The 57,671-nt window shown below is 60.9% G+C and carries 51 protein-coding genes (1 of these 51 running past the window's edge); 27 read left to right on the forward strand and 24 right to left on the reverse strand.

All coding sequences use genetic code 11. The features are described 5' to 3' along the window. Positions 1 to 195: 195 nt before the first annotated feature. Positions 196 to 1,395: a tyrosine--tRNA ligase gene (tyrS, locus tag HX815_RS06280; protein WP_003210928.1), complete on the reverse strand. Its 1,200-nt coding sequence runs from the start codon at positions 1,393 to 1,395 to the stop codon at positions 196 to 198. A gap of 211 nt (positions 1,396 to 1,606) precedes the next feature. Between tyrS and HX815_RS06285 the strand changes: the two genes are divergently transcribed. Together HX815_RS06285 and HX815_RS06290 are read left to right on the forward strand one after the other, a co-directional pair. After that, complete coding sequence (locus HX815_RS06285) at positions 1,607 to 3,022, forward strand: peptidoglycan DD-metalloendopeptidase family protein (protein ID WP_003210931.1); 1,416 nt, start codon at positions 1,607 to 1,609, stop codon at positions 3,020 to 3,022. A gap of 3 nt (positions 3,023 to 3,025) precedes the next feature. Further along, complete coding sequence (locus HX815_RS06290) at positions 3,026 to 4,117, forward strand: anhydro-N-acetylmuramic acid kinase (protein ID WP_177027965.1); 1,092 nt, start codon at positions 3,026 to 3,028, stop codon at positions 4,115 to 4,117. 66 nt (positions 4,118 to 4,183) lie between these two features. Here HX815_RS06290 and erpA read toward each other — a convergent pair whose 3' ends face one another. After that, a complete protein-coding gene (gene erpA / locus HX815_RS06295) occupies positions 4,184 to 4,534 on the reverse strand; it encodes an iron-sulfur cluster insertion protein ErpA (protein WP_003176443.1) in 351 nt (116 codons plus the stop codon). 162 nt (positions 4,535 to 4,696) lie between these two features. Next, positions 4,697 to 5,731, reverse strand: a complete 1,035-nt coding sequence (gene argC, locus HX815_RS06300; protein ID WP_003210935.1) for an N-acetyl-gamma-glutamyl-phosphate reductase — start codon at positions 5,729 to 5,731, stop codon at positions 4,697 to 4,699. Positions 5,732 to 5,867: 136 nt separating this feature from the next. Between argC and hemJ the strand changes: the two genes are divergently transcribed. The 6 genes from hemJ (at position 5,868) to coq7 (ending at position 10,398) form a co-directional block, all read left to right on the forward strand. After that, positions 5,868 to 6,296: a protoporphyrinogen oxidase HemJ gene (gene hemJ / locus HX815_RS06305; RefSeq protein WP_003210937.1), complete on the forward strand. Its 429-nt coding sequence runs from the start codon at positions 5,868 to 5,870 to the stop codon at positions 6,294 to 6,296. A 24-nt stretch (positions 6,297 to 6,320) separates the two neighbouring features. Continuing rightward, positions 6,321 to 7,289, forward strand: coding sequence for a nitronate monooxygenase family protein (locus tag HX815_RS06310; RefSeq protein ID WP_008434459.1), 969 nt, complete (start codon positions 6,321 to 6,323; stop codon positions 7,287 to 7,289). A 63-nt stretch (positions 7,290 to 7,352) separates the two neighbouring features. Further along, positions 7,353 to 8,318, forward strand: a complete 966-nt coding sequence (locus HX815_RS06315) for a DUF805 domain-containing protein (RefSeq protein WP_087694716.1) — start codon at positions 7,353 to 7,355, stop codon at positions 8,316 to 8,318. Between the two features lie 62 nt (positions 8,319 to 8,380). After that, entirely contained in the window at positions 8,381 to 9,169 is a 789-nt protein-coding gene (locus HX815_RS06320; RefSeq protein WP_010167219.1) for an SDR family oxidoreductase, read from the forward strand. Positions 9,170 to 9,215: 46 nt separating this feature from the next. Beyond that, complete coding sequence (locus HX815_RS06325; protein WP_003210943.1) at positions 9,216 to 9,554, forward strand: histidine triad nucleotide-binding protein; 339 nt, start codon at positions 9,216 to 9,218, stop codon at positions 9,552 to 9,554. Positions 9,555 to 9,750: 196 nt separating this feature from the next. Next, on the forward strand, positions 9,751 to 10,398 hold the full coding sequence (coq7, locus tag HX815_RS06330; protein ID WP_003210945.1) for a 2-polyprenyl-3-methyl-6-methoxy-1,4-benzoquinone monooxygenase: 648 nt from the start codon (positions 9,751 to 9,753) through the stop codon (positions 10,396 to 10,398). Positions 10,399 to 10,462: 64 nt separating this feature from the next. Here the strand turns inward: coq7 and HX815_RS06335 are convergent, their stop codons facing one another. Then, complete coding sequence (locus HX815_RS06335) at positions 10,463 to 10,885, reverse strand: OsmC family protein (RefSeq protein WP_003210947.1); 423 nt, start codon at positions 10,883 to 10,885, stop codon at positions 10,463 to 10,465. Positions 10,886 to 11,135: 250 nt separating this feature from the next. On the opposite strand from HX815_RS06335, the gene crp reads away from it, so the two are divergent. Beyond that, the gene (gene crp, locus HX815_RS06340) at positions 11,136 to 11,780 is read left to right on the forward strand and encodes a cAMP-activated global transcriptional regulator CRP (RefSeq protein ID WP_003210949.1); all 645 of its coding nucleotides are present in this window, start codon (positions 11,136 to 11,138) and stop codon (positions 11,778 to 11,780) included. On the opposite strand, the gene HX815_RS06345 is transcribed toward crp, so the two are convergent. The 4 genes from HX815_RS06345 to HX815_RS06360 are packed head-to-tail and all read right to left on the reverse strand — an operon-like array spanning position 11,777 to position 14,960. Further along, a complete protein-coding gene (locus HX815_RS06345) occupies positions 11,777 to 12,472 on the reverse strand; it encodes a lipoate--protein ligase family protein (protein WP_177027966.1) in 696 nt (231 codons plus the stop codon). The two genes, crp and HX815_RS06345, sit on opposite strands and share 4 nt — an antisense overlap. A gap of 2 nt (positions 12,473 to 12,474) precedes the next feature. Next, on the reverse strand, positions 12,475 to 13,311 hold the full coding sequence (gene trpC / locus HX815_RS06350) for an indole-3-glycerol phosphate synthase TrpC (protein WP_102606385.1): 837 nt from the start codon (positions 13,309 to 13,311) through the stop codon (positions 12,475 to 12,477). Further along, the gene (gene trpD, locus HX815_RS06355) at positions 13,308 to 14,357 is read right to left on the reverse strand and encodes an anthranilate phosphoribosyltransferase (RefSeq protein ID WP_003210955.1); all 1,050 of its coding nucleotides are present in this window, start codon (positions 14,355 to 14,357) and stop codon (positions 13,308 to 13,310) included. The genes trpC and trpD overlap by 4 nt, the downstream gene beginning before the upstream one ends. A gap of 9 nt (positions 14,358 to 14,366) precedes the next feature. Continuing rightward, positions 14,367 to 14,960 carry an aminodeoxychorismate/anthranilate synthase component II gene (locus HX815_RS06360; protein WP_134327403.1) on the reverse strand — a complete coding sequence of 198 codons (594 nt, stop codon included), beginning with the start codon at positions 14,958 to 14,960 and terminating at the stop codon, positions 14,367 to 14,369. A gap of 412 nt (positions 14,961 to 15,372) precedes the next feature. Between HX815_RS06360 and estP the strand changes: the two genes are divergently transcribed. Beyond that, positions 15,373 to 17,295, forward strand: coding sequence for an esterase EstP (gene estP, locus HX815_RS06365; RefSeq protein WP_003210959.1), 1,923 nt, complete (start codon positions 15,373 to 15,375; stop codon positions 17,293 to 17,295). A 138-nt stretch (positions 17,296 to 17,433) separates the two neighbouring features. Here the strand turns inward: estP and trpE are convergent, their stop codons facing one another. The 10 genes from trpE to HX815_RS06415 form a co-directional block, all read right to left on the reverse strand. After that, positions 17,434 to 18,915: an anthranilate synthase component I gene (trpE, locus tag HX815_RS06370; RefSeq protein ID WP_087694720.1), complete on the reverse strand. Its 1,482-nt coding sequence runs from the start codon at positions 18,913 to 18,915 to the stop codon at positions 17,434 to 17,436. 68 nt (positions 18,916 to 18,983) lie between these two features. Continuing rightward, positions 18,984 to 19,802, reverse strand: a complete 819-nt coding sequence (locus HX815_RS06375; protein WP_003210964.1) for a phosphoglycolate phosphatase — start codon at positions 19,800 to 19,802, stop codon at positions 18,984 to 18,986. Continuing rightward, complete coding sequence (gene rpe, locus HX815_RS06380; RefSeq protein ID WP_003210966.1) at positions 19,799 to 20,473, reverse strand: ribulose-phosphate 3-epimerase; 675 nt, start codon at positions 20,471 to 20,473, stop codon at positions 19,799 to 19,801. The genes HX815_RS06375 and rpe overlap by 4 nt, the downstream gene beginning before the upstream one ends. Before the next feature lie 83 nt (positions 20,474 to 20,556). After that, positions 20,557 to 21,705: an iron-containing alcohol dehydrogenase gene (locus HX815_RS06385; protein WP_003210968.1), complete on the reverse strand. Its 1,149-nt coding sequence runs from the start codon at positions 21,703 to 21,705 to the stop codon at positions 20,557 to 20,559. Between the two features lie 202 nt (positions 21,706 to 21,907). Continuing rightward, the gene (locus HX815_RS06390) at positions 21,908 to 22,732 is read right to left on the reverse strand and encodes an ABC transporter permease (protein WP_003210970.1); all 825 of its coding nucleotides are present in this window, start codon (positions 22,730 to 22,732) and stop codon (positions 21,908 to 21,910) included. Positions 22,733 to 22,745: 13 nt separating this feature from the next. After that, positions 22,746 to 23,978, reverse strand: a complete 1,233-nt coding sequence (locus HX815_RS06395) for an ABC transporter permease (protein WP_003210972.1) — start codon at positions 23,976 to 23,978, stop codon at positions 22,746 to 22,748. 212 nt (positions 23,979 to 24,190) lie between these two features. Beyond that, positions 24,191 to 25,231 carry an ABC transporter substrate-binding protein gene (locus tag HX815_RS06400; protein WP_003210973.1) on the reverse strand — a complete coding sequence of 347 codons (1,041 nt, stop codon included), beginning with the start codon at positions 25,229 to 25,231 and terminating at the stop codon, positions 24,191 to 24,193. A gap of 43 nt (positions 25,232 to 25,274) precedes the next feature. After that, a complete protein-coding gene (locus HX815_RS06405; protein ID WP_003210974.1) occupies positions 25,275 to 26,387 on the reverse strand; it encodes an ABC transporter ATP-binding protein in 1,113 nt (370 codons plus the stop codon). A gap of 226 nt (positions 26,388 to 26,613) precedes the next feature. Further along, positions 26,614 to 27,243, reverse strand: coding sequence for a response regulator transcription factor (locus HX815_RS06410; protein ID WP_003210977.1), 630 nt, complete (start codon positions 27,241 to 27,243; stop codon positions 26,614 to 26,616). Positions 27,244 to 27,268: 25 nt separating this feature from the next. Further along, positions 27,269 to 29,656 (reverse strand): PAS domain S-box protein, encoded by a 2,388-nt coding sequence (locus tag HX815_RS06415; RefSeq protein ID WP_003210979.1) that lies wholly within the window; start codon positions 29,654 to 29,656, stop codon positions 27,269 to 27,271. A gap of 77 nt (positions 29,657 to 29,733) precedes the next feature. On the opposite strand from HX815_RS06415, the gene HX815_RS06420 reads away from it, so the two are divergent. Continuing rightward, complete coding sequence (locus HX815_RS06420; RefSeq protein ID WP_177027967.1) at positions 29,734 to 30,708, forward strand: alpha/beta hydrolase family protein; 975 nt, start codon at positions 29,734 to 29,736, stop codon at positions 30,706 to 30,708. A gap of 180 nt (positions 30,709 to 30,888) precedes the next feature. Here HX815_RS06420 and HX815_RS06425 read toward each other — a convergent pair whose 3' ends face one another. The 3 genes from HX815_RS06425 to HX815_RS06435 are packed head-to-tail and all read right to left on the reverse strand — an operon-like array spanning position 30,889 to position 33,348. Further along, positions 30,889 to 31,656, reverse strand: a complete 768-nt coding sequence (locus HX815_RS06425) for a TerB family tellurite resistance protein (protein WP_102370013.1) — start codon at positions 31,654 to 31,656, stop codon at positions 30,889 to 30,891. Position 31,657: 1 nt separating this feature from the next. Further along, entirely contained in the window at positions 31,658 to 32,332 is a 675-nt protein-coding gene (gene murU / locus HX815_RS06430; protein ID WP_003210984.1) for an N-acetylmuramate alpha-1-phosphate uridylyltransferase MurU, read from the reverse strand. Then, entirely contained in the window at positions 32,329 to 33,348 is a 1,020-nt protein-coding gene (locus tag HX815_RS06435; RefSeq protein ID WP_177027968.1) for an aminoglycoside phosphotransferase family protein, read from the reverse strand. Before HX815_RS06435 ends, murU begins: the two co-directional genes overlap by 4 nt. A 130-nt stretch (positions 33,349 to 33,478) precedes the next feature. On the opposite strand from HX815_RS06435, the gene HX815_RS06440 reads away from it, so the two are divergent. The 11 genes from HX815_RS06440 (at position 33,479) to HX815_RS06490 (ending at position 47,585) form a co-directional block, all read left to right on the forward strand. Then, positions 33,479 to 36,289 (forward strand): LPS-assembly protein LptD, encoded by a 2,811-nt coding sequence (locus HX815_RS06440; protein WP_177027969.1) that lies wholly within the window; start codon positions 33,479 to 33,481, stop codon positions 36,287 to 36,289. Continuing rightward, entirely contained in the window at positions 36,270 to 37,607 is a 1,338-nt protein-coding gene (locus HX815_RS06445) for a peptidylprolyl isomerase (RefSeq protein ID WP_003210991.1), read from the forward strand. The genes HX815_RS06440 and HX815_RS06445 overlap by 20 nt, the downstream gene beginning before the upstream one ends. Then, positions 37,604 to 38,593, forward strand: a complete 990-nt coding sequence (pdxA, locus tag HX815_RS06450; protein ID WP_003210992.1) for a 4-hydroxythreonine-4-phosphate dehydrogenase PdxA — start codon at positions 37,604 to 37,606, stop codon at positions 38,591 to 38,593. The genes HX815_RS06445 and pdxA overlap by 4 nt, the downstream gene beginning before the upstream one ends. After that, on the forward strand, positions 38,590 to 39,402 hold the full coding sequence (rsmA, locus tag HX815_RS06455) for a 16S rRNA (adenine(1518)-N(6)/adenine(1519)-N(6))-dimethyltransferase RsmA (protein ID WP_003210994.1): 813 nt from the start codon (positions 38,590 to 38,592) through the stop codon (positions 39,400 to 39,402). The genes pdxA and rsmA overlap by 4 nt, the downstream gene beginning before the upstream one ends. A gap of 124 nt (positions 39,403 to 39,526) precedes the next feature. Further along, a complete protein-coding gene (gene apaG / locus HX815_RS06460; RefSeq protein ID WP_003210996.1) occupies positions 39,527 to 39,907 on the forward strand; it encodes a Co2+/Mg2+ efflux protein ApaG in 381 nt (126 codons plus the stop codon). Then, positions 39,907 to 40,758, forward strand: coding sequence for a symmetrical bis(5'-nucleosyl)-tetraphosphatase (locus HX815_RS06465; protein WP_003210997.1), 852 nt, complete (start codon positions 39,907 to 39,909; stop codon positions 40,756 to 40,758). Before apaG ends, HX815_RS06465 begins: the two co-directional genes overlap by 1 nt. Positions 40,759 to 40,791: 33 nt before the next feature. Then, positions 40,792 to 41,121 carry a thiosulfate sulfurtransferase GlpE gene (gene glpE / locus HX815_RS06470; protein WP_008434417.1) on the forward strand — a complete coding sequence of 110 codons (330 nt, stop codon included), beginning with the start codon at positions 40,792 to 40,794 and terminating at the stop codon, positions 41,119 to 41,121. Between the two features lie 285 nt (positions 41,122 to 41,406). Further along, positions 41,407 to 43,329, forward strand: coding sequence for a PrkA family serine protein kinase (locus HX815_RS06475; protein WP_003210999.1), 1,923 nt, complete (start codon positions 41,407 to 41,409; stop codon positions 43,327 to 43,329). Positions 43,330 to 43,455: 126 nt separating this feature from the next. Further along, positions 43,456 to 44,727, forward strand: a complete 1,272-nt coding sequence (locus tag HX815_RS06480) for a YeaH/YhbH family protein (RefSeq protein WP_003211000.1) — start codon at positions 43,456 to 43,458, stop codon at positions 44,725 to 44,727. After that, positions 44,724 to 46,286, forward strand: a complete 1,563-nt coding sequence (locus tag HX815_RS06485; RefSeq protein ID WP_003211001.1) for a SpoVR family protein — start codon at positions 44,724 to 44,726, stop codon at positions 46,284 to 46,286. Before HX815_RS06480 ends, HX815_RS06485 begins: the two co-directional genes overlap by 4 nt. A gap of 63 nt (positions 46,287 to 46,349) precedes the next feature. Continuing rightward, positions 46,350 to 47,585, forward strand: a complete 1,236-nt coding sequence (locus tag HX815_RS06490) for a multifunctional CCA addition/repair protein (RefSeq protein WP_177027970.1) — start codon at positions 46,350 to 46,352, stop codon at positions 47,583 to 47,585. Here the strand turns inward: HX815_RS06490 and folK are convergent. Both folK and folB read right to left on the reverse strand, forming a co-directional pair. After that, positions 47,555 to 48,073, reverse strand: a complete 519-nt coding sequence (gene folK / locus HX815_RS06495) for a 2-amino-4-hydroxy-6-hydroxymethyldihydropteridine diphosphokinase (RefSeq protein WP_177027971.1) — start codon at positions 48,071 to 48,073, stop codon at positions 47,555 to 47,557. The genes HX815_RS06490 and folK overlap by 31 nt on opposite strands. After that, positions 48,064 to 48,417, reverse strand: a complete 354-nt coding sequence (gene folB, locus HX815_RS06500) for a dihydroneopterin aldolase (protein WP_003211007.1) — start codon at positions 48,415 to 48,417, stop codon at positions 48,064 to 48,066. The genes folK and folB overlap by 10 nt, the downstream gene beginning before the upstream one ends. A gap of 74 nt (positions 48,418 to 48,491) precedes the next feature. Between folB and plsY the strand changes: the two genes are divergently transcribed. Further along, positions 48,492 to 49,061 carry a glycerol-3-phosphate 1-O-acyltransferase PlsY gene (gene plsY, locus HX815_RS06505; protein ID WP_003211009.1) on the forward strand — a complete coding sequence of 190 codons (570 nt, stop codon included), beginning with the start codon at positions 48,492 to 48,494 and terminating at the stop codon, positions 49,059 to 49,061. A 33-nt stretch (positions 49,062 to 49,094) separates the two neighbouring features. Here plsY and tsaD read toward each other — a convergent pair whose 3' ends face one another. Further along, complete coding sequence (gene tsaD / locus HX815_RS06510; protein ID WP_087694726.1) at positions 49,095 to 50,120, reverse strand: tRNA (adenosine(37)-N6)-threonylcarbamoyltransferase complex transferase subunit TsaD; 1,026 nt, start codon at positions 50,118 to 50,120, stop codon at positions 49,095 to 49,097. Between the two features lie 203 nt (positions 50,121 to 50,323). On the opposite strand from tsaD, the gene rpsU reads away from it, so the two are divergent. From rpsU to HX815_RS06530, 4 genes are all read left to right on the forward strand, one after another. Further along, positions 50,324 to 50,539 carry a 30S ribosomal protein S21 gene (gene rpsU / locus HX815_RS06515; protein ID WP_002551877.1) on the forward strand — a complete coding sequence of 72 codons (216 nt, stop codon included), beginning with the start codon at positions 50,324 to 50,326 and terminating at the stop codon, positions 50,537 to 50,539. Between the two features lie 445 nt (positions 50,540 to 50,984). Then, positions 50,985 to 52,946 carry a DNA primase gene (gene dnaG, locus HX815_RS06520; RefSeq protein WP_003211012.1) on the forward strand — a complete coding sequence of 654 codons (1,962 nt, stop codon included), beginning with the start codon at positions 50,985 to 50,987 and terminating at the stop codon, positions 52,944 to 52,946. Positions 52,947 to 53,013: 67 nt separating this feature from the next. Continuing rightward, positions 53,014 to 54,864 (forward strand): RNA polymerase sigma factor RpoD, encoded by a 1,851-nt coding sequence (rpoD, locus tag HX815_RS06525; RefSeq protein ID WP_003211014.1) that lies wholly within the window; start codon positions 53,014 to 53,016, stop codon positions 54,862 to 54,864. Positions 54,865 to 54,984: 120 nt separating this feature from the next. Next, positions 54,985 to 57,671, forward strand: partial view of a bifunctional diguanylate cyclase/phosphodiesterase gene (locus HX815_RS06530; RefSeq protein ID WP_102370019.1) — the 5' portion only. It continues 1,057 nt past the right edge of the window; only the first 2,687 of its 3,744 coding nucleotides appear in the window; the start codon lies at positions 54,985 to 54,987; the stop codon falls past the right edge of the window.

The raw sequence follows: 57,671 nt of genomic DNA on the forward strand, positions 1-57,671 counted from the left end.
CCGAGAAGATCGAAACGTTAATAGGGCCAAACAACACTGCCTTACTAACTCCTTCTGGGCTTCGATGATCTGAAGCAACTCGCTGTCGAAACCTACATAACTCTTTGTTTACCAAGGAGTTTTCCGTTTCGACTGCGCCGGAAGTGGGGCGAATTATAGACAGATATAAAACGCCGTCAACAGTTAATTTCAGGTTTATTCGGATTTAAGCGTAATACGCGCAAATGCCTTCTTGCCGGCCTGGCAAACGTGGGTCGCGCCCAGTTCGTATATAAAGGTGCGATCGACAACCTCACCATCTATACGTACACCGCCAGACCCCAGAAGGTCGCGCGCCACTGCCGAGTTCTTCACCAGGCCCGCCTTATTAAGGACGGCAGCGATCGGCATTGCCTCGCCAGCAGTCAATTCAATCTCAGGCAGATCATCCGGCAGCTCGCCATCCTTCATACGGTTACCCGCAGCACGGTGAGCACTGGCCGCAGCCTCTTCACCATGGAAGCGCGCAACAATCTCTTCAGCCAGCTTGATCTTCACATCCCGCGGGTTAGCCCCAGCTTCCACTTCAGCACGCAGTGCATTGATCTCATCCATCGAGCGGAAACTCAACAGTTCGAAGTAACGCCACATCAGCGCATCCGGAATCGAAACCAGCTTGCCGTACATCACACCCGGCGCTTCCTGGATACCGACATAGTTACCCAGGGACTTGGACATCTTCTTGACGCCATCCAGCCCTTCCAGCAACGGCATCGTCAGAATGCACTGAGCCTCTTGCCCATACGCACGCTGCAGCTCACGCCCCATCAGCAGGTTGAACTTCTGATCAGTACCGCCCAGCTCGACATCGGCACGCAACGCCACCGAGTCATACCCTTGAACCAATGGGTACAGGAACTCATGGATAGCGATCGGCTGATTAGTGGAGTAGCGCTTATCGAAGTCATCGCGCTCGAGCATGCGAGCAACGGTGTACTGGGACGTAAGACGAATGAAATCCGCCGGCCCCATCTGATCCATCCAGGTGGAGTTGAAGGCCACCTCGGTCTTGGCCGGATCAAGAATCTTGAAGACCTGGGTCTTGTAGGTCTCGGCGTTATCGAGAACCTGCTCACGGGTCAGCGGCGGACGCGTAGCGCTCTTGCCGCTCGGATCGCCGATCATCCCGGTGAAGTCACCTATAAGGAAGATCACCTGATGCCCCAGTTCCTGGAACTGGCGCAGCTTATTAATAAGCACCGTATGCCCAAGGTGCAGATCCGGCGCCGTCGGATCAAAGCCGGCCTTAATACGCAGGGGCTGGCCACGCTTGAGCTTTTCGATCAGCTCAGCTTCGACCAACAGTTCTTCCGCACCACGTTTGATCAGCGCTAGCTGCTCTTCAACCGACTTCATAACAGACCCGCAAGGCTCAGATTCAAAAGGGAACCAACCATACAAGATCAGGGACTAATTACAAGTTTTGCCCTGCGCACGGACACCGTTCAGCAAGCCCAGCGTTCGCAAGCTTGCACCACAGATGATTTGGTTATATTTTATACAGTTATTTCATCTTCATCATGTCATTCATCTTTTCCAATTCATCTTTTCAAAGTCAAAATTACTTATGACCACAGAACCGTCTAAAGCGCCGCCGCTTTACCCGAAGACCCACCTGCTCGCCGCAAGTGGGATCGCCGCCCTTCTGAGCCTGGCACTCCTGGTATTTCCTTCCAGCGACGTAGAAGCCAAACGAACGACCCTAAGCCTTGACCTTGAAAGTCCGGTTGAGCAACTGACACAAGATCAAGACGCTTCCGACGCACTTCAAGCCACAAATGGCGCAGCCGAATCGCCGTTTGCCCAGATCGAAAGCAGCGCCGAAGACACCAAGGAAACCGCGCAGGCCGAACCTGCGGTAGTAGAGGCACCCAAGAACCCGCTGCACCGGGAAGTCATTGTTGCCAAGGGCGACACCCTTTCGACCCTGTTCGAAAAGGTCGGCCTCCCCGCCGCGACGGTCAACGATGTACTGGCAAGCGACAAGCAGGCCAAGCAATTCACCCAACTCAAGCATGGCCAGAAGCTTGAATTCGAACTGGCGCCCGACGGCCAGTTGACCAACCTGCACAGCAACGTCAGCGACCTGGAAAGCATCACCCTGACCAAAGGCGCCAAGGGCTTTGCGTTCAACCGCATCACCACCAAGCCGGTCATGCGCTCCGCCTATGTACACGGCGTGATCAACAGCTCGCTGTCGCAGTCCGCCGCCCGCGCCGGCCTGTCCCACAGCATGACCATGGACATGGCCAGCGTGTTTGGCTACGACATCGACTTCGCCCAGGACATTCGCCAGGGTGACGAATTCGACGTGATCTACGAACAGAAGGTCGCCAACGGCAAGGTCGTCGGCACCGGCAACATCCTCTCTGCGCGATTTACCAACCGTGGCAAGACCTACACCGCCGTGCGCTACACCAACAAACAAGGCAACAGCAGCTACTACACCGCCGACGGCAACAGCATGCGCAAGGCGTTCATCCGTACCCCGGTTGACTTCGCCCGTATTAGCTCGCGTTTCTCGATGGGTCGCAAGCATCCAATTCTGAACAAAATTCGCGCTCACAAAGGCGTCGACTACGCCGCCCCGCGTGGCACGCCGATCAAGGCTGCCGGTGACGGCAAGGTCTTGCTGGCTGGTCGCCGTGGCGGCTACGGCAACACCGTGATCATCCAGCACGGGGCCACCTACCGCACGCTGTATGGCCACATGCAAGGTTTCGCCAAGGGCATCCAGACCGGCGGCAACGTCAAGCAGGGCCAGGTGATCGGTTACATCGGCACTACCGGGCTGTCCACCGGCCCGCACTTGCACTACGAGTTCCAGGTCAACGGCGTGCACGTCGACCCACTGGGCCAGAAGCTGCCAATGGCCGACCCGATCGCCAAGGCCGAGCGCGCTCGCTTCCTGCAGCAGAGCCAGCCATTGATGGCCCGCATGGACCAGGAGCGCTCGACTCTCCTGGCTTCGGCGAAGCGCTAAGCCATGTCGCTCTATATAGGTGTGATGTCCGGGACCAGCCTTGATGGCCTGGACATTGCGCTGATCGAGCAAGGCCCGGCGATCAAGCTGATCGCCACCCACTACATCCCCATGCCCGAATCCCTGCGTTCCGAGCTGCTTGGCCTGTGCGCCAGCGGCCCGGACGAGATTGCCCGTTCGGCGCTCGCGCAGCAGAACTGGGTGACGCTTGCCGCCCAAGGTATTCACGCCTTACTCGATCAGCAGAACCTCAAGCCCCAGGACATTCGAGCGATTGGCAGCCACGGCCAAACCATTCGTCACGAACCTGCACGGGGTTTTACCGTGCAGATCGGCAACCCGGCGCTGCTCACCGAATTGACGGGAATCACCGTCGTCAGTGATTTCCGCAGCCGCGATGTCGCCGCCGGAGGCCAAGGCGCCCCGCTGGTGCCTGCATTTCATGAGGCACTGTTTGGCGAGCGTACGGGCAACCGCGCCGTACTGAATGTGGGCGGCTTCAGCAACCTCAGTCTGATCGAGACCGGCAAACCGGTCGCGGGCTTCGACTGCGGCCCGGGGAATGTCCTGCTGGATGCCTGGATTCACCAGCAACGCGGCGAGAACTTCGACCGCGATGGCCAGTGGGCTGCCAGCGGGAAGGTTGAACCCCAGCTACTCAAGGCATTGCTCAGCGATCCGTTCTTTGTGACCAAGGGGCCAAAAAGCACCGGTCGCGAAGTCTTCAACCTGGGATGGCTTGAGCATCACCTGGGACGATTGCCGCCATTCGCAGCCCAGGACGTGCAAGCCACATTGCTCGAGCTGACTGCCCTGACCATCGTCGAATCCCTGCAAACCGCCCAATCACAGACCGAAACCCTGCTGGTCTGCGGCGGCGGCGCCCACAACGCAACCTTGATGAGCCGCCTGAGCGCCCTGCTGCCGGCGACCCAGGTCAGCAGCACCGCCACCTGCGGCGTAGACCCTGACTGGGTCGAAGCCATGGCGTTCGCCTGGCTGGCCCATTGCTGCCTGGAAGGCATCGCCGCCAACCGCCCCAGCGTCACCGGCGCCCGCGGCCTTCGTGTACTCGGCGCGATCTACCCCGCCTGAATCCCACACAGCAAAACGCCGCTTGGCCCTATCAAGGCCAAGCGGCGTTTTTATATCCGCTGTCGATCAGATCGAGAACGAAGACCCGCAACCACAAGTGGTGGTGGCATTCGGGTTCTTGATCACGAAGCGCGAACCTTCCAGACCTTCCTGATAGTCCACCTCGGCTCCTGCCAGGTACTGGAAGCTCATCGGATCGACAACCAGGCTGACGCCCTCGCGCTCAACGATGGTGTCGTCATCGGCCACGTCTTCATCGAAGGTAAAACCGTACTGAAACCCTGAACAACCGCCGCCCGTAACAAATACGCGCAGCTTCAAGCGATCATTACCCTCTTCATCGACCAGGCTCTTCACCTTGTGCGCAGCACCGTGGGTGAATTGCAAAGCCGTGGGGGTGAAGGATTCAACGCTCATGCTGATAATCTCCCGGCGTAGCGCCGCCATATGCGTGATGGCGGGCATTATCCGCTTCTCCTAGAAAAGCGGTCAACTATTGTTACGGTATATCAATCTGCGCAGCGGCCATTAAAAACACGAAAGGCCCGATCAACGGGCCTTTGCGCAACAGCAGAAAATTTACGGCAGCATGCCCGCGTGGGACAGGCCCAGCTTCTCATCCAGGCCAAACAGGATGTTCATGTTCTGCACAGCCTGGCCCGAAGCGCCCTTGACCAGGTTGTCGATGACCGACAATACCACCACGAGGTCACCATCCTGTGGACGATGCACTGCGATACGGCACACGTTGGCACCGCGCACGCTGCGGGTCTCCGGGTGGCTGCCCGCCGGCATCACATCGACGAACGGCTCATTGGCATAGCGCTTTTCAAACAGCGCCTGCAGGTCTACCGAGCGATCAACGACCGTCGCATACAGTGTGGAGTGGATCCCGCGGATCATCGGTGTCAGGTGCGGCACAAACGTCAGGCCGACATCCTTGCCCGCAGCACGACGCAGCCCCTGGCGAATTTCCGGCAAGTGACGATGGCCTTTGACTGCATAGGCTTTCATGCTTTCCGACGTCTCGGAGTAAAGCGAACCTACAGCGGCCCCACGACCAGCACCACTGACGCCCGACTTGCAGTCAGCAATCAGCCGCGATGCATCCGCCAGCCCGGCTTCCAGCAATGGCAGGAAACCCAACTGCGTAGCGGTCGGATAGCAACCCGGCACAGCGATCAGGCGTGCTTGCTTGATCTGCTCACGATTGACTTCCGGCAGGCCGTACACCGCCTCTTCCAGCAACTGCGGTGCACCGTGAGGCTGGCCGTACCACTTGGCCCACTCATCGGCGTCCTGCAGGCGGAAGTCTGCCGACAAGTCGATCACCTTGGTGCCGGCGGCCAGCAACTCGCCCGCCAGGGCATGGGCCACACCGTGGGGCGTGGCGAAGAACACCACATCGCAGGCGCCCAACGTCTTGATATCCGGAACGCTGAACGCCAGGCCGTCATAGTGGCCTCGCAGGTTCGGGTACATATCGGCCACAGCCAGGCCGGCCTCGGATCGGGAAGTGATCACCACCACCTCAGCTTGCGGATGCTGAGCCAACAGACGCAGCAATTCGACACCGGTGTAACCCGTGCCGCCGACGATACCGACCTTGACCATAAACCTGCCCTCAACGAACCCACTGGAAAGCCGTCGATAATAGGGTTCGTATCGTCCTGCGACAACCTTCAACATGACGTGTAGACGCAAGAGCCACTACTATCTTCAGCTACCGTGAACCTGGGAATAACTAAAAATGCTTTATCTATGGGTCAAAGCCTTTCATATCGTCAGCATCGTCTGCTGGTTTGCCGCGCTGTTCTACCTTCCGCGCCTGTTCGTCTACCACGCCCAAAGCGAGGACACCATCAGCAAGGAACGCTTCAGCGTGATGGAGCGCAAGCTGTACCGCGGCATCATGGGCCCGGCGATGATCGCCAGCCTGGTGTTCGGCGGCTGGCTGATCTACCTCAACCCGGCCATCTTTCAATCCGGCGGGTGGATCCACGCCAAGTTGACCCTGGTAGTACTGCTCATCGGCTACCACCATATGTGCGGCGCGCAGGTAAAACGTTTCGCCCGTGGCGAAAACACCCGCAGCCATGTCTTTTATCGCTGGTTCAATGAAGTGCCAGTTCTGATATTGCTGGCTATCGTAATTTTGGTCGTGGTCAAACCGTTCTAATCTCTATTACTCGGGGTACTTCCAATGTCGCTGCCCGCTTCGCTCGAACAAAATCTGCGCCTGCCCGTCGTGGCTGCGCCGATGTTTCTGATCTCCAACCCGCAACTGGTGCTGGCCTGCTGCCGCAACGGGATCGTCGGCAGCTTCCCTGCCCTCAACCAGCGGGAAAGCAGCGGCTTCAAGGCGTGGCTGGAAGAAATCGAAGCGGGCCTGGCGCTGCTGGATAACCCGGCGCCCTATGCGGTCAACCTGATCGTGCACAACAGTAACCCGCGGGTGGAAGCTGACCTGGCGATCTGCGTCGAGCACAAGGTGCCGATCGTCATCACCAGCCTGGGCGCGGTGAAAGAATTGGTAGACGCGGTGCATAGCTACGGCGGCCTGGTATTCCACGATGTCACGACCCGGCGCCACGCCGAAAAGGCCGCTGAAGCCGGCGTCGATGGCCTGATCGCCGTTGCGGCGGGCGCCGGCGGCCACGCCGGCACCTGGAGCCCGTTCTCGCTGATCGCAGAAATCCGTCAGTTCTTCGACAAAACCCTGCTGCTCGCCGGTTGCCTGAACCACGGCCACGAAATCCTCGCCGCGCAACTGCTCGGCGCCGACCTGGCCTATTTCGGCACGCGTTTTATCGGCACCACCGAAAGCCATGCCCCAGATGCCTATAAAGAGATGCTGCTCACATCGCGCGCCGCCGACATCGTGCACACTCCAGCCGTCTCCGGTGTTCCCGCAAGCTTCATGCGCCAGAGCCTGGAAAATGCCGGTTTCGACCTCGCCGCGCTGCAAGGCAAGGGTGAAGTCAATTTTGGCTCCAAGCTCAAGCCACTCAACGACGAAGCCAAAGCCTGGAAGACCGTGTGGTCCGCCGGCCAGGGCGTCGGAGAGATTGATGATTTGCCCAGCGTCGATGAACTCGTGGCCCGCCTGGATGCCGAATACCGCAAGGCGCTCGAGCATGCGGCACAATTGCCTGAACGCTGGCCACGCTGATCCGCGATTCAAAGCCTGCTGATCAAGGCAGGCCTCCCCTATTCAAGTGACAAGGATGCCCGCATGAGCGACAACCGTTTCAAGATTGTGTTTGATGGCGCATTGCTCCCGGGTGTCGAAAGCACCACCGCCAAGCTGAACCTCGCCGAGTTGTTCAAAAGTGATGTCGACGCGATCGAAAAGCTTTTCACCGGCCGCCCGGTCGCGCTGAAACGCGACCTTTCCCGCGCCGATGCCGAGACCTATCTGCAAGCGCTGAAAAACGCCGGGGTGGATGCGCGGATAGAAGAAGAGCAGCCGGTCGCCTTCAGCCTTGCCGAAACCCATGAAACGGACTCCGGCAGCGCGACTGGCTACACCCGCCCCGCCGCATCGCCTTACGCCCCGCCCCGGGCCGCGGTTGGCGAGAACCTGCCGGAGTTTTCCACCCTTAAGGTATTCACCGTCAACGGCCGGATCGGACGCCTGCGCTTCCTGGCGTGGACGCTGGTGCTGAGCGTGGTGATCCTCCTCGTCTCAAGCGTGTTCTTCACCGTCGGACTTGGTATCGCTGCGGTCTCTCCGACGATTGCCATGGTCATTGGCTTCCTGGTGGGGATTGCCATACTCGTGGCCGCTGTGTGGGTCAGCGTACAGATCACCGTGCAGCGCCTGCATGACCTGGGCTGGTCCGGCTGGCTGTGGTTCCTGCACCTGGTGCCCTTCGTTGGCAGCATCTTCCCGATCCTGCTGATGGTCCTCCCCGGTAACACGGGCGCAAACCAGTACGGCGCGCCACCACCGCGTAACTCCACTGCGGTGAAAATCCTCTCCGCATTGTGGCTCGCATTCATTCCGCTGGTATTTGCCGGCGCGGTGTTGGTTGGCATGAGCGGCTACCTGGATCAACTGGAAAGCGATGTAGGTGGCAGCTACGAAAGCAGCTCCATCAACTCCGATGACGACAGCGACCAGGCCACCACCGTCGATGAAGTCGATGTGCAAAGTGCTGACGACACAGCCGAACCTGTAGACTCTACGCAACAGTGAAAAACGCCCGACGCCTGTGACGCCTCTGTCACAGGCCCGGTAGCGTTGCGATGGAGAAACGCATGACCCGTTACGCTCTGATCACCGGTGCCTCCAGCGGCATCGGCCTGGCCTTGGCCGAAGCACTGGCCCGTCGCGGCCGCAGCTTGATTCTGGTGGCCCGCCAGCGTGATCAGTTGGAAAGCATTGCAATCGAATTGACTCAGCGCTTCGGCGTCGAGGTGCTGTTCCGTGCCTGTGACCTGGGCGAGCCCCTGCGGCTCTCCGGGTTCCTGCTGGAACTGGAAGAAGGCGAGCGGCAGATCGACCTGCTGGTCAACTGCGCCGGCATCGGTACCAGCGGCCCGTTCCTGGCGCAGGACTGGATGACCGAGCAGGACCTGATGGAGGTCAACATCCTCGCCCTGACCCGCATGTGCCACGCCCTCGGCAACGCCATGGCCCTGCACGGCGGCGGGCAGATTCTCAACGTCGCGTCGGTTGCCGCGTTCCAACCCGGCCCGTGGATGAGCACTTACTACGCCAGCAAGGCCTACGTGCTGCACTTTTCCGAAGGCTTGCGCGAGGAACTGAAGACCTGCGGCATCAAGGTTTCCGTTCTTTGCCCCGGCCCGACCCGCACCGCATTCTTCGGCACCGCCCAAATGGACACCGCCAAGCTGGATCGCAGCCAACAGTTGATGAGCCCGGAAGAAGTCGCGCTCTACACCGTGCGTGCGCTGGCCAAGAACAAAGCCATCATCATTCCCGGCCGGCGTAATCGCTGGCTGGCGTTCAGCCCGCGCCTGAGCCCGCGCTGGCTGACCCGCAAGATCGCCGGCGCGATCAACAAGGCCTATTGCCCGCGCTGATCGCCTGAGTACACTCACCCTGCACTTTCACAATGGAGAAACAGCTGTGGATACTCTGTTCACCAAGATCATCAACAGAGAAATACCCGCGAAGATCATCTACGAGGATGACCAGGTCCTGGCCTTCCACGACATCGCGCCAATGGCACCCGTGCATTTCCTGGTGATTCCGAAAAAGCCGATCCGCACCCTCAACGACCTCACCGAGGAAGACAAGGCGCTGGCCGGGCATATCCTGTTCACCGCCCAGCGCCTGGCGGTTGAGCAAGGCTGTGAGAAGGGCTTCCGTGTGGTGATGAACTGCAACGAAGATGGCGGACAGACCGTTTATCACATCCACATGCATGTTCTAGGTCAACGCCAGATGAACTGGCCGCCGGGCTGAGCACTACCTGTGGCGAGGCAGCTTGCTGTGGCGAGGGAGCTTGCTCCCGCTGGGCTGCGTAGCAGCCCCAAAAACGAGAGCGCTGCGCACTCCAGCGCGAGCAAGCTCCCTCGCCACACAAGCAATTTGACCCAGCGCAAACGCTTCCCCCTCTCTTGCGGTAAACTGGCCGCCGAGATTCTTCCCGGAGGTCAGCATGACTACCCAACGTCACTACTCGCCGATTGATCGTCTGTTGCTGCAAGCCGATACGGCCATGCGCACGCTGCTGCCATTCAGCGGCCAACCGCACCGCCCGTCGCCCGCCATCGTGCGGCCCGAAGCGCAGATGAGCGAGACCGACACCCGCCACGTCGCCGGCCTGATGCGTATCAACCATACCGGCGAGGTCTGTGCCCAGGCGCTGTACCAGGGCCAGGCCCTGACCGCCAAGCTGCCGCAAGTGCGCGCCGCGATGGAACATGCCGCCGAAGAAGAAATCGATCACCTGGCCTGGTGCGAACAACGCATTCGCCAGTTGAACAGCCATCCGAGCGTGCTGAACCCGCTGTTCTACGGCTTATCGTTTGGCATTGGTGCGGTGGCCGGGCTGATCAGCGACAAAGTCAGCCTGGGTTTTGTGGCCGCCACCGAGCATCAGGTGTGCAAACACCTCAATGAACACCTCGAGCAACTGCCGGCTGAAGACGAAAAGTCCCGGGCGATTCTTGAGCAGATGCGCATTGATGAAGAACATCACGCCGAAAGCGCGCTGGACGCGGGCGGCTTCCGCTTCCCGGCACCGGTGAAATTTGGCATGAGCCTGCTGGCCAAGGTCATGACCAAAAGCACGTACCGCATCTAGTTTCAGCAGAAAACAAAAAAGGGCGCTATCAAGCGCCCTTTCTTATTGCCTGCCGATTGAAGAATCAGCCCAACTCAATGATCTCGTAATCATGAGTGATGGCAACGCCCGCAGCGCCCAGCATGATCGAGGCCGAGCAGTACTTCTCTGCCGACAACTCGATGGCCCGCTTGACCTGGGCTTCTTTAAGCGCCCGGCCCTTGACGACAAAGTGCATGTGGATCCTGGTAAACACCTTCGGGTCTTCGGTGGCACGCTCGGCTTCCAGGAATGCTTCGCAGCTTTCCACCGCCTGGCGGGACTTCTTCAGGATGCTCACCACATCGAAATTGCTGCAACCGCCTACACCGAGCAGGAGCATTTCCATCGGGCGTACGCCCAGGTTGCGGCCACCGGCTTCCGGCGGGCCGTCCATGACCACCACGTGGCCACTGCCCGACTCACCGAGGAACATGGCTTCGCCCGCCCATTGGATGCGTGCCTTCATCGCCCAGACTCCACTGCTAAAAAAGGGTCGCCAGCTTAGCACAGCACTTTGGGCCGGCAGCGTTTCCCATGAAAGCGATCAACAGCAGGGTTTGCTGGGTAAATTCCCTAATGAAGTCAGAATGTGTCTGTTAAGCTGGCGCCAAATCAATGGCGCATTGCCATCCATTGGATGATGTAGCTTAGCCGTTGATCGCGCTGGATAAAAAAACAAGCTCACCAACACCGTGCAGTCTTTTCGGGATACAACCATGGTTGCTATTACTCCCACACCCAAAATCAAGAACCTCGACAAACTGCTGATGCATTGTCAGCGCCGGCGTCATCCAGCCAAGCACAACATCATCTGCGCGGGCGAGCGCTCGGAATCCCTGTTCTTCATTATCAAAGGCTCGGTCACCATCCTGATCGAGGATGACGATGGTCGCGAAATGATCATCGCCTACCTCAATACCGGTGATTTCTTCGGTGAACTCGGGCTTTTCGAACAAGCCGGCAAGGAACAGCAACGCAGTGCCTGGGTGCGGGCCAAGGTCGAATGCGAAGTCGCCGAGATCAGCTATACGAAATTTCGCGAACTGGCCCAGCAGGATCCCGACATTCTGTACGCCCTGAGCGGCCAGATCGCACAGCGCTTGAGAGACACCACGCGCAAAGTCGGCGACCTGGCGTTCTTCGACGTCACCGGCCGGGTTGCCCGCTGCCTGCTGGAGTTGTGCAAGCAACCGGACGCCATGACCCATCCCGACGGGATGCAGATCAAGATCACCCGCCAGGAAATCGGGCGGATCGTCGGTTGCTCAAGGGAAATGGTTGGCCGTGTGCTCAAGGACCTGGAGGAACGCAACCTGGTGCATGTCAAAGGCAAGACCATGGTGGTCTTCGGTACGCGTTAAACCGGCAGGAAACTCGCAAGCATCTGACGGTACAACGTATCAAGCCGGGCAATCGCATCTGGCGCCGCAAAGGCTTCGTGCAGGGCGATGTGGCTTTCGGCGCACACCCGTTGTTCCAGGCCGCATGCTTCATTGAAGCGATTGACCGCGGCGATCAATTCGACGCGATCGTCATCCAGCAGCAACGCACCATGCACCAACCCCACCGGGCGACCGCCACTCTGGCGCCAGCGCTGGGCGGTACCGACCATTTTGCGACCATCAAGGTTGACGTTGTAGCGACCGTCGCAAAACGCACCGTCGATCTCGCCCACCGACGCGTTGCCACCCAACTCGATCAGCAGGTCGCAAATCGGCTGGCACAGACGCTGGTAGCCGGTTTCGATACGGCCCTGGTCACCTTCACTGCGTGGTGGCGCGTAGACCAACGCGATATTGACCGTGGCTGCCGATTGCGGGACAGGCTCACCGCCCGTTTCCCGCAGCAGCACCGGCCAACCGGCGCCTGCCGACACCTGGCTGGCGGTCTCGAATGCCGGAAGGCGGCTCAAACGACGAGGCATCACCAACGCTTGATCGCTGGGCTGCCAGAAAAGCAGGCCGAACGGTTGCTCGCCGGCACAGACCGCGGCGAGCAAATCCTGCTCGGCCTTAAGCCCTGCCTCGACCGTCATCGCCACCGGCTGGGTCATGATCAATCCAGGGTCGAGCCACTGACGGCAACGCCACGCTCCGGGAAGAACAGGCGCTGCAATTCAGCCCCCGGGTTCTCGGCACGCATGAAGGTTTCGCCGACGAGGAACGAGTACACGCCGCTGATTTCCATCAGTTCCACATCGGCGCGATTGACGATGCCGCTTTCGGTGATCACCAACCGGTCGCGCGGGATGCGCGGCAACAGGTCGAGGGTGTTTTCCAGGCTGACTTCGAAGGTGTGCAGGTTGCGGTTGTTGACGCCCACCAACGGTGTGTCGAGGGTTTTCAACGCGCGTTCCAGTTCATCACCGTCGTGCACTTCCACCAGCACGTCGAGGCCGACGCTCTTGGCCACGGCCGCCAGTTCAGCCATTTTCACGTCATCCAGTGCGGAGACGATCAACAGCACGCAATCGGCGCCCAAGGCACGGGCTTCGACGATCTGGTAGGGGTCGACCATGAAGTCCTTGCGGATCACCGGCAGCGAACACGCCGCACGTGCTTGCTGCAGGTACAGGTCGGAACCCTGGAAATAGTCGATATCGGTCAACACCGAGAGGCACGTCGCGCCGCCCTTCTCGTAGCTTTTGGCGATGTCTTCAGGGATGAAGATCTCGCGAATCACGCCCTTGCTCGGCGAAGCCTTCTTGATTTCAGCGATAACGGCCGGCTGTTTTTCCTTGGCCTGCTTGATCAGCGCATTGGCGAACCCACGCGGTGCATCAGCGGTTTTCGCCAGGCCTTCCAGCTCAGCCAGGCTGACCCGGGCACGGCGCTCAGCGACTTCTTCTGCCTTGCGGGCCAGGATTTTTTCCAGAACGGTCGGAACACTCATCCTTCATTCTCCACTTTGAACACCGCAGTAAACGCACCCAGTTCTTCGAGCTTTTCGCGCGCCAGCCCGGTGTGCAATGCATCATGAGCGAGGGCAACACCCTCTTTAAGACTGTAGGCGTGATCCGCGGCGTACAGCGCCGCACCGGCGTTGAGCACAATCATTTCTGCGGCTTTCTGGCCGTTTTCGGTCTTGCGGCGTCCCAGGGCATCGCGAATCAGTTCAAGGGAGGCTGCCGGGCTTTCTACCGCCAGGCCGTGCAGGCTCTGGCTTTTCATGCCGAGGTCTTCTGGCTCGACCCAATACTCGGTGACCTGGTCGTTCTTCAACTCCGCCACGAAGGTCGGTGCCGCCAGGCTGAACTCGTCGAGGCCATCCTTGGAGTGCACCACCAGCACGTGCTTGCTGCCCAGGCGCTGCAGGACTTCAGCCAATGGCCGGCACAGCGCCTGGCTGAACACGCCCACTACCTGATGCTTCACACCGGCCGGATTCGTAAGCGGGCCGAGCATGTTGAACAGGGTACGCAGGCCCAAGTCCTTGCGCGGGCCGGCGGCGTGTTTCATCGCGCCGTGATGGGACTGGGCAAACATGAAGCCGATGCCGACATGATCGATGCAGCGCGCCACTTGTACCGGGGTCAGGTTCAGGTAGATACCTGCTGCTTCCAGCAAATCGGCGCTGCCGCTTTTACCCGACACCGCGCGGTTACCATGCTTGGCCACGGTGCAGCCGGCAGCGGCCACCACAAAGGAAGAAGCCGTCGACACGTTGAAAATGTTCGCACCGTCGCCGCCGGTGCCGACCACGTCGACCACGCCGTCGAGGGTCTTGAGTTCAACCTTGTCGGCCAGCTCACGCATGACCGACACAGCGCCGACGATTTCGTCGATGCTCTCGCTCTTCATGCGCATGGCCATCATGAACGCGCCGATCTGCGCGTCGGTGCATTGACCGGTCATGATCTCGCGCATCACATCGCTCATTTCAGCGGTGCTCAGGTCCAGATGGCCGACGATACGGCTCAGGGCAGTCTTGATATCCATGAAAAGTCCTTAGCGCGTGCCGCCGCTCTGCTTGAGAAAGTTAGCGAACAGCTCGAAGCCCTGCTCGGTCAAAATCGATTCCGGGTGAAATTGCACCCCTTCGACGTTCAGTGTCTTGTGACGCAGGCCCATGATCTCGTCGACGGAGCCGTCTTCCAGCTGGGTCCAGGCCGTCAGCTCAAGGCACTCGGGCAGGGTTTCACGCTTGACCACCAGCGAGTGGTAGCGGGTTACCGTTACCGGCAGGTTCAAACCCTGGAATACGCCCTGGTGCTTGTGAAATACCGGGCTGGTCTTGCCGTGCATTACCTGGCGGGCGCGGACGACGTCGCCACCAAAGGCCTGGCCGATGGACTGATGGCCCAGGCACACGCCCAGAATCGGCAGCTTGCCGGCAAAGTATTGGATGGCTTCGAGGGAGATGCCCGCTTCGGTCGGCGTACACGGGCCTGGGGAGACGACGATGCGTTCAGGGTTCAACGCGGCGATCTGGGCCACGGTCAATTCGTCGTTGCGCACCACCTTGACCTCGGCGCCGAGCTCGCCCAGGTACTGCACAACGTTGTAGGTAAAGGAGTCGTAGTTATCAATCATCAGCAACATGTGGGTTAAAACCTCTTGAATTCACTGACTTCTAATGACGGCCTTCCAAGGGAGTGACCCGCTGCCAGACGCACTTTCCGGTTGCCGGGGTTGGTCGGCAAGGGGCGTTTAACAGAGGGTGAAGAAGGCAAATCGGTACAGGTCCGGCGGGGCCGGTAGAGAAAAGTTAGGCGCGCCAACGCCAACGGGCGTGTGCCTTGACTACTCGCATCAAGAGTTTGCTGATGATCAACACGGGGAGGGTCTCATTCATACGTTCAGGCACAGTAACGTAGCCTCGCCAACGGTGCAATATCGAGCCGCAAATACGGGGGAAACTGCCCGACTGATAATTGGCGTCAAACTTTTCAGAACCCTTCCAAGGGCGCTACAGTCACAGTGCTGACAAAAAAACAAAATCATGGACGGACTCATGACCAAGATGCCCTATTTCACCCCCATCGTCGGCTGCCTCTTGGCGCTGGCATGCTCGCAAGCCTTCGCCGCGCCCTCGCCTTATTCGACGATGGTCGTTTTCGGTGACAGCCTGGCCGACGCCGGTACATTTGCCGACCCTGGCGCACCGGGCTCAACCTATCGCTTCACCAACCGCACCGGCCCGCAATACTTCGACGGCAGCGGCGAAAGCACATCGCTGATCTCCTCGACGTTATTGGGCGGCAAGCTGGGGGTTGCCCCGGGCGACCTGAATGCCTCGACCTCGCCGGAGCGCGCCGCGCTGGGCCAGCCAGACGGCAATAACTGGGCCGTCGGCGGCTACACCACCCAACAGATCTACGATGCCATCACCGGTAACTCCACCGTCACCGACAGCGACACCGGGCAGGTATTGCGTACACGTCCCGGATACCTGGCATCAACGGGGGGCCGAGCCGACCCCAACGCGTTGTACTTTCTCTCCGGCGGCGGCAATGACTTCCTCGACGGCCTGGTCCTCAGCCCCGACCAGGCCTCGGCCGCAGCCGGGCGCCTGGCCGACAGCGCCCAGGCGCTGCAACAGGCTGGCGCCCGTTATGTAATGGTATGGATGCTGCCGGACCTGGGCCTGACACCTGCCGTCAATGGCACCCCGCTCCAAGGGGCCGTCAGCACCCTGGCCGGCGCGTTCAACCAGACCCTGGTACAGCGCCTGTCGCAAATCGATGCGCAGATCATCCCGCTGAACATTCCGTTGCTGCTCAAGGAAACCTTTGCCGATCCCGGGCGTTTTGGTTTTGCCACCGACCAGAACCTCAACCAGACGTGCTTCAGCGGCACCACCTGCAGGAATCCGGTGTATGGCGTCGGCGGCACCAATCCGGACCCGACCAAGCTGATTTACAACGACACCGTGCACCCGACCGAGGCCGGCCAGGCACTGATCGCCGACTACGCGTATTCGCTGCTGGCAGCCCCCTGGGAAATCACCCTGCTTCCGGAAATGGCCCAAGGCACCTTGCGCGCCCATCAGGATTCATTGCGCAACCAATGGCAAGCCGACTCCCGTAGCTGGCAGGCCGTGGGCCAATGGCGGGCGATCGTCGACGCTGGCGGCCAGCACCTGGACTTCGATGATCAGAACAGCTCGGCCAGCGGTGACGGCAGCGGCTATAACCTGAACATCGGTGGCAGCTACAGGCTCAATGACGAGTGGCGCGTGGGTGTGGCAGCAGGCTTCTATCGCCAGAGTCTTGAGGCTGGCGCCAGCGATTCGGACTACAAGCTCAACAGCTACCTGGGCACCGCGTTCGCCCAGTATCAGGAAGATCACTGGTGGGCCGACGCCGCATTGACCGGCGGCAAACTGGACTTCGACAACCTCAAGCGCAAGTTCGCCCTGGGCATCAGCGAAGGCACCGAGAAAGGCGACACCGACGGCTGGCTATGGGCATTGAGCGCACGGGTTGGGTATGACATCGCCGAGCCGAACAGCGAGTGGCACTTCTCACCCTTTATCAGCGCTGACTATTCGCGGGTCGAGGTGAATGGTTATTCGGAGAAAGATGCCCGTTCCACCGCGCTGACGTTTGATGACCAACAGCGCGACTCCAAGCGTTTGGGAATCGGATTACAAGCCAACTACCGCTTCACCCCGCAAACCCTGGTGTTTGGCGAAGTGGCCCACGAGCACGAGTTTGAAAACGATACGCAGCGAGTGGGCATGTCCCTCAACAGCGTGCCGGGGATTGATTTCAAACTGGACGGCTACACGCCACGCAGCAATTCGGATCGCTTGAATCTGGGGATTACCCACAAGGTGACCAAGGACCTGGCGTTGAACGCGGCCTATAACGTGAGAAAGGATGACAACTTTACCCAGCAAGGGCTGAGTGTCGGGGTGAGTCTGGATTTCTGACTCGGACTTGAAACTGACAAATACCAAATGTGGGAGCGGGCTTGCTCGCGAAAGCGGTGCGACAGTCACCTTATATGTCGACTGATACACCGCCTTCGCGAGCAAGCCCGCTCCCACATTTTTGATCTACGTCTGACTTCAGCCCTGCGGGGTCTGCTCAGCCAACGCCACCGCACGGAACATCGCCCGGCGCTTGTTCAGCGTCTCTTCCCATTCCAGGGCCGGTACCGAGTCGGCCACGATCCCGCCGCCCGCCTGCACGTGCAGTTCGCCGTCCTTGATCACCGCCGTACGGATCGCGATCGCAGTGTCCATATTGCCGTTCCAGGCGAAATACCCCACCGCGCCGCCATACACACCACGCTTGACCGGCTCCAGCTCGTCGATGATTTCCATCGCGCGAATCTTCGGTGCGCCCGACAAGGTGCCCGCCGGCAGGATCGCCCGCAGTGCATCCATCGCCGTCAACCCGGCCTTCAGCTCGCCGGTGACGTTGGACACGATGTGCATCACGTTGGAGTAACGCTCGATCACCATCTTCTCGGTGAGTTTCACCGAACCGATTTCCGAGACACGCCCGGTGTCGTTGCGGCCCAGGTCGATCAGCATCAAGTGCTCGGCGATTTCCTTGTCGTCGCTCAACAGGTCCTGTTCCAGCGCCAGGTCCGCCTCTTCGGTCGCACCGCGAGGGCGGGTGCCGGCAATCGGGCGCACGGTGATCAGGTTGTCTTCCACACGCACCAGCACTTCCGGCGAACTGCCCACGACGTGGAAGTCGCCAAAGTTGAAGAAGTACATGTACGGCGTCGGGTTGAAACAGCGCAGCGCCCGGTACAAATCAATCGGCGCGGCCTTGAAGTCGATGGACATGCGTTGCGACGGCACCACCTGCATGCAGTCACCGGCAAGGATATATTCCTTGATGGTATCGACCGCACGCTCGTAGTCATCCTGGGTAAAGCTGGAGCGGAACACCGGGTCAGCCGCCGGTGGACGGCTGAGGTCCAGGCCGCGACGCGGGGTGATCGGCTGGCGCAGTTTTTCCAGCAGCGCTTCCAGGCTCGCCTGGCCTTGCTCGAACGCATCGGCCTGGGAAGGATCCGCCAACACGATAGCGTGCATCTTGCCCGCGAGGTTGTCGAACACCACCACCGCGTCGGAAACCATCAGCAGAATGTCCGGCACACCCAACGGATCGGGGTTCGGGGATTTGCCCAGGCGTTTTTCCACGTAGCGCACGCAGTCGTAGCCGAAGTAACCCACCAGGCCGCCGTTGAAGCGCGGCAGACCGGCGATGGTCGGCACGTTGTAGCGCGCCTTGAATTCCTCGACGAAGGCCAGCGGGTCTTCCACGTCATGGCTTTCGATCTCGACGCCGTCCAGGGTGATGCTCACATGGTGATCATGTACCCGCAGCACCGTGCGGCACGGCAGGCCGATGATCGAATAACGGCCCCATTTCTCACCGCCCTGCACCGACTCCAGCAGATAGGAGTTGGGCTCGTCGGCCAGTTTCAGGTAGATCGACAGCGGGGTGTCGAAGTCGGCCAGGGTTTCGCAGGCCATGGGGATACGGTTGTAGCCGGCAGCGGCCAAACGCAGGAATTCTTCGCGGATCATGAGGTGCCTCGTGGCTTGAGGGTCTAACGGTCAGGTGTGCAAACGTGCCGCAGCGCGGCGAGGATCAGTCAGGCGCGCCAACGCCAGCGGGCCAGGGCCTTGATGACTTTCATCCAGAGTTTGCGAGTGACCACCACGATGGGATTTCCAGAAGGGGATGGAACAGCGTCGGGCAACGTTATCTCAGCGCCCGTTCCCAAGCAACCGGGGATTAACAGGCGCAGGTCATCAATCACCAGCGCCGGGGATTCTTCGGCAATCGGCCGGCCATGGTTGTAGCCGTAACTCAAGGCCACGCACTTGACCCCCGCCGCTTTCGCCGCCAGCACATCACTGCGCGAATCGCCGACAAACAGCGATTGGGACGCCGGGATATTGGCCATTTTCATCACGAAGAACAGCGCCGCCGGGTCGGGCTTCTTCTGCGGCAAGGTATCGCCGCCGATGATCCAGCGGAAATACCGGCCGATCTTCATCTGGTCCAACAGCGGTGCGACGAAACGCTCCGGCTTGTTGGTGATCAGGGCCATTTCCACGCCCTGCTTGTGCAGCCATTTCAGGGTGTCGCGCACGCCGGGATAAACCACGGTCAGTTCGTGGCCGTTTTCGTAGGCCACGTTGAACAGCTCAAGCGCATGCTCGGCTTCCACATCATCGACACCCTCGGCCTCGATGTTGTTGGCCAAGGCCCGACGCACCAGCATCTGCGCGCCATTGCCGACCCACTCGCGCACCGACTCGATACCCGCCGGCTTGCGCCCCAGCTTGAGCAGCATCTGGTCCACCGCCGCGGCCAGGTCCGGCACTGAATCGATCAACGTACCGTCCAGATCGAACATCACCAGCCGTGGCAGTTTGCCGGGGAACAGTTGCTCAAAGCCACTCATGGACGCGCCAGCGCCAGTTCTGCACGCATCTTGGCGATCACTTCCTGATAGTCCGGGGCATTGAAGATTGCCGAACCGGCCACAAAGGTGTCAGCACCGGCCGCGGCGATTTCGCGGATGTTGTTGACGTTGACGCCACCGTCGATCTCCAGGCGGATATCACGGCCCGACGCATCGATCAGCGCCCGCGCTTCACGCAGTTTGTTGAGGGTGCCGGGGATGAACTTCTGCCCGCCGAAGCCCGGGTTGACGCTCATCAGCAACACCATGTCGACTTTGTCCATCACGTACTCAAGCACGCTCAGCGGAGTGGCCGGGTTGAACACCAGGCCCGCCTTGCAACCGCCCTCGCGGATCAGTTGCAGGGTGCGGTCCACGTGCAACGTGGCTTCCGGGTGGAAGGTGATGTAGGTCGCGCCGGCTTCGATGAAGTCACCGACGATGCGGTCCACCGGGCTGACCATCAAGTGCGCATCGATGGGCGCGGTCACGCCGTATTTACGCAGGGCGGCGCAGACCATCGGACCAATGGTCAAGTTCGGCACATAGTGGTTGTCCATGACATCGAAGTGAACGAAGTCGGCACCGGCGGCCAACACCTTGTCCACTTCCTCACCCAGGCGGGCGAAGTCGGCGGAGAGAATCGATGGAGCAATGACGAAGGGCTGCATGACGCACCTTTTTGAGCTAAATCACGATGGCGCGCATTGTATACCTCATGCTTTGCCGCGCGCACCGTGACCTCGCTCAATGGTTAATAAGCTGCCCGGTAGATTTTCTCGATATCAGCGGCGCTGAGCTTGCGCGGATTGTTGCGCATCAGGCGCTCGATCCCCGCCGCTTCTACCGCCATGGCCGGGATCGCGTCTTCAGGCACACCGAAGCTGCGCAGGCCGGACGGAATCTCGACTGCGGCACACAGTCGCGTCATCGCATCGACGGCCTGGTCGGCGGCATCCACCGCACTCAAACCCGTGATATTCACGCCCATGGCCTCGGCTATCTCCTGCATGCGCTCCACACACGCCAGCTTGTTCCAGTGCATCACGTAGGGCAGCAGCAAGGCATTGCTTACGCCGTGGGCGATATTGAAACGCCCGCCCAACGGGTAGGCCAACGCATGCACCGCGCCCACGCCGGCATTCCCGAACGCCATCCCGGCCATCAGGCTGGCGGTGGCCATGTCGTCCCGGGCCTCAAGGTTGGCGGGGTTGGCGTAGGCCTTGGGCAACGCCTTGGCAATCAGTTTGATCGCCCCGATGGCCAGTGCATCGGTGATCGGCGAGGCATTCAGCGACAGGTAGGATTCGATGGCGTGCACCAATGCGTCCACCCCACTGGCGGCGGTGACGCTGCGCGGGCAAGTCAGGGTCATCTGCGGGCTGATCAGGGCCACGTCCGGCAGCAGGTAATCGCTGACGATGCCTTTTTTCAGTTGCGCGACCTTGTCCGACAGAATCGCCACGTTGGTCACCTCCGAACCGGTGCCGGCCGTGGTGGGAATCGCGATCAGCGGCGGGCCTTTGCGCGGCACCTGGTCCACGCCGAACAGGTCGGCCAGGGCGCCATGGTAACCGGCGTAGGCCGCCACGCTCTTGGCGATGTCGATGGCACTGCCGCCGCCGACGCCGATCAGGCCGTCATGCCCGCCTTCGCGGTAGACGCGCATGCAGTCCTCGACGATGGCGATTTCCGGGTCGGGCAGCACGCGGTCGAAAATCTCGTAGGTCCGTTCGCCCAGGTGTTCCAGCGCCAGCGCCACGGTGCCGGACTTGACCAGTGCCGCATCGGTGACAATCAGCGGGTTGTCGACATCCAGCCGCGTCAGCTCGGCGGCCAGTTGCTCGATGGCGCCTGGGCCGGTGAGCAGTTTGTGGGCGATCTTGAATGAGGAAGTACTCATGTGCGCGGCCTCTTATCAGTTATGGGCTGGCACAAGACTAGCTGACTTGGGCTGGTTGTCTTGCATTCAGCTACTGAATAAACACAAACCCAATGTGGGAGCGGGCTTGCTCGCGAAGGCGGTAGGCCAGTCGATATCTCTGTTGACTGACACACCGCCTTCGCGAGCAAGCCCGCTCCCACATTTTGATCTCTGTTTGGCTTTAGACCTGGGCCGTACGCAGTTTCTCGCTGCGCCCGCGCAGCCATTCCAGGGTCAGCAACAGCACCACCGAGAAGGCAATCAGCAAGGTGGCCGCGGCGGCAATGGTAGGGCTGAGGTTTTCACGGATGCCGCTGAACATCTGCCGTGGCAAGGTCGCCTGCTCGGGCCCGGCAAGGAACAGCGTCACCACCACTTCATCGAACGAGGTGGCAAAGGCGAACAGCGCCCCGGAGATCACCCCCGGGGCAATCAATGGCAAGGTCACCCGACGAAACGCCGTCAGCGGTGACGCGCCCAGGCTGGCCGCCGCCCGCACCAGGTTATGGTTGAACCCCTGCAAGGTCGCCGACACGGTGATGATCACAAACGGCACGCCCAGCACCGCGTGCACCACGATCAGCGAGAAGAAGCTGTTGCCCAGGCCCAGCGGCGCGAAGAACAGGTAACTGGCCACACCGATAATCACCACGGGCACTACCATCGGCGAAATCACCAGGGCCATCACCAGCGCCTTGCCGGGAAAGTGCCCCCGGGTCAGGCCAATCGCCGCCAGCGTGCCGAACACCATCGCCAGCACTGTAGCCGCCGGAGCCACGATGATGCTGTTCTTCAGGGCGCGCATCCATTCCGCCGAGCCGAAGAAATCCTGGTACCAGTGCAGCGAGAAACCTTGCAGCGGGTAAACCAGGAAACTTCCACTGTTGAACGACAGCGGGATGATCACCAGCACCGGCAAGATCAGGAACAACAGGATCAGGCCGCAGAGGATCCGCAAGCTGTAGAACCAGACCCGTTCCACGGGCGACATATAAGGGCTCAGCATCGCAACGGTCTCCTTAGCTCAGGCGCAGGCGGCTGGCGCCCACCAGCCAGTTGTAGATCAGGTACAGCACCACGGTGGCCAGCAGCAGCAAGCCGCCCAAGGCCGTGGCCATGCCCCAGTTGATGCTGGTGTTGGTGTAGAAGGCCACGAAGTAGCTGACCATCTGGTCGTTCGGGCTGCCCAGCAAGGCCGGGGTGATGTAGTAGCCAATCGCCAAAATGAACACCAACAAGCAGCCGGCACCAACGCCTGCGTAGGTCTGCGGGAAGTACACGCGCCAGAAGCTGGCGAATGGGTGGCAGCCCAGGGAGATTGCCGCCCGCATGTAGGTGGGCGAGATGCCTTTCATCACGCTGTAGATCGGCAAAATCATGAAGGGCAGCAGAATGTGCACCATGGAGATGTAGACCCCCAGCCGGTTGAACACCAACTCGACGGGTTTATCGATCAGCCCCATGCCCATCAGCGCGCTGTTGATCAAGCCGCCGGACTGCAGCAACACGATCCAGGCCGCCACGCGCACCAGCACCGAGGTCCAGAACGGCAGCAGCACCAGGATCATCAGCAAATTGCTTTGCCGCGCTGGCAAGTTGGCCAGCAGGTAAGCCAACGGATAGGCCAGCAGCAGGCAGCACACGGTGATGACCAGGCCCATCCAGAACGTACGGGCGAAGATATCGAGGTAGATCGCCTGGTCCGGGGTGGCCGGGGCGATTTCGCCGAGGTCGTCGATGCGGTGATCGACGGCGGCCAGCAAGTAGTATGGCGTGAGGCTGCTGGTGTTGCGCCGGATCGCCTGCCAGTACGCCGGGTCGCCCCAGCGTTCGTCGAGGTTTTCCAGCGCTTCTTTATAGGAGGCAGGCGCTTCGGTGAACGGCAGCGCCCGCGCGGTTTTCGTCAGCAGGCTGCGATAGCCCGCCAGCTCCATGTTCAAGCGTTTGGAGAGGTCGCCCAGGGTCGAGTTTTTCCGGGCTTCGCCCAGGTCCTCGCTGATGGCCTGGTACACCGGCTCGCCAGGCAAGCCACGACCGTCCCAGGCCGTCACCGCCACCACCGTGCGCGGCAGGCCGCCCACCACTTCCGGGTTGCCGACGCTTTTGTAGAGCAGCGCCACAATCGGTACCAGGAACACCAGCAGCAAAAACACCACCAATGGCGCGATCAGGGCCTGGGCCTTCCAGCGGTTGAGCCGCTCGGCACGCGCCAGGCGCTGTTTCAGGGTGGGGCTGGGAATGGCGAGGGCCATGGCGAACTCCGGATCGTAAAAAAGAATGCAGACCTGTGAAGGCCCACACCTGTGGCGAGGGGGCTTGTCCCCCGTTGGGCTGCGCAGCAGCCCCAGTAAAGCCACTGTGGTTTATTAGACTGACCGCGGTGGCTGGTTTTGGGGCCGCTTCGCAGCCCAACGGGGGACAAGCCCCCTCGCCACAAAAAGCCCATCCACCCTGGGTGCGGTGGTTACTTGGCAGCCCAGGAATTGAAGCGCTGCTCCAGTTGCTCACCGTTATCCGCCCAGAAGCTCACGTCGATCTGCACCTGGTTGGCGATGTTTTCCGGGGTAGTCGGCATATCCTTCAGGATGTCCTTCGCCAGCAACGGCACCGCCTGGGTATTGGCCGGGCCGTAGGCGATGTTTTCCGAATAGGTCTTCTGCTGCTGCGGCTGCACCGAGAAGGCGATGAACTTCTTCGCCGCGTCAGCACGGTCTTTCGCCAGGCCTTTTGGAATGGCCCAGGCGTCGAAATCGTAGATCCCGCCGTTCCACACCACTTTCAAATTGCTTTCTTTCTGCACGGCAGCGATCCGGCCGTTGTAGGCAGAACTCATCACCACATCGCCAGAAGCGAGGTACTGCGGCGGTTGGGCGCCCGCTTCCCACCACTGGATATACGGCTTGAGCTCATCGAGCTTCTTGAACGCACGGTCCTGGCCATCTTTGCCGGCCAGCACCTTGTACACATCCTTCGGCGCCACACCGTCAGCCATCAAGGCGAATTCCAGGGTGTACTTGGCGCCCTTGCGCAGGCCGCGTTTGCCCGGGAATTTCTTGGTGTCCCAGAAATCGGCCCAGCCGCCTGGCGGTGCTTTCAGTTTGTCGGCGTTGTAGGCCAGCACCGTGGACCACACGAAGAAACCCACGCCGCACGGCTGGATCGCGCCCTTCACGTAGTCGCCCGGGTTGCCGAACAGTTTCGGGTCCAGGGGCTCGAACATGTCTTCGTCACAGCCACGGGACAGTTCCGGCGACTCCACTTCCACCAGGTCCCAGGACACGCTCTTGGTGTCGACCATGGCCTTGACCTTGGCCATTTCACCGTTGTATTCGCCGGCGACGATCTTGCCGTTGCCCGCGCTTTCCCACGGTGCATAGAAGGCCTTGACCTGCGCCGCCTTGTTCGCGCCACCAAAGGACACCACCGTCAAATCAGGGCCTGCCATGGCCTGTGTCGCGCCCATCAAGCTCAGAGCCAGGGCGGAATATTTCAGGGATCTCAACATTGTTGTTCTCTCCACGTGCGAGGTTGGTGAAGCAAGGGGGCGATCAATTCGCCTCTAGAAGTGGGTCGAGTGCGCGAACGTGCTCGACTTGCCAGCCAATCGGTACCACGTCGCCGACCGCCAGGGCTGTGTCCAGCTCGGCGATCGGTTGTTTCACAAAAAAATCGGTCTTGCCGCAGACTTCCAGGCGCACCCGCACGTGGTCGCCCAGGTAGATGAACTCGGCCACGCGCCCGGAGAAACGGTTGACGCAGCTTTCGCTGGAGCCATTCAGGCTGACGCGCTCGGGGCGCACCGACAGGGTCACCGGGCCGCCGACCTGGCCGACGTTCACCGCCAGCGCCTCGACCTTTTCGCCGCGCGCCAGTTCGACCACGCAGCGGTCGCCGGTGTGGCTGTGCAGGCGGCCATTGAGGCGGTTGTTCTCGCCGATGAAGTTGGCGACGAAGGTGTTTTTCGGTTCTTCGTACAAGGTGCGCGGGGCAGCGATCTGCTGGATCTCGCCCTGGTGGAACACCGCCACCCGGTCGGACATGGTCAGTGCTTCGCCCTGGTCGTGGGTCACGTACACCACCGTCACGCCGAGGCGCTGGTGCAGGTGCTTGATCTCCATCTGCATGTGTTCGCGCAGTTGCTTGTCGAGGGCGCCGAGGGGTTCGTCCATCAGCACCAGCTGTGGCTCGAACACCAGCGCCCGGGCCAGGGCCACCCGCTGCTGCTGGCCACCGGAGAGTTGCGCCGGGTAGCGCTGGGCGAAGGCATCGAGCTGGACCATGCTCAGTACACGCTTGACCCGCTCGCTGATGTCGGTCTTGCTCAGGCCGCGTACAGAGAGCGGAAACGCCAGGTTCTCGGAGACGGTCATGTGCGGGAACAGCGCGTAGTTCTGGAACACCATGCCGATGTCGCGCTTGTGGGGCGGCACGTTGTTGATGGAGCGGCCGGCCAGCTGGATCTCGCCGGCGGTGGGGGTTTCGAAACCGGCGAGCATCATCAGGCTGGTGGTCTTGCCAGACCCGGACGGCCCGAGCAGGGTCAGGAACTCGCCCTTGCGAATCTCCAGGTTGAGGTCTTTGACGATCAGGTTCTCGCCGTCGTAGCTCTTCTGCACGCCACGAAAGCTGACCAGCACATCATTTGAATCCACCTCGCTCATACCCGCACCTTTTTGTTTTGGACTGCCGTGGAACAAGCGTAGTCCCAGGGCAAGACCGCGCAAATCGGGGGCCCGGAGAGATTGGCATCAGCAGGATGGAAGGTTTGGGGTAGGGATTGCCCTACACGGATGGCGGGGATAGAACAGAGCAGTTACAAACCCCACGCTACAAGCAGCAAGACCGGGCAGCGCGGCGCTCGGCAGGCAGTCGCAAACAGGTATGCCGCTATAGGAGTTTGTGCTCCATGGCGTACTTCACCAGTTCCGCCAGGGAGGTGATATTGAGCTTTTGCATCAGGCGCGCCTTGTGGGTACTGATGGTTTTGCTGCTCAACGCCAACTGCTGGGCGATGTCGTTGACGTTGGCGCCCTGGGCCAGGCGCTCGAATACCGAGAACTCGCGCTCCGACAACAACGAGTGCAATGGGCGGGAATCGGTGAGGCCGACTTCGAAGACCATGCGGTCGGCCAGGTCCGGGTCGATGTACCGTCCGCCCGCCGCGACCTTGCGGATCGCGGTCAGCAGCAGCGCCGGGTCGCTGTCCTTGGTGGCATAGCCGGCGGCACCGACCTTCAGCGCACGGGCGGCCATTTGCGCTTCGTCGTGCATCGACAGCACCAGGATCGCCGGGGGATTGTTCAGCGCACGGATCCTCGGGATGGCTTCCAGGCCGTTGACGCCAGGCATCGAGATGTCCAGCAACACCACCTCGCAAGGCACGTGGCGCAGGGTTTCCAGCAACTGCTCGCCATTGCTCGCCTCGCCCACCACCAGCAGGTCCTTGGCCAGGCCGATCAGTTGCTTGATGCCTTCGCGAACGATGGTGTGGTCTTCAGCTACCAGTACACGGATCACTGTGGATGTCCTCTTCTTTTGGTTATCAATCCAGCGGCACCGTCACACTCAGGGTGGTGCCTTCGCCCAATGCGCTGTCCAGGCTCAACTGCCCGCCCATGATCAGCACCCGCTCGCGCATGCCCACCAGGCCAAACGATACCGGGCGCCCGGGAGCCTGGACGAAACCTGCACCGTCGTCGCTGATGGTCAGGCGCAAGTGCGCGCCCTCCACCACCAGCGTCAGCTCGACAGTATGCGCTTGGGCATGGCGCATCACATTGGTCAGTGCCTCCTGCAGGATGCGGAACAGGCCGATGGCCTTGGCGTCGCTCAGCGCCGGCAGATTATCCGGCACCTGCACCAGGCACGGAATCTGCGTCCGGGCCTCGAAACGCCGGGCCTGCCATTCGATCGCCGAGGCAATCCCGGCATCGAGAATCGGCGGACGCAAGGCGGTGGCCACATCGCGTACCAGTTGGAACAGTTGGGCGATCAGGCGCTTCATGCTGTTCAGCCGCTCGTGCAGGCCGGGATCCAGTTGGGCGTAGGTCAGCTCGCACATCGAGGTCTCCAGCTTGAGCACGGTGAGCATCTGCCCCAACTCGTCGTGCACTTCCCGGGCGATGCGGGCCTTCTCTTCCTCGCGCACGGTTTCCAGGTGGGCCGACAATTCCCGCAATTGCGCGCGGGAGGCGTCCAGCTCCAGCTCGATGCGCTTGCTCTCGCTGATGTCCCAGACAATTCCGTCCCAGACCACGGCGCCGTCTTCCAGGCGTCGGGTCACGGCCTTGATATCGGCCCAGCGCTGCTCGCCCAGGCGAGTCAGGATGCGGCCCTGCCAGGCCCAGTTGCTCTCGGTCTCGATGGCCTGGTCCTGGGTGCGGTGATAACTGGCGCGGTCGTCGGGATGCACCAGGCTGCGAATGCCCATGGCCGGATGGCTGAGCACTTCCGGCGCGTACCCCACCAGGCCCTCGCTGCCCTGGCTGATGTAGGCGAACTCGATCGCCTCGCTGCGCGGCAAGCGCTCCAGGCGAAACACCAGCCCCGGCACATTGGCGGCGATCCCTTGCAGCCGCGCCTCACTTTCCTGCAAGGCCGCGAGGGCCCGGCGACGCTCGGTGACATCGTTGAGGTAGACCACCAGGTATTCGCCGTCGGCAAAGCGCAGGAAACTCAGGGACACATCGGCTGGCAATACGCTGCCATCGGCGCGCAGGCAATTGGTGGCAAAACTCTGTGGCCCGTCTTCGCTGGCCCGGGCACGCTTCCACAGGTTGAGCCAGCGGTCCATGGTCAGCGTCGGGTCGAACTCGATCAGCGGGCGTTCGATCAGGGCGCCGGGGGCGTAGCCGAGCATGGTTTCCGCCGCCTGATTGGCGTAGCGCACATGGCTATCCCAATTGACCCAGAGGATACCGACGGTGCTTTGGTCGATGGAGAACTGGGTCAGGCGCAAGGCTTCGGCACCGGCGGCGCGGGCGGCGCTTTCTTCGCGGGCGGCCAGCAGATTATGCTCCAGGCCGCGTTGTTGGCGGCGCTGCCAGAACACCACGGCCAGGCTGGCGAGCAATAGCAGGCCCAGCAGCAACGTGAGGTTTTGCCAGAAGCCGGGGGACTCGGTCACCCGTGGGTATTTGGGCTGCAGCCAGCGGCTGTGCAACTGGTCCAGATCACGAGCGGGAATCGCGCGCAAGGCGCTTTGCATGATATCGGCCAGCTCGGGCCAGTCGCGCCGCGTGGCCACCCGCAGCAATTGCGGCAGGCCGATATCGCCGACCACGGCAAGGCCGGCGAACTCGGTTTCGCCCGACAACCGGCTCAATTGCGCCTCATCCACCACCGCATACCGCGCCTGCTGGCTCACCAGCAATTGCAGAGCCTGGCGCTCCATGGGCACGCCTTGCAGGTTGAGACTCGGGTAGGTGCTGCGCAGGTAATCCGCCACTGCGCTGGGCATGCGCACGGCGACGCGGGATTGGTCGTCGAGTTTCTCCAGGTCGACTGCGGTGCTGCCATCACGAACCCCGACAATGTGCTGGGGAACGCGCATATACGGATCGGAGAATAACCACAGGCGCAGGCCGGCCGGGGTTTGCAGCAGGCCGGGGGCGAGGTCGACCTCGCCGTCACGCACCGCCGCCTCCAGTTGCTCCTGATTGGGAAAGTTGCGCCAGGTCAGTTCGATATTCAGCGCCTTGGCCAACCACTGCATCAATTCGACATTGGCCCCGGACAGCCGCTGCAAGCGCCGATCGTATTGGGCATAAGGCGCCTGTAACACCAGCCCGACCCGCAGGTCGGGATGCTGTTCGAGCCATTCGCGCTGGCCGGCATCGAGCTGCGCCTGATGAGTGGCAGGCGCAGGCACGGCGCCCGCGATCAAGGGAAAGCATATACAGCCGATAACCAGCAGGTAGCGAAAACCCATGATCCACGTCTCATATCACTGACAAATACTGACCAACCCATTAGGCTGCCGGAATCACTTCTGGCCGGAAATCAACGATGCCACTTTCCCACCGCTCGGCACTGCCAGCATTGTGCCTGTCGCTGCTGTTTACCAGCGCCTTTTGTGTCGAGGCCGCCGACACTCCCGCTCCCGCCCCGGAAAAACCGGTGGTGCGCCAGCCCTTGCCGGAGCGCAGCCAGGAAGAAGCCAACGCCCTGGAACGACAAATCCCGCAGCAGGAACAACAACAGTTGCAGGCGGGCAGCGATTCTTTCTTGGCTTTGTGGAAGCCGGCCAACAGCGGTGAGCCTGAAGGCGTGGTGATTATCGTCCCGGGCAACGGCGAAAGTGCTGACTGGCCTCAAGCAATCGCGCCGTTGCGCAAGAAATTGCCGGACGCCTCCTGGGGCACCCTGAGCTTGTCGCTGCCGGACCTGACCCTGGACACCTTGCCACCCCGCGTCATCGAATCGCCCAAGGCGACCGTGGAGACCAGCAGCAAAGACGCCAGCACCGTCGCCAAACCCGTGGAGCAAGCCGCCAGCGCCGAAGCGGAAGGCACTGACCCGGCCGTGGTTCCCGGCACCGATGAACAAGACAAGACCGACGCCACGCGAATCTTCGCGCGCATTGACGCCGCCCTCGCCTTCGCCCAGACCCAAAATGCCCGCAGCGTCGTATTGCTCGGCCACGGCACCGGCGCCTGGTGGGCCGCGCGTTACCTGAGTGAAAAACAACCGGCGCAGGTGCAGAAATTTGTCATGGTGGCCGCGCAGACCCCGGCGTGCCGTGCCCCGGACCTGCAACAACTGGCACCGAAACTGAAGCTGGCCACGGCAGACTTTTTCTACCAGGACAACGCCCAGGCACGCAAAGCGGCCCAGGAACGTTCCCAGGCCAGCAAGCGTTTGAAGAATGACAGCTACAAGCAGGTGTCGTTGAAGGCCCTCCCCGATAACAGCCAGGCAGGGCAAGAGCAGCTGTACCGGCGGATTCGCGGGTGGCTGAGCCCGCAAAATCCCGGAGACTGATCGTAAATCTCAAAAACACTGGAGAACAAAATGTGGGAGCGGGCTTGCTCGCGAATGCGGTGAGTCAGTCACTGCATCTGTTACTGATCCACCGCATTCGCGAGCAAGTCGAATCGTCGCACCGCCACTCCCACAGTTGATCCGGTTTACGCCATAAAAAAGCAGCGCCTGATAATTCTGTTAGCGAAAGTCTCGCCTTTCGCGAATCAGCGCGTAGGCGTTGTGCAGCTCGCGGGTACGTTCGGTCGCCTCCCGCACCTGGGCTGGACTGGCGCCACTGCCGGCAATCTTGTCCGGGTGGTGCCGGCTCAGCAGGCGCCGGTAAGCGCGCTTGATCACCGAAGGTTCGGTGGTCGACGTCACCCCCAGAATCCGCAACGCCTCCTGATAAGCCCCGCCACGATTGGCCAACGGCTTGCGCTCCGGCTCATAGTCAGCCGCCAGCGCCTGGATCTGCTGGACCGTCCAACCCAGCCATTTGCCCCATTGTTCAATCAACTCGCGCTCGGCCGTACTGGCCTTGCCGTCCGCCCAGGCCATGCGCCAACAGGCACGCAGCACACCTTCCGCCGCATGGGGCTGGGCCTTGAGCACGCCCAGGTAACTGCGTACCCGGTCCGAGCCGGACTTGCCGCGATTGAACGCGGCAATCGCACGGCGCTGGGCCGGCTCGGCCATGTCCAGCGAGCGCATTTCCTGGCGCGCCTGCTGGATATGCCCGTCCACCACCCGGCCGTTGCTCTTGGCCAGGCGACCGAGCAACACGAACAGCAGTTCGTCATTGCGCAACGCCGGCCGGCCGCCAAGGCGCTCGCGTAACTGGGCCCAGCTTTGCAGTTCCAGGCGCCGGTCCAGCGCCTGGCCCAGCAGTGCGCCCAACATGGCCCCCGGAATGCTGGCAATGGCAAAGCCCGCCCCGGCTCCGATCAGAGTCCCTGGCCACAACATCCTAGTGCCCCGCTGTCAGCAGGGTTTCGACTTGCGCCAGACGCTCCAGCGTCCCGACATCGATCCAGCGTCCGTTCATGTGTTCCCCCGTCACCAACCCTTTCGCCATGGCGTCACGCAACAGCGGCGCCAGCTTGAAGGCACCCGCACTGCAACCCGCGAACAGCTGGGGGTGGAGTACGGAAATGCCACTGAAGGTCAGGTTATCGGCACCGGCGGCGGCATCATGAAGCGCTCCGTCCTTCAGGTAGAAATCACCGCCGGACGGATGGTGCGGCGGATTGTCGACCATCACCAGGTGAGCCAGCCCATCCAGTGGCTGGTGGAGGCTGGCGAAGTCGTAGTCGGTCCAGATGTCGCCATTGACCACCAGGAACGGTTCGTCCCCCAACAGCGGCAAGGCCTTGAAAATCCCGCCGCCGGTTTCCAGCGGCTCGCCTTCGGCCGAGTACTGGATGCGTACGCCGTACTGCGAGCCATCGCCCAGATAGCCTTCGATCTGCTGGCCGAGCCACGCATGGTTGATGACGATATCGGTAAAGCCCGCTTTCGCCAGCGCCTCGAGGTGGTACTCGATCAGGCGCTTGCCGCCGGCCTGGATCAGCGGCTTGGGCGTGTGCAAGGTCAGCGGGCGCATCCGCTCACCTTTGCCGGCGGCCAGGATCATGGCCTTCATACCACCACCTCGACGCGCAGGCTCGCCAACAGTTCACCCAGTTCGCTCAATTCTGGCCGGTCCGCGAGCACCGCCTCTATATAAGCAAAGAAGCGCGGCACGTCCGCCAGGTAGCGCGGCTTGCCATCGCGGTGGCAGATGCGCGCAAAGATGCCGATCACCTTGAGGTGACGCTGCACGCCCATCAGGTCGCTGGCCCGCAGGAACTCCTCGAAGTCCGCCTGCACCGGGATACCCAGCGCGCCGGCGCGTTGCCAGTAACCGCGCTGCCATTCCCGCACGCGGGCCAGCGGCCAACTGAGGAAGGCGTCCTTGAACAGGCACGTGATGTCGTAGGTCACCGGGCCGTAGACCGCGTCCTGGAAGTCCAGCACGCCGGGATTCGGCTCGCTGATCATCAGGTTGCGTGGCATATAGTCGCGATGCACCAGGACCTTGGGCTGGGCCAGGGCGCTGTCGATCAGGTGTTCGCTGACGCGTTGCCACAGGCCAAGCTGCCGGGCGTCGAACTCGATGCCCAGCTCCCGGCGAACGTACCATTCAGGAAACAATTCCAGCTCCCGACGCAACAGCGCGACGTCATAACTGGGCAACGGGGCTTCCATCGGCAATTGCTGGAAAGCCAGCAATGCGTCGATGGCATCGGCGAACAATTGATCGGCATTTTTAGCCGTAATCACGTCCAGATAAGTTTTTTTCCCCAGGTCGTTAAGCAAAAGAAAGCCGCGAAGCAGATCTTGCGCATAAATTTTCGGAACATTTATTCCCGATTGACCGAGTAAATGAGCGATATCGACGAAAGGTTTGCAGTTTTCCTGGGGGGGTGGAGCGTCCATCACGACAAAACTGCGACCTCCTCCCTCCCACCGGAAGTAACGCCTGAAACTCGCGTCACTGCTGGCCGCAGTCAACGTGGCCGGGGGTACGACACCCCAGCCCTGGGTGGTAAAGAGGCCTGGCAATTGCTCATCAAGCCAGACTTTCAGCTGTTGCAAACGTAGATCTTGGTCGGGCATTACAAGGGTCTCCGACGGCGCTAGCCGTCAAGCGGGTCATGCTTTATTATCACGCATCTTTTTCAGACCATCGAGAGGCGTGCGGCCCACACCGCGGGCAGATGGCACGCAGGAAGCCCGGACTAATAAGATGGCATTGAAATCCCCCGCGTTTCGTAGAAAATTTCCGTTGCTGGTAACCGGCAGTCTGCTGGCCATGCAACCTTTCGCCACCTCATTCGTGGTCGCCGCGGAACAGTATGACTGCTCAGTCTCTGCTTCGGGTGCCTGGGATTGCGCGCCGAAAACGGCCGCAGCCCCGCTGCCACCGCGCCCGGTGCATGACGGCAGTGCCGTCAGCTCTGCCAGTGGCACGCCGCAAGGCGAGTCCGGCGGCACCGCCGAGGCCGTGCCGCAGACCGCTCTGGTCACCGAAGCCAAGGGCCGCGGCCTGCGTTCGCGCAGCGCCGACTACAGCCACCTGGACTGGGTCCCTCGCGAGAAGCTCACCGCCGCACAACTGGCCGAAACCGGCCCGTACTGCTCCGGCGCGTACATCGAGCCGATCCGTCCTGGCATGAACGACAAGACGAACAAGAGCGACGCGCCGACCTTCATCGGCGCCAAGGTCTCTCGTTACGAGCAGGAACAACAAGTTGCTTCCCTGGCCGGTGACGTCGTCATGCGCCAGGGCAGCATGCAGGTCGAGGCCGACGAGGCCAACCTGTACCAGGCCGAGAACCGTGGCGAGCTGAACGGCAACGTCCGTCTGCGCGACAACGGTGCCCTGCTGGTGGGCGACCACGCTGAAGTCCAGCTGGACACCGGCGCCGCCAAGGTCGACAACGCCGAATACGTGATGCACAAATCGCGCATCCGCGGTAACGCGCTGTACGCCAAGCGTGCCGAGAACGCGATCATCCGTCTCAAGGACGGTACGTACACCACCTGCGAGCCGAACAGCAACGCCTGGCAGCTCAAGGGCAACAACATCACGCTCAACCCGGCCACCGGTTTCGGTACCGCGACCAACGTGACGTTGCGGGTCAAGGACATTCCGATCCTTTACACCCCGTATATCTATTTCCCGATCGACAACCGTCGTCAATCCGGCTTCCTGCCGCCGAGCTTCAGCACGGGTGGCGAGACTGGCTTCACGTTGGTTACGCCGTACTACTTCAACCTGGCGCCAAACTACGACGCCACGTTGTACCCGCAATACATGACCAAGCGCGGCCTGTTGATGGAAGGCGAATTCCGCTACCTCACCAAGTCCAGCGAAGGCCAGTTCGGCGGCGCGTACCTGAACGACGACAGCAGCGAGCGTAAAGGCCAGACCGACTACGAAAAAGATCGCTACATGATCAACTGGCAGCACAAGGGCGGGCTGGACTCGCGTGTACTGACCCAGGTCGACTACACCAACATCAGCGACCCTTATTACTTCCAGGATCTGAAGTCCTATCAGGAAGGGATCAAGAGCCAGGACTACGTGAACCAGCAAGGTTCGGTGACCTATCGCGGTGATACCTTCCAGGCGAAACTGAACCTGCAGGCGTACCAGCTGGCAACGATCTCCCAGATCACGCCGTATGACCGCTTGCCACAGATCACCTTCAACGGCACGCTGCCGTACCATCCAGGCGGGGTGAACTTCACCTACGAGACCGAAGCAGTACGCTTTGATCGGGACTTGGAGAACGGAAGCTTCACGGATGAAAACGGGCTCGTATCGCCGCGGCTCGACACCTACGTAACCGGCCTGACCCGTGCAAACGGTACTCGCCTGAACGTTGCGCCGGCAGTCGACTACCCGATGAACTGGACCTACGGTTTTATTACGCCAAAGTTGAAGTACGTCTATACCAAGTACGATCTTGATTTGGACAGCATCGGCAAGAACCAGATTATCGCAGCGCAAGCCGCGTCAACTGCAGCCAACCCTTATGCCGGTGGCACCTTCAAAAGCTCGCAAGACCGTGCAATTCCGATTGCCAGCATCGACAGCGGCCTGTACTTCGACCGCAACACCAACTTGTTCGGCAAAGACTACCGTCAAACTCTGGAGCCTCGTGCGTACTACCTGTATGTACCGAACAAGGACCAGGGCGATATCCCGGTATTCGACAGCGGTGAGTACTCGTTCAGCTACGCGTCGCTGTTCCGTGACAACCGCTTCAGCGGTACTGACCGCATCGGCGACGAGAACAAACTGTCCCTGGGCGTGACCAGCCGCTGGATCGAAGAAAACGGCTTCGAACGCCAACGCGTCAGCATCGGCGAGGCCGTGTACTTCAAGAACCGCGAAGTTCAACTGCCGGGCATCCTAGCCGCGGACCGTGCGGACGCACAGTCTGATGTTTCGCCAATCGCCCTGGACTACGAGTTCCGCTTCAACCGTGACTGGCGCGCCACTGCCGATTACAACTGGGACCCGGAAAGCCACAGCCCACGTTCCGGCAGCGCGATGTTCCACTATCAGCCGGAAGACAACCCGAACAAGGTTATCAACGTCGGCTACCGCTATCGCAACGACCAGGTGGTGTACAACCAGCTGACCGGCAAATGGCAGTTTGGTGGCGACTACGGGCAGCCAGGCGACCCGAACTTCGTGAAGGATTACTACAAAATCCAGCAACACGACTTCTCGATGATGTGGCCGATCGTTCCGCAGTGGAACCTGATCACCCGCTGGCAGTATGACTATGCCCGCAACCGTACCCTGGAAGCCTTCGGTGGTTTCGAGTACGACAACTGCTGCTGGAAACTGCGCGTCATCAACCGTTACTGGGTTTCCAACGACGAATACAGCCAGATCGCCCCGCTGAACGAAAAGGGTGACCACGGGCTCTTCTTCCAGATCGTCCTTAAAGGACTCGGCGGCCTGACCGGCGCCAAGGTAGAGAGCTTCCTCGACAAAGGCATTGAAGGTTATCGTGAACGTGAAGACCAAGCTTTCTGATTGTCTGCGCCCGCTGATGCTGGGCGCGCTGTTCCTGGGTACCGCCGCAGCTCACGCTGCGGTTCAACCGCTGGACAAGGTAGTGGCCATCGTCGATAACGACGTGATCATGCAGAGCCAACTGGACCAACGGGTCAAGGAAGTTCAGCAAACCATCGCCAAGCGTGGCGGCGGCGTACCACCGACCAGCGTGCTGGACCAGCAGGTGCTTGAACGCCTGATCGTTGAAAACCTGCAACTGCAGATCGGCGATCGCTCCGGTATCCGTATCAGCGACGAAGAATTGAACCAGGCTGTCGGCACCATCGCCCAGCGCAACAACATGAGTGTTGATCAGTTCCGCGCAGCCCTGGCTCACGACGGCCTGTCCTATGAGGACGCCCGTGACCAGATTCGCCGGGAAATGATCATCAGCCGTGTACGTCAGCGTCGCGTGGCCGAACGGATTCAGGTGTCCGAGCAGGAAGTGAAGAACTTCCTCGCCTCCGACCTTGGCAAGATGCAGCTTTCCGAAGAACTGCACCTGGCGAACATCCTGGTGCCTACGCCAGACAGCGCCAACGCTGAACAGCTCAATGCTGCCGCAGCGAAAACCCAGGCTATCTATGACCGTCTCAAGCAAGGTGCCGACTTTGCCCAGATGGCCATTGCCCAGTCCGGCAGCGACAACGCCCTCGAAGGCGGTGACATGGGCTGGCGTAAAGCCGCGCAACTGCCACCACCGTTCGACCGCGAGCTGAGCGCCATGGAAGTTGGTGGCATCACCCAGCCTGCCCGTACGCCAGGCGGTTTCATCATCCTCAAGTTGCTCGGCAAGCGCGGTGGCGAAGAAGCCCAAATGAAGGACGAAGTTCACGTTCGTCACATCCTGGTCAAGCCAAGCGAGATCCGTACCGAAGCCCAAACCAAGGAACTGGCCCAGAAGCTCTATGACCGCATCGAAGCGGGCGAAGACTTCGGCGAATTGGCGAAGAGCTATTCCGAAGACCCGGGTTCGGCGCTTAACGGCGGCGATCTGAACTGGATCGATCCGAAGGCACTGGTTCCAGAGTTCCAGGACGTCATGGCCAAGACCCCGCAAGGCGTGCTGTCCAAGCCGTTCAAGACCCAATACGGCTGGCATGTGCTGGAAGTCCTTGGCCGTCGCGCCACTGACAACACCACCCAGGCCCGCGAGCAGCAAGCCCTGACCGTACTGCGTAACCGCAAATACGACGAAGAGCTGCAAACCTGGTTGCGTCAGATCCGTGACGAAGCCTACGTAGAGAACAAGCTTCCTGGTGCCGACCAAACAGGCACCGACCAGGCAGCCCAGTGACACCCAAGCGTTTCGCACTGACACCCGGCGAGCCGGCCGGCATTGGTCCTGACCTGTGCCTGCTGCTCGCCTCGCACCCCCAGCCACACCCCCTGATTGCCATTACCAGCCGCGACCTGCTCATTGAGCGGGCCGCGCAGCTGGGTGTGGTTGTCGATCTGCTGCCGGTGGGCCCGGGCAACTGGCCTGATCTGCCGGCACCGGCCAACAGCCTGTACGTATGGGATACCCCGCTGGCGACCAAGGTCGTGGCCGGGCAACTGGACAAGGCCAACGCTGCCTTCGTCCTGGAAACCCTGACCCGTGCCGGCCAGGGCTGCATCGACGGGGATTTTGCCGGGATGATCACCGCCCCGGTACACAAGGGTGTGATCAACGAATCAGGCATCGCCTTTTCCGGTCATACCGAATTCCTCGCTGAGCTGACCCATACCGAACAAGTGGTGATGATGCTGGCAACCGGTGACCTGCGGGTGGCGCTGGTGACCACTCACTTGCCCCTGCGCGAGATTGCCGACGCCATTACCCCCGAGCGACTGGAGCGTGTGACACGCATCCTGCACGCCGACCTGCAACAGAAATTCGGCATCGCCCAACCACGCATCCTGGTCTGTGGGCTCAACCCCCACGCCGGTGAAGGTGGTCACCTGGGCCATGAAGAAATCGACATCATCGAACCAACCCTGGAGCGTCTGCGCCTTGAAGGCATGGACCTGCGCGGCCCATTGCCTGCCGACACTCTGTTTACCCCCAAATATCTGGAGCACTGCGACGCAGTGCTGGCGATGTACCATGACCAGGGCCTGCCCGTGCTGAAGTACAAAGGCTTCGGCGCCGCGGTCAACGTGACACTGGGCCTGCCGATCATCCGCACCTCCGTCGACCATGGCACCGCCCTGGACCTCGCAGGCAGCGGCAAGATCGATACCGGCAGCCTGCACGTGGCCCTGGAAACCGCCTATCAGATGGCCGAGACCCGTATATGACCGAGCATTACCAACACCGGGCGCGCAAGCGTTTCGGGCAAAACTTCCTGCACGACGCTGGCGTGATCGATCGCATCCTGCGTTCCATCCATGCCAAGCCCGAAGACCGCCTGCTGGAAATCGGCCCGGGCCAGGGCGCCCTGACCCAAGGCCTGCTGAAAAGCGGCGGCCAGCTGGACGTGGTTGAGTTGGACAAGGACCTGATCCCGATCCTCAACCAGCAGTTCGCCGGCATGCCCAATTTCAACCTGCACCAGGGTGATGCGCTGAAGTTCGACTTCACCAGCCTCAATGCAGCGCCCAACAGCCTGCGAGTGGTCGGCAACCTGCCGTACAACATCTCCACCCCGCTGATTTTTCACCTGCTGAACAACGCCGGCATCATCCGCGACATGCACTTCATGCTGCAAAAGGAAGTGGTCGAGCGCCTGGCAGCGGGTCCTGGAGGCGGTGACTGGGGTCGCCTGTCGATCATGGTTCAGTACCATTGCCGCGTAGAGCACCTGTTCAACGTCGGACCTGGCGCGTTCAACCCCCCGCCGAAAGTCGACTCCGCCATCGTGCGCCTGGTGCCTCACGCGGTGTTGCCACACCCGGCCAAAGATCACAAGTTGCTGGAGCGCGTGGTGCGCGAAGCCTTCAACCAGCGCCGCAAGACCTTGCGCAATACGCTGAAGGCCTTGCTCAGCAACGCTGAAATCGAGGCCGCCGGCGTCGACGGTAGCCTGCGCCCCGAGCAGTTGGACCTGGCCGCCTTCGTGCGCCTGGCTGACCAGCTCGCCATTCAGCCTGCGCCAGTGGCTGAATAAATAGTAGGAGCCGGCTTGCCGGCGATGGCGCACTCACGATCGCCATCGCTGGCAAGCCAGCGCCTACGGGCCTAGACTGACCGGCATCCGCTGTTCCCCCGCTTTTGCTTTTAAGGCCTCTTGCATGTCCGATCCTCGTTATCAGATCGACGTCAGCGTCGTCACCCGCTTTCTGGCGGAACAATCGCAACCCGAGCAGAACCGCTTTGCGTTCGCCTACACCATTACCGTGCAAAACAACGGCGAGCTGCCTGCCAAGCTGCTGTCGCGCCACTGGGTCATCACCGACGGTGACGGCCAGGTCGAGGAAGTCCGCGGCGCCGGCGTGGTCGGCCAACAACCGCTGATCGCCCCAGGAAAGAGCCACACCTACAGCAGCGGCACTGTCATGACCTCCCGCGTCGGCAACATGCAAGGCAGCTACCAGATGCTCGCCGACGACGGCAAACACTTCGACGCCATCATCGCCCCGTTCCGTCTCGCGGTGCCTGGAGCCCTGCACTGATGGCGACGTATGCCGTCGGCGACCTGCAAGGCTGCCTGGAACCGCTCAAGTGCCTGCTCGAGCGTGTGGCCTTTGACCCGGCCAAGGATCGCCTGTGGCTGGTGGGCGACCTGGTCAACCGTGGCCCGCAATCCCTGGAAACCCTGCGCTTCCTTTATGGCATGCGCGACTCCCTGGTGTGCGTACTGGGCAACCATGACCTGCACTTGCTGGCCGCCGGCAATAACATCGAGCGCCTGAAAAAGGGCGATACCCTGCGGGAAATCCTCGAAGCGCCGGATCGCACCGAGCTGCTTGACTGGCTGCGCAGGCAAAAACTCATGCACTACGACGAGAGCCGCGACACCGCCTTGGTGCATGCCGGCATTCCACCCCAGTGGACGCTGAAGAAAGCCCTCAAGTGCGCGAGTGAAGTCGAAGCAGCCCTGGCCGATGACAACCTGTACACCGCTTACCTGGATGGCATGTACGGCAACGAACCCGTTAAGTGGGACAACGAACTGACCGGCGTCGCGCGCCTGCGGGTGATCACCAACTACTTCACCCGCATGCGTTTCTGCACCGCCGAAGGCAAGCTGGACCTCAAGAGCAAGGAAGGCGCCGACACCGCCCTCCCCGGCTACAAGCCCTGGTTCGCCCACAAGGAGCGCAAGACCCGTGAAACGAAGATCATCTTCGGCCACTGGGCAGCCCTGGAAGGCAAGTGTGATGAACCTGGCGTGTTCGCCCTCGACACCGGCTGCGTATGGGGCGGCGCCATGACCCTGATGAACATCGACACCGGCGAGCGCTCGAGCTGCCAGTGCGACTCCCCCGTTCCCGAACAACTGCAGGCCGCGGCAAAGCGCTGAGCCGCGCTTTCATACAGGCCAAAGGAGCCCGCCATGACTGAATTCAAACGTATCCCTCCCGAGCAAGCCCAGGCCCTGCGCGAGCAAGGCGCGGTGGTTGTCGACATCCGCGACCAGCCGACCTACAACGCCGCCCACATCAGTGGTGCCCAGCACCTGGACAACCACAACATCGCCGACTTCATCCGCGCCGCCGACCTCGACGCGCCGGTCATCGTCGCGTGCTACCACGGCAACTCCAGCCAAAGCGCGGCCGCCTACCTGGTGAGCCAGGGTTTCTCCGACGTCTATAGCCTCGACGGTGGCTTTGAGCTATGGCGTGCGACCTATCCTGCAGAAATTGCCGCAGGCGACGCGCAATAATTTTTTTCAAACCCCGCTATCCCGCGTGACGCTTGGCCTCGCGCCGTTTCTGACGAACGGCGCGGCCAAACTAATTTCGTATCGCGCCTTGACCTCCCGGATTCCGAACTATCCTTAAGCGCAGGCCATCCAAAACAGGGGAGAGCCGGTACACCGGCGTGCGGGTCATCGGTAGCGTTTCAGGGTGTTCTGGGGGGAAAACGGCCATTGGTGTCCACCAATGGCTGCCAGCATCGACTGATTGATCCGGCGTCGGCTCCACGTATCGAGCGAGGTGACGACGTCATGAGTATTTTTAGCCACTTCCAACAACGCTTCGAGTCCACCCGCCAGGAAGAGCTCTCGCTTCAGGAGTATCTCGAACTGTGCAAAAAGGACCGCAGCGCCTACGCGTCTGCCGCTGAACGCCTGCTGTTGGCGATCGGCGAGCCGGAGCTGGTGGACACCGCAGCCAATTCGCGCTTGTCGCGGATTTTCTCGAACAAGGTGATCCGTCGCTACCCGGCCTTTGAAGACTTCCACGGTATGGAAGAATGCATTGACCAGATCGTCTCGTATTTCCGCCATGCCGCCCAAGGCCTGGAAGAGAAGAAACAGATCCTCTACCTGCTCGGCCCCGTCGGCGGCGGCAAGTCGTCCCTGGCCGAAAAACTCAAACAACTGATCGAGAAGGTGCCGTTCTACGCCATCAAGGGCTCACCGGTGTTCGAGTCGCCCCTGGGGCTGTTCAACGCCACGGAAGATGGCGCGATCCTCGAAGAAGACTTCGGCATTCCACGGCGCTATCTCAATACCATCATGTCGCCCTGGGCGACCAAGCGCCTGGCCGAGTTCGGCGGCGACATCAGCCAGTTCCGGGTGGTGAAGCTCTATCCCTCGATCCTCAACCAGATTGCCGTGGCCAAGACCGAACCGGGTGACGAGAACAACCAGGACATCTCGGCACTGGTGGGCAAGGTCGATATCCGCAAACTCGAAGAATTCCCGCAGAACGACGCCGATGCCTACAGCTACTCGGGCGCACTGTGCCGGGCCAACCAGGGTCTGATGGAGTTCGTGGAGATGTTCAAGGCACCGATCAAGGTGCTGCACCCACTGCTCACCGCGACACAGGAAGGTAACTACAACAGCACCGAAGGCCTGGGGGCGATTCCATTCACCGGGATCCTGCTGGCCCACTCCAACGAATCGGAATGGCACACCTTCCGCAACAACAAGAACAACGAAGCCTTCATCGACCGGATCTATATCGTCAAGGTGCCGTACTGCCTGCGGGTCAGCGATGAAATCAAGATTTACGACAAGCTGCTGTTCAACAGTTCCCTGGCCAAGGCTCATTGCGCGCCTGACACCCTGAAGATGCTGGCCCAGTTCACCGTGTTGTCGCGCCTCAAGGAGCCGGAAAACTCCAACATCTACTCGAAGATGCGCGTGTATGACGGCGAAAACCTCAAGGACACCGATCCGAAGGCCAAGTCGATCCAGGAATACCGCGACACCGCCGGCGTGGATGAGGGCATGAACGGCCTGTCGACACGTTTTGCGTTCAAGATCCTGTCAAAGGTCTTCAACTTCGACCCGCACGAAATCGCCGCCAACCCGGTGCACCTGCTCTACGTGCTGGAACAGCAGATCGAACAGGAACAATTCCAGGCTGAAACCCGCGAGCGCTATCTGCGCTTCCTCAAGGAATACCTGGCACCGCGCTACATCGAGTTCATCGGCAAGGAAATCCAGACCGCGTACCTGGAGTCCTACAGCGAATACGGCCAGAACATCTTCGACCGCTATGTGCTGTACGCAGACTTCTGGATCCAGGACCAGGAATACCGCGACCCGGAAACCGGCGAGATTCTCAACCGCGTAGCCCTCAACGAGGAACTGGAAAAGATCGAAAAACCCGCCGGCATCAGCAATCCGAAGGATTTCCGCAACGAAATCGTCAACTTCGTGCTGCGCGCCCGGGCCAACAACAACGGCAAGAACCCTACCTGGCTCAGCTACGAGAAGCTGCGGGTGGTCATCGAGAAGAAAATGTTCTCCAACACCGAGGATCTGCTGCCGGTCATCAGCTTCAACGCCAAGGCCAGCAAGGAGGATCAGCAAAAACACAACGACTTCGTCACTCGCATGGTCGAGCGTGGCTACACCGACAAACAGGTACGACTGCTCTCCGAGTGGTACCTGCGGGTCCGCAAATCGCAGTAAGGCAGCGACAAGCGTGCAATGCCAGGCTTCCGGTACGCCGGACAGCCTGGCAATCGACCGCTTGTCTTTAAGCTTCCAGCTTGCCGCTTGAAGCTTGTAACTTGAAGCTGCCCGGAGGGCTCCTACATGAGCTATGTGATCGACCGACGTCTCAATGGCAAGAACAAGAGCACGGTAAACCGCCAGCGGTTCCTGCGGCGTTACCGTGACCACATCAAAAAGGCCGTCGAAGAGGCCGTCAGCCGCCGTTCCATCACCGATATGGAGCATGGCGAACAGATCAGCATCCCCGGACGCGACATCGATGAACCGGTGCTGCACCACGGCCGGGGCGGCAAACAGACCGTCGTGCATCCCGGCAACAAGGAATTCACCAGCGGCGAACATATCCAGCGGCCCCAGGGCGGCGCGGGCGGCAAAGGCCCGGGCAAGGCCGGTAACTCCGGCGAAGGCATGGATGAGTTCGTGTTCCAGATCACCCAGGAAGAGTTCCTGGAGTTCATGTTCGAAGACCTGGAACTGCCCAACCTGGTCAAACGCAACCTGACCGGTACCGACACCTTCAAGACCGTGCGTGCCGGGATCAGCAACGAAGGCAACCCGTCACGGATCAACATCATCCGCACCCTGCGCTCGGCCCATGCGCGACGTATCGCCTTGTCTGGCAGCAGCCGGGCAAAACTGCGGGATGCCAAGGCGGAACTGGAACGCCTGAAACGCGAAGAGCCGGACAACTTCGGCGATATCCAGGAAATTGAAGCCGAAATCGCCAAACTCAGCGCGCGAATCCATCGCGTGCCGTTTCTCGACACCTTCGACCTGAAGTACAACCTGCTGGTCAAGCAACCCAATCCCAGTTCCAAGGCGGTGATGTTCTGCCTGATGGACGTGTCCGGCTCCATGACCCAGGCGACCAAGGACATCGCCAAGCGCTTCTTCATCCTGCTGTACCTGTTTCTCAAGCGTAACTACGACAAGATCGATGTGGTGTTCATCCGCCATCACACCAGCGCCAGGGAAGTCGACGAGGAGGAATTCTTCTACTCGCGGGAAACCGGCGGCACCATCGTCTCCAGCGCCTTGAAGCTGATGCAGGAAATCATGGCCGAACGCTATCCGGCCAACGAGTGGAACATCTACGCCGCCCAGGCTTCCGACGGCGACAACTGGAACGACGACTCGCCGATCTGCCGCGACATCCTGATCAACCAGATCATGCCGTTCGTGCAGTACTACACCTACGTCGAAATCACCCCGCGCGAGCATCAGGCCCTGTGGTTCGAATACGAGCGCATCAGCGAAGCCTTCGCTGACACCTTCGCCCAGCAACAATTGGTCTCGGCCGGCGATATCTATCCGGTCTTCCGTGAACTCTTCCAGCGCAGGTTAGTGACATGACCGCCAAAGAGCATAAGCGCCAACCCATATCCACGGGGTCCGAATGGACCTTCGAACTGATCCAGGCCTATGACCGGGAAATCAGCCGCATCGCGGCGGGTTATGCCCTGGATACCTACCCCAACCAGATCGAAGTGATCACCGCCGAACAGATGATGGATGCCTATGCGTCCGTGGGCATGCCCCTGGGCTATCACCACTGGTCCTACGGCAAACACTTCCTCAGCACTGAAAAGTCCTACACCCGCGGCCAGATGGGCCTGGCCTACGAAATCGTCATCAACTCCGACCCGTGCATCGCCTACCTGATGGAAGAAAACACCATCTGCATGCAGGCGCTGGTGGTGGCCCACGCGTGCTACGGGCATAACAGCTTCTTCAAGGGTAACTACCTGTTCCGCACCTGGACCGATGCCAGCTCGATCATCGATTACCTGGTATTCGCCAAGCAGTACATCATGCAGTGCGAGGAGCGCCACGGCATCGACGCGGTGGAAGACCTGCTGGACTCCTGCCATGCCCTGATGAACTACGGCGTCGACCGCTACAAACGCCCGTATCCGATTTCCGCCGAAGAAGAACGGCTGCGCCAGAAGGACCGTGAAGAGCATCTGCAAAAGCAGATCAACGACCTGTGGCGCACCATTCCCAAACGCGCCGGCAAGAACAACGACAAGGACAATGCGCGCTTCCCCGCCGAACCTCAGGAAAACATCCTGTATTTCATCGAAAAGCACGCGCCATTGCTGGAGCCCTGGCAGCGGGAAATCGTGCGGATCGTGCGCAAGATTGCCCAGTATTTCTACCCACAACGCCAGACCCAGGTGATGAACGAAGGCTGGGCCACGTTCTGGCACTACACCCTGATGAACGACCTGTATGACGAAGGCCTGGTCACCGACGGTTTCATGATGGAGTTCCTGACGTCCCACACCAGCGTGGTCTTCCAGCCGGGCTTCGACAGCCCCTACTACAGCGGTATCAACCCGTATGCATTGGGCTTTGCGATGTACCGCGATATCCGGCGCATGTGCGAGCACCCTACCGAAGAAGACCGCCGCTGGTTCCCGGAGATTGCCGGCAGCGATTGGCTGTCGACCATCAAGTTCGCCATGAGCAGCTTCAAGGATGAGAGCTTCATCCTGCAGTACCTGTCCCCCCAGGTGATTCGAGACCTCAAGCTGTTCAGCATCATGGACGACGACCTCAAGGACGATTTGCTGGTGCCCGCCATTCATGACGAGCCGGGTTACCGCACCATCCGCGAAACCCTCGCGGCGCAGTACAACCTGGGCAACCGCGAACCCAATGTGCAGATCTACAGCATCGACGTACGCGGCGACCGCTCGCTGACCCTGCGCCACCAGCAGCACGACCGCAAACCGCTGGGAGAGTCCACTGAGGAGGTTCTCAAGCACCTGCACCGGCTGTGGGGGTTCGATATCCACCTGGAGACGCTGCAAGGCGACCAGGTCATGAAAACCCACCACGTTCCGCCCCGCAACGAACACGGCGATAACGATTACGGCCGCCTGGACCTGGCAGTCGTGCATCTGTGAAACGGCAAAGCCTCCATTGGCGGGCCGCAGGCGTTATCCTGTGCCGCTAATGGAGGCTTTTTCATGCAAATCTACAAAGTCGGTGGTGCGGTACGTGATCGCCTGCTGGGCATCCCCGTTACCGATATCGACCGTGTCGTAGTCGGCGCTACCACTGAAGAAATGCTCGCCCTGGGCTACAAGCCTGTGGGTTCGGACTTCCCGGTATTTCTTGACCCGAAAAATGGTGACGAGTACGCCCTCGCCCGCACGGAGCGCAAGAGCGGCCGGGGTTATGGCGGCTTTGTGTTTCACGCCAGCCCCGAAGTTACCCTGGAAGAAGACCTGATCCGCCGCGACCTGACCATCAACGCCATGGCCGAGGATGACGCGGGCAACCTGACCGACCCTTATCACGGCCAGCAAGATCTGGACGCACGCATTCTGCGTCACGTTTCCCCGGCGTTTGCCGAAGATCCACTGCGTGTCCTGCGCGTTGCCCGCTTTGCCGCGCGCTATGCCGGCCTCGGCTTTACGGTAGCGCCCGAAACCCTGGAACTGATGCGCGAACTCAGCGCGTCGGGCGAACTGGAAGCCTTGACGCCCGAACGCAGTTGGAAGGAGATTTCCCGCGCATTGATGGAAAACCAGCCACAGGTGTTTATCCAGGTGCTGCGCGATTGCGGCGCCCTGAAAACCCTGATGCCGGAAATCGACACACTGTTTGGCGTGCCGCAACCCGAGGCCCATCACCCCGAAATCGATACCGGCGTGCACACATTGAGCGTGCTGGAACAGGCAGCCATCCATGCCCAACCGTTGACCGTCCGCTGGGCGTGCCTGCTGCACGATCTGGGCAAGGGGCTCACGCCTGTGGATAAGTTGCCGCAGCACATCGCTCATGAGCAACGCGGCGTGAAGCTGATCAAGGCGATGAACGAACGCTTCAAGGTGCCAAGGGATTGCCAGGAGTTGGCGTTGCTGGTGGGCGAATATCACACCCACGGCCACCGCGCACTGGAGCTGAGGCCCTCGACATTGCTGGAGTTGCTGCAAAGCTTCGACGTTTACCGTCGCCCGCAACGCTTTGAAGAGTTTGTGGTGGCATGCGAGATGGACGCCCGCGGGCGCAAGGGCCTTGAGCAGAGAAGTTATCCACAAGCCGATTATTTGCGCGGTGCGGCGCTGGCGGCCAGAGGTGTGGCCGTCGCACCGCTACTGGAACAAGGCTACAAAGGTCCCGAACTGGGCGAAGCGCTGAAACGCGAACGGCTCAAGGCGCTAAAAGCCTACAAGAGCGAGTCCGGCGTCAACGGCTGATCCCGCCATTCGAACGCGACCGGCCCCAGTACCTGGTCAATGTGTGCATCCTGCCACAGCGCGGCAAATGACTTGCCCACCTCAGGATGCACACGCTGCGGCGCCATCAACGACAGCGGCCACAGCACAAACGCGTTCTTCAGGATTTCGGCCCGGGGCAGGATCAGGCCATCGAAGTTACCCACCAGCTCGCCATACAGCAGCACGTCGATGTCCAGCGGCAAGCCCTTGCGATCCGGGGCGTAGCGGCCATTGTCGGCCTCGATGAATTTCAGCCGGCGGTCCAGTTCCATCAACGGCAGGTCGGTATACGCCGACACCACCAGATTGAAGAATGGCCCGCTCTTTATGCCCACAGGCTGGCTTTCAAACACCGGCGAACAGCGCATCTGCGTCAGGAAACCCGCCAGCGCATCAAGGCCAGCGTGCAAATGGGCCTCACGCTCGATGTTACTGCCAAGACCAAGGTAAACCTGAGTTAGCGACATCCGCGCTCGATCTCCACGCCCACACCCTTGGCGGCCGGTACGGCGCCGGGCTTGGTCAGTTTGAGGTGCAGCCAGGGAATCTGGAACTCACTCATCAACACTTCAGCCAGGCGCTCGGCGAAGGTTTCCACCAGCTGGAATTGCGCCTGCTCGGCAAAGGCCTGGATCCGCGCGGACACGCTCGCGTAATCCAGCGCCAGGGTCAGGTCATCACCGGCAGCGGCCGGGCGGTTATCCCAGGCGAAGCTCAGGTCCAGACGCAGGCATTGCCGGATACCGCGCTCCCAGTCGTAGGCCCCGATCACGGTGTCGACTTCCAGGCCTTCGATAAACACTCTGTCCAAGCACTCTTCTCCGCTGCACGACAAGGGCGCGATGCCCCGTTAGAATCAGGGCGTCCTCGCCCGGAATAGTTAGCATGTTTTGGTTACTGGCGACTCTCGCCTACCTGCTCGGCTCGCTGTCCTTCGCCATTTTGCTCAGCCGCCTGACGGGAAATCCCGACCCGCGAATGAGTGGCTCAGGCAATGCCGGCGCCACCAATATGTTGCGCCTGGCCGGCAAGAAACTCGCCGTACTCACGCTGTTCGGCGACGTCTGCAAGGGCCTGCTGCCGGTGCTGATCGCCGATCTCGCCGGGCTGTCGCTGCAACAGCAAGCCTGGATCGGCGTCTGCGCGGTGCTCGGCCACCTGTTCCCGCTGTACTTTCGCTTTCGCGGCGGCAAAGGCGTTGCGACGGCGGCCGGCATGCTGCTGGGGATCTACCCACCGGCGGCGCTGCTGGCCATCCTGGCCTGGCTGCTGACGTTCTACCTGACACGCACCAGCTCGCTGGCCGCCCTCATCGCCACGCCCCTGACCCTGCCGTTGCTGGCGTGGCAGGAACCGGAGGCGCTGGTGCCGATGAGCGTGCTCACGCTGCTGATCGTCTGGCGCCACCGGGGCAATTTACGCGACCTGTTTGCCGGGCGCGAACGGCATTTTTAAATACGCCCGGTGAACCCGGCTCACGTTCGCCCGTTACAGCGGCGGCAACTGCTCCATCGGCCAGCGCGCCTGCACGCTGATTGCCAGGCTTTCATGCTGCCCGGCCTGCAAACGCTGGCAACCGGCATAGGCGATCATCGCACCGTTGTCGGTGCAGAATTCGGGACGCGCATAAAACACGTCGCCCTTCATGTCGCCGAGCATTTTCTCCAAGGAGCTGCGCAGCGCCTTGTTCGCGCTGACGCCGCCCGCGATCACCAGGCGCTTCATGCCCGCCTGCTTCAGGGCCCGCTTGCACTTGATGGTCAAAGTCTCCACCACGGCCTGCTGGAACGCCAGCGAGATGTCGCAACGGGCTTGCTCACTGTCGTCTCCGGCGCTGACGCTCTGCTGCCAGGTGTTCAGGGCAGAGGTTTTCAAGCCGCTGAAGCTGAACATCAGGCCAGGGCGATCGCACATCGGGCGCGGGAAGGTATAGCGCCCCGGAACGCCTTTTTCTGCCAAGCGGGCGATTTCCGGGCCGCCCGGATAATTAAGGCCCATCATCTTCGCAGTCTTGTCGAAAGCTTCACCGGCAGCGTCGTCCAGGCTTTCGCCCAGCAGCGTGTATTGACCGATTCCGTCGACCTGAACCAGCTGCGTATGGCCGCCTGAAACCAACAAAGCGACGAACGGGAACGCTGGCGGGTTTTCTTCCAGCATCGGTGCCAGTAAATGGCCTTCCATGTGGTGCACACCAAGGGCCGGAATGCCCCAGGCAAATGCCAGCGCCTGGGCGCAAGAGGCCCCAACCAGCAGGGCTCCGACCAATCCGGGGCCGGCGGTATAGGCAATGGCGTCGATCTCGGTCGGCACGCAGCCGGCCTCGTCCAACACCTGGCGAATCAATGGCAGCATGCGTTTCACATGATCACGGCTGGCCAGCTCCGGCACCACGCCGCCATAGGCGCGATGCAGGTCGATCTGACTGAACAGTGCGTCGGCCAAAAGCCCGCGTTCACTGTCGTAAAGTGCGACACCGGTTTCGTCGCACGAGGTTTCTAATCCCAGAACTAGCATGGGTTTGCGCCTTGTAGAGGCTGAATTCGAAGGCGCGCATAATAGTCGCCACTCCCCCTCCCGACTAGCGGTTTTCGATCAGAGGCTTTGCATTCCGGGCAATGAGGGGTTAACATCCGCAACCCTTAAAAACCGACGACCTCAGCCGCGAATTTTTTGCGACGAGAACGTTGATTCCCGGTAATGAAAGAAGGTAGCTCTGGATGCCAGCCGTCAAAGTAAAAGAGAACGAACCCTTCGACGTAGCTCTGCGTCGTTTCAAGCGCTCCTGCGAAAAAGCCGGTGTTCTGGCTGAAGTTCGTAGCCGCGAATTTTACGAGAAGCCAACTTCTGAGCGTAAGCGTAAAGCAGCAGCCGCTGTTAAGCGTCACGCCAAGAAAGTTCAGCGCGAGCAGCGCCGCGCCGTTCGTCTGTACTAATACACAGACGTTCGTAGCAAGCTTCTGCCAAGCCCGGCCCTCAGCCGGGCTGTTGGCATTTTCGGATATCGCTTGATGCTTCACCGTTGACGCCGCACACGCGACTGAAACGAACTGCTTCACACGTCAGGACTGGCTCTTTTGCCAGCGGTGCACGTCTCTTCTGACGAGCCTAACAAGGCTACTGACGAGCACACTTATTTTTTAACAGGCGATCAACAGGTCGGCTGCGCCCACCGATGAGCTTCCGAGGCCCCCACATGGCCAAGACCGGACTCCCGGGCAACATTTCTACGCCGGGCACTGATCGGAACTAACGTCAGTGAATGTTCGGCAGATACACTTCCTGACAGACCAAGCAGACGACAGTAGATCGAGCCGCACAACACGCGCGCCTTGAGCACTTTGCGGGCCCTCTTTTACACGCAGTGATGACGAGAACGCCATGGCCGGGCTAATTCCCCAGAGCTTTATTGACGACCTTCTGAACCGCACCGACATCGTCGATGTTGTCAGCTCGCGCCTGCAGATGAAAAAGGCCGGCAAGAACTACACCGCCTGCTGCCCGTTCCACAAGGAAAAGACTCCGTCGTTCAGCGTCAGCCCCGACAAGCAGTTCTACTACTGCTTCGGCTGCGGCGCTGGCGGCAACGCCCTCGGCTTCATCATGGACCACGACAACCTGGACTTCCCCCAGGCCGTCGAGGAACTGGCGAAAGCCGCCGGCATGGAAATCCCCCGCGAAGAAAGTGGCCGCCCGCACAAACCGCGGCAACCCACCGATTCGCCGCTGTACCCGCTGCTTACCGCTGCTGCCGACTTTTACCGCCAGGCACTGAAAAGCCACCCGCAGCGCAAAGCCGCCGTCGATTACCTCAAGGGCCGCGGCCTGACCGGTGAAATCGCCCGCGACTTCGGCCTCGGCTTCGCCCCGCCGGGCTGGGACAACCTGTACAAGCACCTGAGCAGCGACACCCTGCAGCAAAAAGCCATGATCGACGCCGGCCTGTTGGTGGAAAACGCCGAGACCGGCAAGCGTTATGACCGCTTCCGCGACCGCGTGATGTTCCCGATCCGCGACAGCCGCGGCCGCATCATCGCGTTCGGCGGCCGGGTGCTGGGGGACGACAAGCCCAAATACCTGAACTCACCGGAAACCCCGGTGTTTCATAAAGGCCAGGAACTCTACGGCCTGTTTGAGGCGCGCAAGAACAACCGCAACCTCGACGAAATCATCGTGGTTGAAGGCTATATGGACGTGATTGCCCTGGCCCAGCAAGGTTTGCGCAACGCCGTGGCGACCCTGGGCACCGCGACCAGCGAAGAGCACTTGAAGCGCCTGTTTCGCGTGGTGCCCAACGTACTGTTCTGCTTCGACGGCGACCAGGCCGGCCGCAACGCAGCGTGGCGTGCCCTTGAGTCGACCCTGTCGAGCCTGCAGGACGGGCGGCGCGCACGCTTCCTGTTCCTGCCCGAAGGCGAAGACCCGGACACCCTGGTCCGCTCCGAAGGCACCGACGCGTTCCGCGCGCGCATCAACCAACACGCACAACCGCTGGCCGATTACTTTTTCCAGCAACTGACCGAAGAGTCCGACCCGCGCTCCCTCGAAGGCAAGGCCCACATGGTCACCCTCGCGGCCCCGCTGATCGACAAGGTTCCGGGCGCCAACCTGCGGACCCTGATGCGCCAGCGCCTGCTGGAAATCACCGGCTTGAGTGGCGAGGCCGTCAGCCAGCTGGCCCGCAGCGCGCCGCAAGAGGCGCCGCCGGCCTACGACCCGGGCATGGATTACGACGCCATGCCGGACTATTCCGACTTCCACCAACCGCAGGAGGCCTACACGCCCCAGCAGGAGTGGACACCGAAGAAACCCGGCGCCGGCGGCAAGAAATGGGACAAGAAACCCTGGGACAAAAACGGCAAACGTGGCGGTGACCGTGACGAACCGCGCGGCCCACGCGTCCCAGCAGCAGTAGAGCCGCCCACCATGGCAGCCCTGCGTACACTTTTGCACCACCCGCAACTGGCACAAAAAGTCGAGGATGCGGGGCACTTTGCGGCCGAAGACCACACCAATACGCAACTGTTGGTGGCCCTGCTCGAAGCCGTACAGAAGAATCCTAAGCTAAACTCATTCCAGCTGATTGCACGCTGGCACGGCACCGAACAGGGCCGTTTGCTGAAGGCATTGGCAGAAAAGGAATGGCTGATTGATGGCGATAACCTTGAACAACAGTTTTTCGACACCATTACTAGCTTGGTAGCTCGTCAACGCGAGCGAAACCTGGAACAACTTCTTCGAAAAGCGCGTCAGAGTGAATTGACCGCCGAAGAGAAAAATCAACTGCGCGACCTTTTAAGTCGCAATGTTTCCGCATCAAACCCGACCTCAGCTGGCGTGTGAGGTCATAGCTCGGGTATAATCCTCGGCTTGTTTTTTGCCCGCCAAGACCTTCAGTGGATAGGGTGTTATGTCCGGAAAAGCGCAACAGCAGTCTCGTATCAAAGAGTTGATCACCCTTGGTCGTGAGCAGAAGTATCTGACTTACGCAGAGGTCAACGACCACCTGCCTGAGGATATTTCAGATCCAGAGCAGGTGGAAGACATCATCCGCATGATTAATGACATGGGGATCCCCGTACACGAGAGTGCTCCGGATGCGGACGCCCTTATGTTGGCCGACGCCGATACCGACGAGGCAGCCGCTGAAGAAGCAGCCGCCGCGTTGGCAGCGGTCGAGACCGACATCGGTCGCACGACTGACCCTGTGCGCATGTATATGCGCGAAATGGGTACGGTAGAGCTGCTGACACGTGAAGGCGAAATCGAAATCGCCAAGCGTATCGAAGAGGGCATCCGTGAAGTGATGGGCGCAATCGCGCACTTCCCAGGCACGGTTGACCACATTCTCTCCGAGTACACTCGCGTCACCACCGAAGGTGGCCGCCTGTCCGACGTCCTGAGCGGTTATATCGACCCGGACGACGGCATTGCGCCACCTGCGGCTGAAATTCCACCACCGATCGATGCCAAGGCTGCGAAAGCAGACGACGACACCGACGACGACGAAGCTGAAGCCAGCACCGATGACGAAGAAGAAGTCGAAAGCGGTCCGGATCCGATCATCGCAGCCCAGCGCTTTGGCGCGGTCTCCGATCAGATGGAACTGGCTCGCAAGGCCCTGAAGAAGCACGGTCGCGGCAGCAAGCAGGCAACTGCTGAATTGCTGGCCCTGGCTGAACTCTTCATGCCGATCAAACTGGTACCGAAGCAATTCGAAGGCCTGGTTGAGCGGGTTCGTAGCGCCCTTGAGCGTCTGCGTGCACAAGAGCGTGCGATCATGCAGCTCTGTGTCCGTGATGCGCGCATGCCGCGTGCCGACTTCCTGCGCCAGTTCCCGGGCAACGAAGTCGACGAAAGCTGGACCGACGCACTGGCCAAAGGCAAAAGCAAATACGCTGAAGCCATTGGTCGCTTCCAGGCCGACATCGTTCGTTGCCAGCAGAAGCTGACTGCATTGCAGACCGAAACCGGTCTGACGATTGCCGAGATCAAGGACATCAACCGTCGCATGTCGATCGGTGAGGCCAAGGCCCGCCGCGCGAAGAAAGAGATGGTTGAAGCGAACTTGCGTCTGGTGATCTCCATCGCCAAGAAGTACACCAACCGTGGCCTGCAATTCCTCGATCTGATCCAGGAAGGCAACATCGGCTTGATGAAAGCGGTGGACAAGTTCGAATACCGTCGCGGCTACAAGTTCTCGACTTATGCCACCTGGTGGATCCGTCAGGCGATCACTCGCTCGATCGCCGACCAGGCCCGCACCATCCGTATTCCGGTGCACATGATCGAGACGATCAACAAGCTCAACCGTATTTCCCGGCAGATGTTGCAGGAAATGGGTCGCGAACCGACCCCGGAAGAGTTGGGCGAACGCATGGAAATGCCTGAGGATAAAATCCGCAAGGTATTGAAGATCGCTAAAGAGCCGATCTCCATGGAAACCCCGATCGGTGATGACGAAGACTCCCATCTGGGTGACTTCATCGAAGACTCGACCATGCAGTCGCCAATCGATGTTGCTACCGTTGAGAGCCTGAAAGAAGCGACTCGCGACGTACTGTCCGGCCTCACTGCCCGTGAAGCCAAGGTACTGCGCATGCGCTTCGGCATCGACATGAATACCGACCACACCCTTGAGGAGGTTGGTAAGCAGTTCGACGTTACCCGTGAGCGGATTCGTCAGATCGAAGCCAAGGCGCTGCGCAAGCTGCGCCACCCGACGAGAAGCGAGCATTTGCGCTCCTTCCTCGACGAGTGATCACAAAAACCCCGGCCCAGGCCGGGTTTTTTGCTTCTACAGATTAAATCCTCGCTGCCTCCCCTCCCCCGCAATGCCCGTCTACACTCGAAACATTCCCCGTGCCATAACGAGACCGTTATGCCCAGATTGCCGACCGTGTTACTGCTGTCGCTGCTGACCTGGACCGCAACGGCTGGCGCGTTGACTCTCACCGATGAAGAGCGTGGCTGGCTGGCGGACCACCAAGAGTTGCGCCTGGGCGTCGACGCCTCTTGGCCACCCTTTGAATACCGCGATGAAGATGGTCGCTACCAGGGCCTGGCCGCTGATTATGTGCGGCTGATGCAGGATCGCCTTGGCGTCAGGATAAAACTGATCGAGCCGGTGAACTGGAGCGCCGTGCTGGAACAGGCCCGCAACAACCAGCTCGACCTGCTGCCGGGCATCATGTCCACACCGGAACGCCAGGGTTTCCTGTCGTTTACCCGGCCTTATCTCGACTTCCCCATCGTCATCCTCGCCCACGAAGGCGGCCCGCAACCACGCAGCCTCAAAGACCTGTACGGGTTGAAGGTGGCCGTGGTGGAAAACTACGCGCCCCATGAACTGCTGCGCACTCACCACCCGGACCTCAACCTGGTGGCCATGCCCAATGTCAGCGCTACGCTGCAGGCCCTGGCCACCGACAAGGTCGACGCCGTAGTGGGCGATCTGGCGTCCAGCGTGTGGAGCCTGCGTCAACTCAAGCTGGAAGGCCTGTACATCAGCGGCGAAACGCCTTACCGCTATCAGTTGGCCATGGGCGTACCCAAGGACGACAAGATGCTGGTGGGCATCCTCGATAAAGTCCTGGCCGACATCAGCCCGTCTGAGACCGAGGCCATCCAGCAGCGCTGGGTCGGCAACGTCATCGACCACCGCACGCTCTGGACGGATGTGCTGCTCTACGGGTTGCCTGCCGTGCTGTTGCTGAGCATCGTGCTGGCCGTGGTTATCCGGATCAATCGTCGGCTCAGCTCGGAAATTTCCCGCCGGGTCGCCCTCGAACAGGAACTGCGCAGCAGCGAATACCACTATCGCGGCCTGGTGGAGAGCCTTTCCGCGATCGCCTGGGAAGCCAGCATCAGCGATTTCACCTACAGCTACGTGTCGCCCCACGCCGAGGAACTGCTGGGTTACCCCCGTGCCCACTGGCTGATCCCGGGCTTCTGGCGCAACATCATCCACCCCGCGGACCTGACCCGCACCGAATCCTATTGCTACGCCGAAACCCGGGCCAACCGCGACCACAGTGTCGACTACCGGGTGATCACCGCCGATGGACGCTGCCTGTGGGTGCGGGACATCGTCAGCCTGATCGAACACGGCCACGAGCCCGTGCTGCGCGGCCTGATGATCGACATCAGCGAAGCCAAGCGCACCGAGGAAGCGTTGCAGCTTTCGGAACAGAAATTCGCCTCTGTGTTCCAGCAATGCCCGGACATCCTGGTCATCGCCCGGCTGTCGGACGGCTGCCTGATGGAGGTCAATAAGGCATTCGAAGACCAGATCGGCCTGAGCGCCGAAGCAGTCGTAGGAAAAACCGCCACTGAACTGAATATCTGGGGCATCCAGGGCGTAGGCCCCGGCCTGCTGCAACGGGTACAGACCACCAGCATCCGCAACCTGGAAATGCCCTTCCTGCGCAGCAACGGCCAGGCCTTCACCGGACTGATCTCCGCCGAACCCTTTCAACTGGATACCACCGAAGCCCTGGTCGTGGTGGTGCGTGACATCACCCAGCTGAAAGAAACCCAGCAGCGACTGCAGACCTCCGAAGAGAAATTCGCCAAGGCCTTTCATGCCTCTCCCGACGGCCTGCTGTTGTCCCGCCAAAGCGACGGTTTGCTGATTGAGGTCAACGAAGGATTCAGTCGAATTACCGGCTTCAACAGCGTGATGTCGCTGGACCAGTCAACCCTGGACCTCGGGATCTGGGTCGACCTGAACGAACGCAAAGATATGTTGGAGCGACTGCAACGGGATGGATTTGTCCGCGACTTTGTCTGCCACATCCGCCGCAGCGACGGCGAAATTCGCCTGTGTGAAGTCTCCAGCCGCCCGCTGCCCATCGGCGACGACGACTGCATGCTGACCATCGCCCGGGACATCACCGAACGCCAACTGATGCAGGAAAAACTGCAACAGGCCGCCACCGTGTTCGAGAGCACGGCCGAAGGCGTACTGATCACCGACACCCGGCAAAATATCAGCGCCGTGAACCGCGCCTTCAGCGAGATCACCGGCTACAGCGAAGCCGAGGCCCTCGGCCAAACCCCGCGCCTGCTTGCCTCGGGCCTGCACGACAGCGCCTTCTACGCGGCCATGTGGCACCAACTGACGGCCAACGGCCACTGGCAAGGCGAGATCTCCAACCGGCGCAAGAGCGGCGAGCTGTACCCCAGCTGGCTGACCATCAGCGCCGTGCGCAACCGCGAGGAGTCGATCACCCACTTCGTCGCCGTGTTTGCCGACATCTCCAGCCTCAAGCACGCCCAGGCGCGCCTCGATTACCAGGCCCACCACGACCCGCTGACCGGCCTGCCCAACCGCACCCTGTTTGAAAGCCGCCTGCAAGCCGCCCTCAACAACCAACAGGAAACCGGCAGCCAGGGCGCCGTGCTGTTCCTCGACCTCGACCGCTTCAAACACATCAACGACAGCCTCGGCCACCCGATTGGCGACTTGCTGCTCAAGGACATCGCCGTTCGCCTCAAGGACCAACTGCGAGACGTCGACACCGTCGCGCGCCTGGGCGGTGACGAATTCATCATCCTGCTGCCCGG

Origin of the sequence: Pseudomonas sp. E6002, from assembly GCF_013385565.1 — a bacterium.
GTDB lineage: Bacteria > Pseudomonadota > Gammaproteobacteria > Pseudomonadales > Pseudomonadaceae > Aquipseudomonas.

Excerpts from the sequence above, each read along its gene's own strand:
- tyrS (WP_003210928.1), bottom strand. The coding sequence starts at position 1,395 with ATGAAGTCGGTTGAAGAGCAGCTAGCGCTGATCAAACGTGGTGCGGAA.
- HX815_RS06285 (WP_003210931.1), top strand. The coding sequence starts at position 1,607 with ATGACCACAGAACCGTCTAAAGCGCCGCCGCTTTACCCGAAGACCCAC.
- HX815_RS06290 (WP_177027965.1), top strand. The coding sequence starts at position 3,026 with ATGTCGCTCTATATAGGTGTGATGTCCGGGACCAGCCTTGATGGCCTG.
- erpA (WP_003176443.1), bottom strand. The coding sequence starts at position 4,534 with ATGAGCGTTGAATCCTTCACCCCCACGGCTTTGCAATTCACCCACGGT.
- argC (WP_003210935.1), bottom strand. The coding sequence starts at position 5,731 with ATGGTCAAGGTCGGTATCGTCGGCGGCACGGGTTACACCGGTGTCGAA.
- hemJ (WP_003210937.1), top strand. The coding sequence starts at position 5,868 with ATGCTTTATCTATGGGTCAAAGCCTTTCATATCGTCAGCATCGTCTGC.
- HX815_RS06310 (WP_008434459.1), top strand. The coding sequence starts at position 6,321 with ATGTCGCTGCCCGCTTCGCTCGAACAAAATCTGCGCCTGCCCGTCGTG.
- HX815_RS06315 (WP_087694716.1), top strand. The coding sequence starts at position 7,353 with ATGAGCGACAACCGTTTCAAGATTGTGTTTGATGGCGCATTGCTCCCG.
- HX815_RS06320 (WP_010167219.1), top strand. The coding sequence starts at position 8,381 with ATGACCCGTTACGCTCTGATCACCGGTGCCTCCAGCGGCATCGGCCTG.
- coq7 (WP_003210945.1), top strand. The coding sequence starts at position 9,751 with ATGACTACCCAACGTCACTACTCGCCGATTGATCGTCTGTTGCTGCAA.
- HX815_RS06335 (WP_003210947.1), bottom strand. The coding sequence starts at position 10,885 with ATGAAGGCACGCATCCAATGGGCGGGCGAAGCCATGTTCCTCGGTGAG.
- crp (WP_003210949.1), top strand. The coding sequence starts at position 11,136 with ATGGTTGCTATTACTCCCACACCCAAAATCAAGAACCTCGACAAACTG.
- HX815_RS06345 (WP_177027966.1), bottom strand. The coding sequence starts at position 12,472 with ATGACCCAGCCGGTGGCGATGACGGTCGAGGCAGGGCTTAAGGCCGAG.
- trpC (WP_102606385.1), bottom strand. The coding sequence starts at position 13,311 with ATGAGTGTTCCGACCGTTCTGGAAAAAATCCTGGCCCGCAAGGCAGAA.
- trpD (WP_003210955.1), bottom strand. The coding sequence starts at position 14,357 with ATGGATATCAAGACTGCCCTGAGCCGTATCGTCGGCCATCTGGACCTG.
- HX815_RS06360 (WP_134327403.1), bottom strand. The coding sequence starts at position 14,960 with ATGTTGCTGATGATTGATAACTACGACTCCTTTACCTACAACGTTGTG.
- estP (WP_003210959.1), top strand. The coding sequence starts at position 15,373 with ATGACCAAGATGCCCTATTTCACCCCCATCGTCGGCTGCCTCTTGGCG.
- trpE (WP_087694720.1), bottom strand. The coding sequence starts at position 18,915 with ATGATCCGCGAAGAATTCCTGCGTTTGGCCGCTGCCGGCTACAACCGT.
- HX815_RS06375 (WP_003210964.1), bottom strand. The coding sequence starts at position 19,802 with ATGAGTGGCTTTGAGCAACTGTTCCCCGGCAAACTGCCACGGCTGGTG.
- rpe (WP_003210966.1), bottom strand. The coding sequence starts at position 20,473 with ATGCAGCCCTTCGTCATTGCTCCATCGATTCTCTCCGCCGACTTCGCC.
- HX815_RS06385 (WP_003210968.1), bottom strand. The coding sequence starts at position 21,705 with ATGAGTACTTCCTCATTCAAGATCGCCCACAAACTGCTCACCGGCCCA.
- HX815_RS06390 (WP_003210970.1), bottom strand. The coding sequence starts at position 22,732 with ATGCTGAGCCCTTATATGTCGCCCGTGGAACGGGTCTGGTTCTACAGC.
- HX815_RS06395 (WP_003210972.1), bottom strand. The coding sequence starts at position 23,978 with ATGGCCCTCGCCATTCCCAGCCCCACCCTGAAACAGCGCCTGGCGCGT.
- HX815_RS06400 (WP_003210973.1), bottom strand. The coding sequence starts at position 25,231 with ATGTTGAGATCCCTGAAATATTCCGCCCTGGCTCTGAGCTTGATGGGC.
- HX815_RS06405 (WP_003210974.1), bottom strand. The coding sequence starts at position 26,387 with ATGAGCGAGGTGGATTCAAATGATGTGCTGGTCAGCTTTCGTGGCGTG.
- HX815_RS06415 (WP_003210979.1), bottom strand. The coding sequence starts at position 29,656 with ATGGGTTTTCGCTACCTGCTGGTTATCGGCTGTATATGCTTTCCCTTG.
- HX815_RS06420 (WP_177027967.1), top strand. The coding sequence starts at position 29,734 with ATGCCACTTTCCCACCGCTCGGCACTGCCAGCATTGTGCCTGTCGCTG.
- HX815_RS06425 (WP_102370013.1), bottom strand. The coding sequence starts at position 31,656 with ATGTTGTGGCCAGGGACTCTGATCGGAGCCGGGGCGGGCTTTGCCATT.
- murU (WP_003210984.1), bottom strand. The coding sequence starts at position 32,332 with ATGAAGGCCATGATCCTGGCCGCCGGCAAAGGTGAGCGGATGCGCCCG.
- HX815_RS06435 (WP_177027968.1), bottom strand. The coding sequence starts at position 33,348 with ATGCCCGACCAAGATCTACGTTTGCAACAGCTGAAAGTCTGGCTTGAT.
- HX815_RS06440 (WP_177027969.1), top strand. The coding sequence starts at position 33,479 with ATGGCATTGAAATCCCCCGCGTTTCGTAGAAAATTTCCGTTGCTGGTA.
- rsmA (WP_003210994.1), top strand. The coding sequence starts at position 38,590 with ATGACCGAGCATTACCAACACCGGGCGCGCAAGCGTTTCGGGCAAAAC.
- apaG (WP_003210996.1), top strand. The coding sequence starts at position 39,527 with ATGTCCGATCCTCGTTATCAGATCGACGTCAGCGTCGTCACCCGCTTT.
- HX815_RS06465 (WP_003210997.1), top strand. The coding sequence starts at position 39,907 with ATGGCGACGTATGCCGTCGGCGACCTGCAAGGCTGCCTGGAACCGCTC.
- glpE (WP_008434417.1), top strand. The coding sequence starts at position 40,792 with ATGACTGAATTCAAACGTATCCCTCCCGAGCAAGCCCAGGCCCTGCGC.
- HX815_RS06475 (WP_003210999.1), top strand. The coding sequence starts at position 41,407 with ATGAGTATTTTTAGCCACTTCCAACAACGCTTCGAGTCCACCCGCCAG.
- HX815_RS06480 (WP_003211000.1), top strand. The coding sequence starts at position 43,456 with ATGAGCTATGTGATCGACCGACGTCTCAATGGCAAGAACAAGAGCACG.
- HX815_RS06485 (WP_003211001.1), top strand. The coding sequence starts at position 44,724 with ATGACCGCCAAAGAGCATAAGCGCCAACCCATATCCACGGGGTCCGAA.
- HX815_RS06490 (WP_177027970.1), top strand. The coding sequence starts at position 46,350 with ATGCAAATCTACAAAGTCGGTGGTGCGGTACGTGATCGCCTGCTGGGC.
- folK (WP_177027971.1), bottom strand. The coding sequence starts at position 48,073 with ATGTCGCTAACTCAGGTTTACCTTGGTCTTGGCAGTAACATCGAGCGT.
- plsY (WP_003211009.1), top strand. The coding sequence starts at position 48,492 with ATGTTTTGGTTACTGGCGACTCTCGCCTACCTGCTCGGCTCGCTGTCC.
- tsaD (WP_087694726.1), bottom strand. The coding sequence starts at position 50,120 with ATGCTAGTTCTGGGATTAGAAACCTCGTGCGACGAAACCGGTGTCGCA.
- rpsU (WP_002551877.1), top strand. The coding sequence starts at position 50,324 with ATGCCAGCCGTCAAAGTAAAAGAGAACGAACCCTTCGACGTAGCTCTG.
- dnaG (WP_003211012.1), top strand. The coding sequence starts at position 50,985 with ATGGCCGGGCTAATTCCCCAGAGCTTTATTGACGACCTTCTGAACCGC.
- rpoD (WP_003211014.1), top strand. The coding sequence starts at position 53,014 with ATGTCCGGAAAAGCGCAACAGCAGTCTCGTATCAAAGAGTTGATCACC.